A 57,671-nucleotide genomic window follows, 5' to 3' on the forward strand; every position below is an offset into this window, starting at 1 on the left:
ATAGTCACATTATAGGCAATTAAAGCTACTGCAATAGCGATGAAGATAATTGATATTGTCTTGCTCATAAACTAGTTTTTATAAAAGTACAACCTTCTTCTCTTCTAAAAAAGTTGGTTAATATTGGCTGCAAACAATTTCACTGCAATTGCCATTAGAATAACTCCAAATACTTTTCGAATAACATTCACGCCACCCGACCCCAACATTCTTTCGATTTTAACAGATGATTTAAGAACTATAAAAACAAAAATGATATTTACAATAATGGCGACTATAATATTTTCAACGAAGTACTCTGCTCTTAAAGAAAGTAAAGAGGTTAAGGTACCTGCGCCGGCAATTAAAGGGAAAGCTATTGGAACAATAGATGCACTCTCGGGTTCATCATCTTTATATAAGGTTATACCTAAAATCATTTCAATAGCTAAGAAAAATATAATGAAAGCACCAGCTACTGCAAATGAGTTTACGTCAATACCTATAAGGTTTAAAATCTCCTCTCCAAGAAATAAAAAGGCTACCATTATAATAGCTGCAACAATAGAAGCTTTTTCAGATTGAATATGACCGACCTTACTTCTAAGTCCTATAATAATCGGAATGCTCCCTAAAATATCTATAACAGCAAAGAGAACCATGCTTGCTGTAACAATCTCTCTTAAATTAAAATGAAACTCCATGATGAAATTTTTTGCAAATTTACGTTTATAAATATTGACTTGGATGTTTATTCTTGAAATATTCTAAGACCATTACTTTTTAAAAAATGTATCTTGCGGCCTTTAAATTAGGCCATGTTTCAATTAGGAAAAACTATTGTATCTGAAGAGATTATCGAGAAAGATTTTGTTTGTAATCTTAGCGCCTGTAAGGGTGGTTGCTGTGTAGATGGTGAAGCTGGTGCACCAGTTGAGGATTCTGAAACAGAAATTATGGTTGATATCTACGCTAAGGTAAAGCCATTTTTACGTCCAGAAGGTGTAAAGGTTATCGAGGAAAATGGTGCATTTGTAAAAGGAGATGATGGTGAGTGGGAGACTCCATTGGTTAACGGTAGTGAATGTGCTTATGTTATTTTTGATGATCGTAAAATTGCTAAGTGCGGTATTGAAGAGGCTTATAATCAAGGTAAGATCAAATGGAAAAAACCTGTTTCTTGTCACCTATATCCAATCAGGGTGCGAGAATATACCGAATTAACTGCTGTAAATTATCATAAATGGCAAATTTGTGACCCGGCTTGTGCGTTGGGTGAAGAATTAAAAGTTCCAATTTATAAGTTTGTAAAAGAGGCTTTAATTCGAAAATTCGGGGAACCTTGGTACAATGAGCTAGAAGAGGTGGCAAAAGACCATCTTAAATAGTCGGTATATAAATTACTATTTGTGTGCCAATAGAGGTGGTATCATCGTCGAATTTGTCAATAATTTCTACATGAAAATAGTTCTCGTAGTCACGTGAAAAATTTGCCAATCGCTCTTTAGTTATATCGATTCCTACCGATTTTCGTTTCAATACTTTACTGTCTTTAATCTTTTGAGCCGCATCTCGGCCTACCCCATTGTCGGTTATTATAATTTCTATAAATCCATTTTTACCTTTTTTAATCTCTAAATCAATATTCTTTTCTCCTTCTTTTGATGAAAGACCGTGCCATAAGGCATTTTCTAAAAAGGGTTGAAGAATAAGTGATGGTATTTTAATATTGTGAGTATCAATATCATCTTTTACATGAATATTAAAGTTTATTTCATCTGAGAATCTGATATTTTCAATATTCATGTATAAAGACACAGTTTCTAATTCCTCAGCTAACGAAATTTCTCTTTGCGAAGAAGCTTCAAGTATTTTGCGAACTAGTTTTGAAAATTTATTCAGATAGTGAACGGCATTCTTTTTCTCATTATTTATGATGTATAACTTAATTGAGTTTAATGAATTAAATAAAAAATGAGGATTCATTTGACTCCGAAGCATGCTCTGTTCTAAGGTCAACAGTTTTTTCTCGGCATTTAATTGGCTCTGTCTATAGAGTATATACAGAATACCAATAAGTAGTACCAAAAAAACACCAACAACAATTAAGATAGTCTTGTTTTTTCTAAGCCTTAAGCGTACAGATTCATTTTCTTCAGACAGTCTTTGAACCTGATTGGCTCTCATTTGAGACTCATACCGTAAAATCATATCATTTACGTATCTCAGATTTAAAGAATTGGTAATACGTTCTTCGTATTTTCTAGACTCTTTAAAGTAGACCATACCTTTTTCATAATCATTACGCTTAATCCAAAGTTCTGATAGAAACTTATTTGCTTCGGCGATTTCAGAATTGAGACTGTAGGTTGTGGCCAAGGCAAGACCAGATTCTAAGTTTATTTCTGCAGTATCATAATCACCCAGGCGTATTAAGGCCCAGCCAAGATTAATGTAAATAATAGTAACTATTTTTTGGTCTCCTAAGGCTATAGCCTTATTGAGGTTTGTCTGTAAAAGGTTTACCGCTTCATGTATTTTACCATTGTGAACATAAACATGTGCTATACTGTAATTACAAATAATCTTTCCTTTTTCAGAATTGATAATTTCATTATAAACAAGGGATTTTCTGAAGTTTTGAAGTGCAGGCTCTAACTTTCCTTGAGCTTCATAGCACTCTCCTAAATTTTGATGGTTAATTGCAAGACCTAGTTTATTGTCAAGTTTTTTTTCAAGAACCATTGATTTTTCGAATTTTTCAATTGCCAGATCATATTGTTCTAGCATTTGATAAATATTACCAATACTATTAAGTGAAACATTAATACTTCGCTTTAGACCAGTAGTAGGTTCAGATACTGTTTCGGCCAGTTCTAAAGCTTCTTGACTATAATCGAGTGCGGATTTAATAGCTTCGGTTCTTCTGTAGACAACACTAATCATGTTTAGACTGTAAACCCTGAACTCTATACTGCCGGCATTTATTGAAACGTCTAGTGCATCTTGAAACATATCTAATGCTGCAGGATATAAGGAAATATCTCTATAAATACGGCCTAGATGGTTAAGCGCATAAGCCTGTCCATATAAATAGTCTTTATCCTTAGACTCGAGGTCGACATATCGTATTAAAGTGCTGTCTTTTCTATAATTATGTAGAACTTTATCAATCTCTTCATACGTTTTTGGTGCTGCCGATATTAAGCTATCTACCTTATTTTTAAAAGTTGAAGGTATGTTTTGAGAATAATTATAGCTTGAATAAAGTAGCGTGATAAAAAGACAAAATAGATAGTAGAACTTGTTATTATTTACTGAAATATCAGTAAATAGCTTATGTAACCGTAGTAGTTTTGGCATAAATTGGTTTACAACATATCTAAAAAATCTGATTTCTTTTGTCTTGAAACCGGTATTTTGTGGTTCGATTTTAGCACCACATAACCATCTGTTTTCAAGAATTCTTTTATTTTGTTTAGATTGATAATATAGGAATTATGAATTCTAAAAAAAGAATCTGTAGGTAATAATTCGTTTACTTCTTTCAGTTTTTTGGTGAGTACAATCTTTTGACCATCGGTCAAAAATATAGTACTATAGTTTCCATCAGATTCGGCGTATAAAATTTCGTCACTCTCAAGAAAAAGTAACTTACCATCTGTATTGAGAGTAATTCTTTTATGTATTGATCTTGAGTTAAAATTAAGCATAGCCATTTCTAGCTTTTCAACTGAGAAATTTTTATTGTTAAATTTTTTTATTTTGACGATAGTATCTTCGAGATCATCTGTGTCAATAGGTTTCAATAAATAATCTAACGCTTCATTCTTAATGGCTTTTAGTGCATATTGATTATATGCTGTCGTAATTACTACCGGAAAATTTTTATTGGTAAGCTTTTGTATAAATTGAAATCCATCCATTGTTGGCATTTCAATATCTAGAAAAAGACAGTCAGGAGTGTTTTTTTCTAAATAGTCTAAAGCATCATGTGGGTTGGTGAACGAGGCGATAACATTGATTTCATCACTGAAATTGGTTAGTTCCCAAGTTAAACTTTGTAATGCCTTTATTTCATCATCAACAATTACGGCTTGTAGCATATACGATTAGATATCAAGTTAGAAAGTTAGGAAAAATTAAGGGCTTGATTCGCTCTAATGAACAAATTTGTATCAATGGATGTGTTTATGGTATAATCGGTTGAAAATGTATTAATACTGTTTGAATTTATAAAATTAATAAATTTGTAAGAAAAAAATTACAATTATATCAATATAGGACTATGTTCTAAAATCACAACATCCGATTACACAAAAAAGGGCACAGGTTATACAAAACTATCCTGCGTTTTTTCATCTTAAATTATCTTTATGGAACAAGTTAGAATTAGTTTAAACCTAATAGACATGAGAAAATGCAGCATAATGTTTGTGTTATTTATATTGTTCTTGGTTATTGCTTCTAAAGTTATGAATGCAGATAATGAATTAAATGAAAATTTGGTAGTTGAACTTGAAATTAAAGAGCAACCGATTACTATACCATGAATATTTTTTTACATCAACGTGTAATTTATGATTCAATTAATTGGTAAGTCTTTAAAATGTTTTTTTTCGGTTTTATATCATTGTTTCTGTGCTCTAGTAGTTCAAAATCAAGTGTCATATGCCCCATTCTTAAGAGTGGGTCTTATCAGTTTAGTATTACTGGTGAATATGATCTAAATGTTGAAGGACAAACTTCTTTTCAAAATAATGTAGAGGAAGATTTGTTGAGTAATAGAACTTGTAAGCTTGAATTGAATTTTGTACCGAATAATCATTTAGAAGGTAGCGTAATTAAATTCATTGTTGATGCTGATAATTTTAATGAAAATAATTTGTAAACCAAGATTCATAAGATAAAAGCTTTGAATGGTTTGATTAATGGATTTAAAGGTGTTTTTGGTTTTGCAGATTTAGGTTGGTCGAATGAGCTACCTTTTTAAAACTGGTGACATGGCTATTCTTAATGATGATACAAACAAATTGAAGGTAGTCTTGAAATACAAATTAAAAATGCAAAAGTAGAGTCTTTAAATATCAAAGGGTCTTTTAATGCTGATATAAAAATTTAATTGCAAAAATAGAAGTACGGTTCTTTATGAAATAGTGTATGTTATTTTATTTCTGATGTTTTGAGCGCCAATATAAGTAAGGTTACGGCTTATCCGTATAATTACAGTCTAAAATAAGGTTTCGGGGGAACTACCTTTATTAGTCTTGGTGGGCATTTTTCATAATATGAGCATCAGAGGGACCGTACAATTTTTGTCAATTTTTCCAAATTCCTAAGTTTCTTTCCGTTAAGATTAATAAACCACCTAGTATGATTTTTTATACTTTTTGGTTTATAATTGTTTTGTTCAATTTTTATAAAAGTTACTCCAAAACAACTTTCAGTCGTAGGGCAATGAACATCACTTGTGAACCTAGATTTCAACATTTTGTGTTAAAAACTTTGTTGCTTAAAAGCTAAAACAGCCTTTAAATATTGAATGCAATTTTGAATCTTTGTTAGTCCCTACAAGAAGGTAATAGTCATCTTCTTTGCAACTAATTTTTTAAAATATAATTATATGTCCACAGCACTTGAGCCTATTTTGGAAGCAAATGATGACCGCTTTGTTATTTTCCCTATTAAACACGATGATCTTTGGGAATGGTACAAAAAATGTGAGGCATGTTTTTGGACTGCAGAAGAAATTGACCTACATGAAGATTTAACAGATTGGAATAATAAGTTGAATGATGATGAGCGATATTTCATAAAACATATATTGGCATTTTTTGCGGCTTCTGATGGAATCGTAAATGAGAATTTAGCAGAGAATTTCGTAAGCGAAGTACAGTATGCTGAAGCAAAATTTTTCTATGGTTTTCAAATAATGATGGAAAATATTCATTCTGAAACCTATTCGTTGTTAATAGATACCTATGTTAAAGATGAGAAAGAAAAGAATTTACTTTTCAAAGCTTTAGAAAATTTCCCAGCTATTAAGAAAAAGGCTGACTGGGCCCTAAATTGGATTGATTCTCCAAGTTTTGCAGAACGTTTAATAGCTTTTGCAGCCGTTGAAGGTATTTTCTTTTCAGGAGCTTTCTGTTCAATATTTTGGTTGAAAAAGAGAGGTTTGATGCCAGGGTTAACATTTTCAAATGAATTGATTTCAAGAGATGAAGGTATGCATTGCGATTATGCAGTTCACTTGCATAATAAACATTTAATGAATAAGGTGCCAAAAGAGCGAATTAAAGAGATTTTAACCGATGCCTTAGAAATTGAACGCGAATTCATAACTGAATCACTACCGGTAAGTTTAATTGGAATGAATTCTAAGTTGATGACACAGTATCTAGAGTTTGTAACCGATAGATTGTTGGTTGAATTAGAGTGTGATAGGGTTTATAATGTTTCGAATCCGTTTGATTTTATGGATATGATTTCATTACAGGGTAAAACAAATTTCTTTGAGAAACGAGTGTCTGAGTATCAGAAGGCAGGGGTCTTGAACAAGGATAAGGATGAAGACTCGCAAAAAATCAGTTTCGACGCTGATTTTTAAATAAAATTAGAGCACGCCTCCTTGCTCAACAGTAAGGAGGTTTTTATGCTCAAATTATTATATGTTAAAATATTAACATATAAATTTTATAAAAATAATTAATCGTAAAACAAGTGTAGCCATATGTATGTAGTTAAAAGAGATGGGAGAAAAGAACTTATCATGTTCGACAAAATCACCGCAAGAGTACGAAAATTATGTTATGGTCTTAATGGACTTGTTGATCCATTGAAGGTTGCGATGCGGGTTATTGAAGGACTTTATGACGGGGTTACAACTTCAGAGTTAGATAATTTAGCGGCAGAAATAGCTGCAACTATGACTACGACGCATCCTGATTATGCAAAATTGGCTGCGCGTATTTCTGTTTCCAACTTACATAAGAATACTAAGAAATCGTTCTCAGAAACGATGGTTGATTTATATACCTATGTAAACCCTAGAACTGGTAAGAAGGCACCACTTTTATCAGATGAGGTTCATAAAGTTATTATGGATAATGCCGAGAGATTAGATTCTACAATTATTTATAACCGAGATTTTGGCTACGACTATTTCGGGTTTAAAACTTTAGAACGCTCTTATCTTTTAAAGCTTAATGGTAAAATTGCTGAGCGTCCACAACATATGTTAATGCGTGTTTCTGTTGGTATTCATTTGGATGACTTGGATTCTGCAATAGAAACGTATGAGTTGATGTCTAAAAAGTTTTTCACTCACGCAACACCAACTTTATTCAATTCTGGTACACCAAAACCTCAAATGTCATCATGCTTTCTTTTGGCCATGAAAGATGATAGTATTGATGGTATTTATGATACATTAAAACAAACGGCTAAGATTTCTCAATCTGCTGGTGGTATTGGTTTGTCAATACACAATGTAAGGGCTACTGGTTCATATATTGCTGGCACAAACGGTACATCTAACGGTATAGTGCCAATGCTTCAGGTATTTAACGATACAGCGAGATATGTGGATCAAGGTGGTGGTAAACGTAAAGGAAGTTTTGCTATCTATATGGAGCCATGGCATGCTGATATTTATGAGTTTCTTGACTTAAAAAAGAATCATGGTAAAGAAGAAATGCGAGCAAGAGATTTATTCTATGCTATGTGGATTTCTGATTTATTCATGAGAAGGGTTGAAGCAAACGAAGAGTGGACGTTAATGTGCCCTAATGAATGCCCGGACTTGTACAATAGACATAGTGAAGAGTTTGAAAAACTATATATAAAATACGAAGAAGAAGGTAAGGGTCGTAAAAAGGTTAAAGCGCGTGAATTGTGGGAGAAAATCTTAGAATCACAGATTGAGACTGGTACACCATATATGTTGTATAAAGATGCCGCAAATCGTAAGAGTAATCAGAAAAATTTAGGTACAATACGTTCTTCTAACTTATGTACTGAGATTATGGAATACACTTCTCCTGATGAGGTAGCGGTGTGTAACTTGGCTTCGATTGCCTTGCCAATGTTTATTAAAAATGGCGCATTTGATCATAAAGAATTGTTCAGGGTTACTAAACGTGTAACTAGAAATTTAAATAAGGTAATTGATAGAAACTATTACCCAGTTAAAGAAGCAGAAAACTCAAACATGCGTCATCGCCCAATAGGTCTTGGGGTACAAGGTTTGGCTGATGCTTTCATAATGTTGCGTTTACCGTTTACAAGTGATGAAGCTAAAAAGTTAAATCAAGAAATCTTTGAAACATTGTATTTCGCTGCAGTAACGGCTTCTATGGAAATGGCAAAAGAAGAAGGTCCTTATTCTACTTTTGAAGGTTCGCCAATGTCACAAGGAGAATTTCAACACAACATGTGGGGAATTGAAGATGCGGAGCTTTCTGGAAGATGGGACTGGGATAAGCTAAGAAAAGAAGTAGTAAAAAATGGTGTGCGTAATTCACTTTTAGTTGCACCAATGCCAACTGCTTCTACCTCTCAGATTTTAGGTAATAATGAATGTTTTGAGCCTTATACTTCTAATATTTATACTAGACGCGTGCTTTCTGGTGAGTTTATTGTGGTAAACAAACACCTTTTAGAGGATTTGGTAGGACTTGGAATGTGGAATGAGAATATGAAACAGGATTTGATGAGAGCTAATGGTTCTATTCAACATATTGAAACGATACCTCAAGATATTAGAGATTTATATAAGACAGTTTGGGAACTTAGCATGAAAGATATAATCGATATGTCTAGACATAGAGGTTATTTCATTGATCAGAGTCAATCTTTGAACTTGTTCATGGAGAATGCAAACTATTCTAAATTGACTTCTATGCATTTTTACGCTTGGAAGAGTGGTCTTAAAACAGGAATGTACTACTTGCGTACAAAAGCGGCGGTAGATGCAATTAAGTTTACTTTAGATAACTCGAAGAAGAAAGAAACTCCGGTAGCTGAAGCTGTTGAGGCAGAAGTAATAACGTCTGTCGTAAACGAAAAGGTTATTGGCGCTGAAGGAACTATTTCTAAGGTTGTTCCACAGGTAGAATTGGATATTAAACCAATGTCTCCGCAAGAGATGAAAGAAATGATAGCAAGAGCTAAGGAAGGTGAAGCTGATGATGATTGCTTAATGTGTGGTTCTTAAATAGAGTTACTTTTAATTAATAAAAAAAGACCCCTTTTAAAGGGGTCTTTTTTTATATACGGCTAAAGCCGAGGTTAAGTCAGGGGATTCTTATTTATCACTATTGATATAGGGCTTCAACACAGTTGTGAATAATAAAGCAGCTGCATAGATTATTAAAAGTGTGATGTATTTTTCCATAGCTCAAATATTAGCTTATTCTCTATATACGAATAAACTTGCTTTTTGGATTATGGAGGATTATGGAAATTTGATAGTGTCATTGAATAGACTGCCAAATACTAATCTTAGTTCGTTTTTAAAATTCATCCATTTAGAGGTTAGTTTCAATCGAAATAAATCGAAAGAACCAGATTCTATCTTCTTGTATATATAATAGGATAATTTTGAGGCCAAAAATAAACCGGCGTAGATGAGTAATGTGTATAAGTATTGAGACATATACAAAAGAACGAATAAGTAAGGCAATTCTTACTTTTAAATAATGTATTTCATCGAAAAACTATAATAATTCGATGAAATACAGTTTCTTATCTTCTCAAAATGCTTTGAGAGTTAGTTTTAAGGGTTGAGGTTTTAGATAGTTACAGAAAATTATCTTCATGCTTATAGGCTTCTATAACTGCACGTTCACCTTCTTTACCTTCTTTAGAATTACCATGTTCCATTCCAAGAACTCCATCAAAACCTTTTTCATGTATCCATTTAAAGACATTTCGGTAATTAATTTCACCAGTGGTAGGTTCATTTCTTCCTGGATTATCTCCTACTTGAATGTATGCAATTTCATTCCAGGTAAGGTCCATGTTGTGTATTAGATGACCTTCGTTTTTCTGCATATGGTAGATGTCATACAATATTTTACACGAAGGGCTATCAACACCTTTACAAATCAAATAAGTTTGTTCAGAGGTCTGCAAATGAAGATCAGGAGAATCTGATAACGGTTCTAACACCATAGTTAGTCCGTGTGGTTCTAAAATTTCTGCACCACGGCGTAACGCTTCAATAACATTGGCATTTTGAATACCGATTGGTAAACTTCTTTCATAGGCGCCAGGTACGACAGTCATCCATTTGGCATTCACTCTTTTTGCCACATCTACAGCTTTCCTGCATCCATCTAAAAAGATGTCTATATATTCTTGTTTTCCCGCTGCTAAAGTGTTTGCCATATTACCACCCTTATCGACAACAAATACTCCCATCGTCATACCTCGTTTTGCTAAAGTTTCACCCATCTTTTTTTGAAGTGCTACATCACGTTTCATCATGTTGTTATCTTCAAAAGCCGTAAAACCTTGGTCTGCCATAAAATTGATTTGATCAATGGGGTCATCGCCGGCAAGATGTTTGAACATACCTATATGAGGTGCGTATTTCAGGTTAAATTGATGTGCATTCTCATTATTATTAAAGGAATTAGCGTAAGATAATGTGCCCGCTAATGAAAGTGCTCCAGTACTTAAAGCGGTTTTTTGAATAAAATTTCTTCTTTTCATTACTAATGGATTTAAAAAAGCCAAGAGTCACATGATATAGGATTCTTGGCTTTTGGGATAAATAATTTACTGGTTTATAGGGACCATGCCTTACCGCCTGTTAGCTCTTGCATGTCACCACAGGGAACATATTCGCCTGGTACAGGCAAATAAGCTAAAACTTCCTCGCCTACATACTCAGAGACCTTGTACCCCCAAATAGTCATACCTCTAAGGTTATTTGCGAATGCAAATCTAGTGGTCTCATCATCTAAAGTAGCGGCCGTACCTTCTGCAATAGCTTCAGTATAACTTGATATTGATTCGAACAATTCAGTTTGCTGGTCTTTAGAATACTTTAGTGAGCTTGCTAATACCGGTTCTAAATCTTTTACGGTTAAATCTGCTGATTTTTCCTTTCCAGAATCAGCTAAGGTCTTATCTATAAATTTGCTCATAGACATTTTGAAAAAATCTTGTTGTTCTTTTTCCATAATGTCGTTTGCGAACTTATCAATGAAAATATTGACTTGAACTTCTGATGCGGCCGGTGTGTCTGTTTTAGGTAAAATGATATCTACCAGTTTCGTAAGAACATTTCCTTCATCTTGAGTTAAGAATTCCGGTGTCCAAGTAATAGCTGGTTCGCTTTTACAGCTTTGTACAATTCCTAATAAGGTTGGGGTGGCCACCATATATCCAAGTGACAGCCCCATATTTTTCAATACACGTCTTCTATCCATTATATATTTCCTTTTTTAAGTTCTTCAACTGCATGCGCTGCAGCTCTAGCCGTAAAGGCCATATATGTTAATGACGGATTTACGCAACTTGCAGAAGTCATGAAAGACCCATCTGTTACATAAACATTAGCTACATCATGTAATTGGTTGTTTCCATTTAAAACAGATGTTTTTCTGTCTCTACCCATACGAGCGGTTCCCATTTCATGAATTCCTAGGCCTAACGCACTCTCATTGTCGTACCCTTGTACATCTCTAAGTCCGGCTTTTTCAAGCATTTCAACAGCTGATTCTAGAATGTCTTTACGCATTTTTAGTTCATTTTCTTGAAGCTCAGCATCAAACGTAACTGTAGGTAGACCCCAATCATCTAATTTGTCATAGTCTAATGTGAATCTGTTATTTTCATAAGGAAGTACTTCTCCGAAGCCCATCATACCAAAAGTCCATCCCCCTGGTTTTAATACAGCTTCTTTTAAATCTTTTCCATGTGAAAGTTCAGCAATAGATTCTTCCCAATTCCCTCTAGAGGCACTACCTTGATATCCAAATCCTCTTTTGTAATCTTTTCTATCAGAGTCTCCGCCTAGGTTTCTAAATCTAGGGATGTAGATACCACTTGGCTTTCTTCCTTTATAGTATTTATCCTCAAATCCATCGAATTTACCAGAAGCACCCACTTGAAGTTGGTGGTCCATAATATTACGGCCTAACTGATCAGACTCATTACCCATACCATTAGGGAACGTATCAGATTTTGATTGCATCAAAATTGAAGTTGAAGCAATTGATGAAGCGCAAAGGAAAATTACTTTAGCCTTAAACTCATATGTTTCTTTAGTATTCGCATCTATTACTTTTACACCTATTGCTTTTTTTGTCTTTGGGTCATACATTACCTCATGTACAATCGAATCAGGTCTAAGCGTCATATTTCCTGTCGCTTCTGCAGCAGGTAATGTAGAAGAAAGACTACTAAAGTAAGCTCCGAAAGGACACCCTCTAATACATCTATTTCTAAATTGACATTTGCTTCTGCCATCAAACTGTTTTGTACCGGTTAGATGAGCTGTTCTTCCTGCCGTTACTACACGACCATCAAAATTATCTGCTACTTTTTCTCTAAATTCCTGTTCAACACAATTTAGATCCATCATAGGTAAAAATTGACCGTCAGGTAATTGTTCCAAGCCTAAGTTTTCACCACTTACACCGATGAACGTTTCTACCTTATCATACCAAGGAGCTATTTCCTTATAGCGAACTGGCCAATCGACAGCAATATTCTCTTTCTTATTAGCACCAAAATCAATATCACTTAAGCGATAACTTTGACGACCCCATTGTAAAGAGCGACCGCCTAAGTGGTAACCCCTCATCCAATCGAATCTTTTGGTTTCGTTGTAAGGGTGTTTCAAGTCATTCACGAACCACATATTACTTGCTTGATTCGTAGTATAACCGGTTCTATTTTGTTTTGGTTGTTGCTCTACTATTTCCTTAGTAGGCTCACCAGCATTTGGAAAATCCCAGGGATCTTTATTTGCGGTAACATAATCATCTATGTGCTTTACCATTCGACCACGTTCTAGAACTAGTGTTTTTAAGCCAGCTTCGCATAATTCTTTCGCAGCCCATCCGCCACTAATTCCTGTTCCTACGACTATGGCGTCATAGGACTCTTGCTCTTCATTGTAATAAAATTTGCTCATAAAAGTTGTTTATTCTCTAAATTTATTAAATAATAAATTAATTCTATACATTTAATGTCCATACTTCTTACGAAATTCGCTAAAACTAGCATCAAGTTAGATTAATGAACCTATTAGTAATTTTAACGCCAACCGTTAAGATTATTTTTCAAACAAAAACAAACTACCAAACATGAAAAGAAAAAATTTTATCAGAGTTGCCTCAATTGTAGGTATTGGAATCTCGTTATTAGGAACTTACGCTTGTAAGGAAACGAAAAAAGAAAAAGTAGAAAATTCTGAAATCGTTGCAAGTAATAGTGACGCAGAGCCATTTTTTAAATTATCCTTAGCACAATGGTCCATGCATAAAATGATTAAGGATGATGGCGTAGATCCATATACTTTTGCTGAAAAAGCAAAGAATTGGGGATTCACCGGTCTGGAATATGTGAGTCAATTATATAATCCTGAATTGGCCAATGCAGATTATTCTGAAGAGGCAATGGCAAATTTTGTTGCTAAATCTAATGCAGAGGCAGAAAAGCATGGAATGAAAAATGTTTTGATTATGATTGATGGTCAAGGCAACTTAGCAGTTAACGACGAAGCCGAAAGAAATGAAACTGTTGAGAAACACAAAAAATGGGTTGATGCTGCTGCAGCCATGGGGTGCCATGCAATTAGAGTTAATCTAAATGGTAGTAATGTACCAGAAGAGTGGATTAAGAATTCTGTAGACGGACTAACCAAATTAGCTACTTACGCAAAAACAAAAAATATAAATGTATTGGTAGAGAATCATGGTGGCTTATCATCTAATGGTGAACTACATGCAGAGGTGATGAAAAAGGTTAATATGGATAACTGTGGAAGCTTACCTGATTTTGGTAATTTTTGTATAGAACGTAAACCAGAAAGTTGGGATTGTTTAAAGGAGTATGATAAATACAAAGGTGTTAGAGAATTAATGCCATACGCTAAAGCTGTAAGTGCAAAATCTAACAATTTTAATGCTGAAGGTTATGATACTGGTATAGACTATGTAGAAATGCTAAAAATTGTAAAAGAAGCTGGTTATACGGGTTATATTGGTGTTGAGTTTGAAGGTTCTGAAATTAGCGAGGAAGCTGGAATAATCGCTACTAGAGATCTTTTATTAAAAGCCGCAAAAGAAATTCAGTAATCTAGAATATGATTTATGGAAGCATTCTTTAACGAAATATTCGATTACAATTTTCAATGTAACAAAAGACTTATCGATGAATGCTCAAAGATGTCTGAGTTGCCTCCAAGAACTATGAGTTTATTCAGCCATGTGTTAAATGCTCATCATTTGTGGAATGCAAGAATTATAAGTAGACCGAGTGAATATGTGATTTGGCAAGAGCATGATATAAATGATTGGGCCGACATTCATTACGAGAATCAACGTAGCTCTTTTGAAATTGTTTCCAATGCCGATAATTTTGATAAGCGTATAGATTTTGAAAATTCTGAAGGCCGTCTATTTACAAATACCATAAAGGATATTCTGTTTCATATCATAAACCATTCGACAAATCACCGAGGGCAAATTGCGGTTGATTTTAGAGATAATGGGGAAAACCCTATTGGTTTGGATTATGTTTATTACAAAAGATAAATGAAAAATAAAGTCAGAGCACAGCTTTGCTTCATGATGTTTTTAGAATTTTTTATTTGGGGTGCATGGTTTGTAACTCTAGGTACATTTTTAGGAAACAATCTAAAAGCAACGGACGGTGAAATAGCCTTGGCATTTTCAACACAATCATGGGGAGCTATTATTGCTCCCTTTGTTATTGGAATTATTGCTGATCGATATTTTAATGCAGAACGCATCTTAGGAGTCTTACATCTTTTTGGTGCTATTCTCATGTATTTCATGTATGAAAGCACAGAGTTTGATGTGTTTTATCTTTTAGTCTTAGGGTATATGATATTATATATGCCAACTTTAGCTTTAGTTAATTCAGTCTCCTTTAATCAAATGAAAAACCCTGCTAAAGAGTTTTCAATGGTACGTGTATTTGGAACCTTAGGATGGATTATAGCTGGGCTTTCAATTAGCTATGTTTTTAGCTGGGACCAAGGTGAAAATATTGGTGACGGCCTACTTAGAAATACATTTCTAATGACTGCCATTGCCTCGTTTATTTTAGGGATATTTAGTTTCACATTGCCAAAAACGCCACCTAGAGCTGTTACTTCTGACAAGCTAAGTTTAAGGGAAATCTTAGGGTTGGATTCATTGAGCTTATTTAAGGATAAAAACTTTTTAATTTTCTTTATTTCATCGGTGCTCATATGTATTCCATTAGCTTTTTACTATCAAAATGCGAATCCGTTTCTTGTAGAGGTTGGTATGAATAACCCTACAGGTAAGATGACGATAGGGCAAGGTTCTGAAATAGTATTTATGCTGTTACTACCATATTTTTTCACCAAATTCGGCTTTAAGAAAACGATTCTAGTAGCTATGGCAGCTTGGGTGGTACGTTACGTATTATTCGCATTTGGTGATGCTGATGGTTTGGGTGTTTCGTTGCTTTTGGGTATAGCGTTACATGGAATTTGTTATGATTTTTTCTTTGTCTCTGGGCAGATTTATACAGACAGTAAGGCAGGTGAGAAATTCAAGAGTTCCGCACAAGGCTTAATTACATTAGCTACGTACGGGGTTGGTATGTTAATCGGATTTTGGGTGGCTGGTAAGATTTCTACCGCATACCTTTTAGAGGACGGAAAACATGTTTGGGAAACCATTTGGATATATCCGGCTGGTTTTGCACTAGCTGTCTTTATTTTATTTGCGATTTTCTTTAAAACAGAGAAAATAGAATATCAATCTTAGATAATTTCTTTAATTTACATGCTTGAGAATTGTTTCATAAAAACAGTGTTTTACACGTTTTAATGGATGAATGCACTATGCAATTTTCAACTATTTAATAATGAGTTAAATCCTTGCGGATTTTAGAGAATAAAATTTTCAATTTAAACAACTATAATAATGCCAAAGAAAATTCGATTAGGAATATTAGGAGGGGGAGGCGATTCCCTAATAGGAGTACTACATAGAGTAGCTTCACATATTAATGATAATTATCAAATTACTGGAGCAGTATTTAATCCAGATTTTGATGCCAGCATGGCTTTTGCCAAGGAAATAGATGTGCCTTTAAATAGAATCTATAAAGATTTTGATACTTTAATAGAAGAAGAATTAAAATTACCTGTAGATGAGCGTATTCAGGTATGTTCTATACTTACGCCAAACTTCTTGCATTATCCAATGGCAAAAAAATTATTGGATAATGGGTTTCACGTTATTTGTGAAAAACCAATGACAACCTCTTTGGCTGAAGCTAAAGACTTACAAAAAGCACATGAAAAGGCAGGAACTGTTTTTGCCTTGACACATACCTATACTGGTTACCCAATGGTGCGTCAAATGCGTGAAATGATTAAAGCTGGCGCGTTAGGTAAAATTCATAAAGTAGATGCAGTTTATTATCAAGGGTGGATCAATACGATTATTCATGATAAAGAGAAACGATCTTCTGTTTGGAGGTTAGATCCAAAAAAAGCAGGTATAAGCTCGTGTATGGGTGATATAGGTGTTCACGCTTTTAACCTTGTAGAATATACTACTGGTCTTAAAGTGAATGAATTGCTTTGTGACTTCAATTACCTTTATGAGGATAATAAAATGGATGTTGATGGTACTGTTCTTATACGAATGAGTGACCACGTTAAAGGTGTTATTAGAGGAAGTCAAGTAGCTACTGGAGAAGAGAACGGTTTGGCTATTGCTATTTATGGTGAGAAAGGTGCTTTTCGATGGGAACAGGAGCGTCCAAACTTTTTATATAAATTGAGTGATACAGAACCTACTCAAGTGTATAAGCCAGGTCATGCCTACAACTCTGAATTGTCGTTAGATGGAACAAAACTACCTGCTGGTCACCCAGAAGGAATTTTTGACTCTATGGCAAATATCTATAAAGGAGTTGCAAGAGCTATTAGAGGTGAAAAATACAATGATGGTGAATTCCCTACAATGATAGATGGTGTTCGTGGTATGAATTTTATAGAAGCCACAGTAGATTCTCATAAAAATGGAAATACATGGGTTGCTTTAGAAAAATAATCAACTGAAATTATTACAAAAAGAGCCGCATTTTGCGGCTCTTTTAATTTAGTTAATAAGGTGTATCGATTAATATACCTTCTCAAATTCTTGACAAACGATAATCATACTTTCTCTAGGTTCTCTTCCGAATTTCTGCAATTCAGTAGTATACTGATCCCAATGTACCTTTTTCCAATGGTCTAGTGATTTGTCACCTTCACCAGCTAGTTGTGCATACAATACATCAATACTAAAATAAGGTTTTAGTTTCACCGCTGTGGTGCGAACAATACATTGCGCTTCACCACTCCAATTCGTAACTACGATAAAGTCTCCTATTTTGGGTAGTTTTTCATTGCGGTTTTGTATCCCTAATAAAGAGTGTGATATTGCTTTTTTTACTCCTTGTTTTGTTAAGTCTGCCAATCTATTGGCATCCATTTCATTATCGCCAAAGTAAGTTGTTGACGGTGCATGTTCAAATGCATGTTCTAAATGAGCATTTAAATAATTACCCCACATATTTCTGGCCGAAGCATTTTCCATAAGCTATTATTTACTTTGCACTAACGTATTTATTTACCGTTATAGTTTAAAATTTGATTTAATAATTAAGAAAATTTTCCGGCTTTTAATTGTTTCGCTGCATGTTCTGCCGCTCTTGCGGTAAATGCCATATAGGTTAGTGACGGGTTTACACAACTAGAAGAAGACATAAAAGCACCATCAGTTACATATACATTAAGAACTAAGTGAACTTGATTGTTTTTGTTTATTATAGAGGTTTTTGCGCTATGGCCCATTCTTGCACCTCCCATTTCATGAATACCTAATCCCGGTCCGCTAGATTCTTCATACGATGCTACATCTTTAAAACCTGCCGCTTCAAACATGCTTACAATCTCCTTTTTAATGTCTTCACGCATTTTGTATTCATTCTCTTTAAATTCTACATCAAAAGCTAATTGAGGAAGTCCCCATTTATCCTTTTCAGTAGGACTTAAGGTTACTCTATTATCATCATAAGGTAAGAATTCACCAAAACCGGTTACCCCAATAGTCCAACGGCCTGGTTTTAATATAGAATCCTTAAGGTCCTTGCCATAACCCATTTCACCAATCTCCTTAGACCAATCGCCTCTGCTTGCTGTTCCTTGGTACCCAAAACCTCGTAAATAACCTTCTCGCTTTGTCTTCTTATTTAGATTCACAAAACGTGGTATGTAAAAACCGTTAGCTCGTCTACCTTTATAATACTTATCTAAATAGCCGTCCACTTTTGCAGTTGCTCCCAATTTATAGTGATGATCCATAATTCCTCTACCTAAAGCATCAGAATCGTTGCCTAACCCATTAGGGAAGCGTTCAGATTTTGATTGAAGTAAAATGCCTACCGAGGCCATAGCTGATGCGCAAAGGAAAATTACTTTCGCTTTGAATTCAATTTTCTCATTGGTTTCGGCATCTATAACCCTAACACCAGTTGCTTTTTTAGAAACATCGTCATAAATAATTTCATGAACTATTGAATTTGGTCTCAAGGTCATATTACCTGTACGTTCGGCTGCCGGCAGTGTTGATGAATTACTACTGAAATAACCGCCAAAAGGGCATCCTCGCCAACAACGATCTCTATTTTGACAAGTCCCCCTACCTTCAAAAGAAGCATTAGGGTCAGTAATATGTGCGGTACGCCCAATGGTAATTAAACGACCATCGTCGAACTTCTCTGCTGTATTTTTTTTGAAATCTTCTTCAACGCAATTTAATTTCATGGCTGGTTGAAATTTACCATCAGGTAATACATCCAATCCTAATTTTTCGCCACTAACACCAATATATTCCTCAACTTTATCATACCATGGCGATATATCCTCATATCTAACTGGCCAATCAACCCCAACACCTTCTTTTTTGTTGGCGCCAAAATCAATATCACTCCACCTGTAACTCTGACGTCCCCAAGTAAGTGATCTTCCGCCGACTTGATACCCTCTTATCCAATCGAATCGTTTAGTTTCTACATAGGGGTGTTCTAGATCATTGACAAAAAAGTGTTTTACGTCTTCTTTAGGCGCCCAATTAACACGACTCTGTACATGGTATTTTTTCTTGTCCTCTTTAGAAAGTTCTCCCTTCAAAGGATAATCCCAAGGATCATCATTCATGGTAGGGTAGTCCTCAATATGTTTCACCATAGGGCCGCGTTCCAAAACAAGTGTTTTTAAACCCTTCTCAGTTAATTCTTTAGCTGCCCATCCACCACTTATTCCAGTTCCGACTACAATTGCATCAAATATTTCATTTTGATTCATGCTTGAATTTTTATATTTTTCTATTGGTAATCCCTATATTTATAGCAAATCTCCGTGGTATTGTGAGTAACGCAATACATTTTTTAAATATAATATAATTTGACATATTTAAAGTGTCTAATTGAATAACTAATTCAAACAACAGATAGTATAATTTTATGAAAACAATCAAAGGGCCAGCCGTATTTTTAGCACAGTTTGTAGATAATAAAGCACCTTTTAATACCTTGGACGGTATGTGTAAATGGGCTTCTGACCTTGGATACAAGGGAATTCAAATTCCTACATGGGAAAGCTTCTTAATAGATTTAGATAAAGCAGCAGAAAGTCAAACGTATTGTGATGAGTTAAAAGCCAAGGTGAATTCTTATGGTTTGGAAATAACAGAACTTTCTACGCACTTGCAGGGTCAATTGGTGGCAGTGAATCCGGCATATGATTTAATGTTCGATTCTTTTGCGCCAAAAAATGTTCATGGTAATCCGAAGGCAAGAACAGAATGGGCAATTGAAACAGTTAAAAAAGCGGCAACCGCTAGTAGAAGATTGGGTTTAAATGTGCACGCTACATTCTCTGGTTCATTATTATGGCATACAATGCACCCATGGCCACAAAGACCTGCAGGTTTGGTGGAAATGGGTTTTGAAGAATTGGCAAAAAGATGGACACCTATATTAAATCATTTTGATAAAGAAGGCGTTGATGTGTGTTATGAAATTCACCCTGGTGAAGATTTGCATGATGGCGATACCTTTGAGCGTTTCTTAGAGGCTACGGGTAATCATAAAAGAGTGAATATTCTTTATGATCCTAGCCATTTTGTTTTACAACAATTAGATTATATCACCTATATAGACCATTACCATGAGTTTATAAAATCTTTTCATGTGAAGGACTCAGAGTTTAATCCCACAGGGAAAAAAGGTGCTTTCGGTGGATATAATGATTGGGGCAACAGAGCTGGCAGATATCGTTCTTTGGGAGATGGTCAAATAGATTTTAAAACGATTTTTTCTAAACTTACCCAATATGGTTGTGATGTTTGGGCGGTAATGGAATGGGAATGTTGTATAAAGAGTCCTGAACAAGGTGCTCGTGAAGGTGCAAAGTTTATTCAAGACCATATAATTGAAGCAACTGAAAAAACGTTCGATGATTTTGCTGGTGCTGAAATCGATAAGGAAATGTTGAAAAAAATGTTAGGACTTTAATCTGAATAGAAATGAAAAAAGTAATTGTTAGTGTTGTGTTTTTAATAGTTTTCATCTCATGTAAGCAAGAGAAGAAAGAAATGTCTGAAGTAACTACGGTAGAAGAAACTAAGGTTTTAGAAAATGATTGGGAAATTTTATTCGATGGTACTTCGTTGGAGCAATGGAAAGAATTTAAAACCAATGGCGTAAGTGATGCTTGGAAGATTGAAGGCGAAGCCTTGGTTTATACTCCGCCCACTGAAGGGGAGGAGAAGAAAAATCATGACCTTGTTACCAAAAAAGAGTATGCAAATTTTGTTCTTTCCTTGGATTGGAAAATATCTGAAGCTGGTAATAGTGGAGTCTTTTGGGGTATAAGTGAGGATGAAAAGTTTGATAAGAGCTATCATACAGGACCAGAGATTCAAATACTTGATAATGATAAGCATCCAGATGCAAAAGCCGGTACTACGCATCAAGCAGGTGCATTATATGACATGGTTTCTCCAGCAAAAGATGCGACAAAACCTATAGGGGAATGGAATACTATGGTAATTACCGTAGACCATAAAGAAAATAAAGGAAACGTTGTTTTGAATGGTATTGAAATGGTCACTTTTCCTGTACAAGGCGATGAATGGGATGCTATGGTAGCGGACTCTAAATTTGCAGGCTGGGATGGTTTCGGGAAATTTACAACTGGTAAAATCGGTCTACAAGATCACGGAAATGTAGTAGCATTCAGAAATATAAAAATCAAACAACTTTAATAGCTCAAATATTTATGAAAAACAAATATTCATTACTACTGTTCGTTGCATCTTTCAGTATATTTTCATGTCAAGAAAAGGTAGGGTCAATTGAGAAAATGGAAACGGTAGCAAAAGATAGTGTTATCGTTTATGAGGAATATATGGGTGAAGAACCTACAACGCCTGAAGGAACAGAATTCTATGAACCAAAAGTGGCAGTAGTAAAACCTGGTTCAATTGGTGCCCCCCCAAGTGATGCAATTGTGCTTTTTAATGGAACTAATTTAGATAATTGGATTAGTTCTAATGATAGCACAGCGGCTAAGTGGCATGTAAACAAAGATGCTAGTATGACGGTTAATGATAAAACTGGGAATATACAGACCAAGCAAAATTTTGGTGATGTGCAATTGCATATAGAGTGGAAATCTCCTTTGCCTATTCAGTTAGAAGGACAACATAGGGCTAATAGTGGTGTTTTTTTAAATGGAATTTATGAAGTTCAAGTTCTAGATCAGAATGATAATCCTACTTATGTAAATGGGCAGGTTGGTTCTATCTACAAACAACATGTGCCTTTGGCTATGGCTTCAGTACCTACAGGTGAATGGAATACGTATGATATCATTTATCATGCGCCAGAATTTAATGTTGATGGTGGTAAGATAAAATCAGGAGATATCACTGTAATACATAACGGTGTTTTGGTTCAAGATCATATTGAACTTAAGGGTACTACACCATACGTTGGTTGGCCAAAAAATCCGGCACATGGCAAAGGCCCATTATTACTACAAGACCATGGTGATGATAGTCGTGTTAGCTTTCGAAATATTTGGGTTAGAGAGTTATAATTTAATAATTAGTAAAGTTTTAAGGAGTAAACAAGAACTTAATTTTGTTTACTCCTTTATTTATTAAGGATAGGGATATGATTAAAATTAAATTTCACAATTACCTTACCTTTGTCTAAATCTAAAATGTATTCATGATTCAATCGATGACCGGCTTCGGAAAGCATGTAGTTCAATTGCCAAATAAAAAAATAACGGTAGAGATAAAATCACTCAACAGTAAGAGTATCGATTTAAATGCTCGTATGCCTTCTAGTTATCGTGAAAAGGAATTGGAATTAAGAAAACTGGTTGCGAATTCTCTTCAGCGTGGTAAGGTAGATTTTAGCTTGTATGTTGAACTTACGGGTGATGAAACTACTTCTCAGGTAAATGAAGTTGCTGTTAAACAATATATGGAGCAGTTGAAAAAAATAGCTACAGGTGATGATCTTAGGTTGTTAGAAATGGCGCTGCGTTTTCCCGATGCTATGAAAACAGCAAAAGAAGATATTGATGAAGCAGAATACGAAGCAATAAAGCAAGCATTGAAAGGTGCATTGGTTGAGATAAATGAATTCAGGTCAGAAGAAGGTAGTGTATTAGAGAAGGATTTTTTAGATAGGATAGCTTCATTGAATCAATTACTCGAAGAGGTAATAAAAATTGACCCGGAGCGTCAAGGTACTATTCGTGAGCGTTTAGAAAAAGCTGTTCAAGATTTAAAGGCAGATGTAGATGCTAATAGATTTGAGCAGGAGCTTATTTATTATTTGGAAAAATATGATATCACAGAAGAGAAAGTAAGATTAGCCAATCATTTAGATTATTTCGCAAAAACGTTACATTCAGATGATAGCAATGGTAAAAAGCTTGGTTTTATTTCACAGGAAATCGGTCGTGAAATCAATACTATAGGTTCAAAAGCAAATTTTGCGCCAATGCAGCAAATAGTAGTTCAGATGAAAGATGAGCTTGAAAAGATTAAAGAACAAATGTTAAACGTGCTATAGATGAAAGGTGGAAAACTAATAATCTTTTCTGCACCCTCTGGAAGTGGGAAAACAACAATTGTACGACATCTCTTGGCGCAGCCAGAATTAAATTTAGCTTTTTCGGTTTCTGCTACGTCAAGACCAAGAAGGGGCAAAGAGAAAAATAAAGAGCATTACTATTTTATGTCTGTTTCTGAATTTAAAAATCATATTAAGAGCGATGATTTTTTGGAATGGGAAGAAGTCTATCGCGATAATTTTTATGGTACATTAAAAAGTGAAGTAGAACGTCTTTGGGCAGAAGGTAAGAATGTGATTTTTGATATTGATGTTGTGGGTGGACTTCGAATTAAAAAGAAGTTTCCTGAACAAACCTTGGCTGTTTTTGTTAAGCCGCCAAGTGTTGATGAATTAAAGATCAGACTTAAGAAACGAAGTACTGAAAGTGAAGACAAAATAAATATGCGGATTGCAAAGGCTTCCGTTGAGTTAGCTACTGCACCTCAATTTGACAAAATCATCAAAAATTATGATTTAGATGTTGCATTAAAGGAAGCTGTTGATTTGGTGGCTGCATTCATTGAAGATGATAAGGAATAAGAAAGATGAAAAAGGTTGGACTTTATTTTGGCACCTTTAACCCTATTCATATTGGTCATTTGGTCATTGCGAACCACATGGTGGAGTTTTCTAATTTAGATGAGGTTTGGTTCGTTGTAACCCCTCAAAGTCCTTTTAAAACTAAGAAAACACTTTTAGATAATCATCATCGATATGAAATGGTTTATGAAGCTACCAAAGAGTATTCAAAATTAAGACCAAGTAAAATTGAGTTTGATCTTCCCCAGCCAAATTACACGGTGAACACATTAGTCCATCTAGACGAGAAGTATCCTTCTGGTTATAGTTTTTCATTGATTATGGGCGAGGATAATTTAAAAAGCCTACATAAATGGAAAAACTATGAGACCATTTTAGAGAGTTATAATATTTATGTGTATCCAAGAATTTCAAACGGGACTGTTGAATCTCAATTTATGCAACACGACAGAATTCATCGTGTTAATGCTCCGATTATGGAAATATCTTCCACTTTTATAAGAAAAGAACATAAAAACGGTAAAAATATAAAACCCATGTTACCACCCGAAGTTTGGTCGTATATGGATGTAATGAATTTCTATCGTTAGTTTAATAAATTTGCCTTTTGTAGAATGTCAGTAGCCAAAAATTTATCAGCCTTGTTATAGTACCAAGCTCGAACCTTTGGAATTTTAATGCCGTTAACAGTAACCATCTCAGATAACAAGATATACTCCCCATCGTTTTTGCTTTCGTCATGGAAGAATTGGTATACTTCCATAGCGTAGGTTTTTGGGTCGAAATAAAAATACCAAGTATCGGTGCCCACTTCTTTTTCATAACCTGCTTTTAACACAAGATATTCCTTTCCTTTAAAAGTTTTTTTCTGAACTTTTGAATCAATTATAGTTCCTGGATCTTTCAGTTTCATTGGAAGACCATACAAGTAGGTGTAATAGTTCTTCATCATTTTTGCTCTCTCGCACGATATATTTAAACTGTCCTTTATCCTTGGAAATATAGATGTGCTACCGTTCAATTTTAAGGTGCACTCATCTTTGTTTAATTCTGATTCTATAGTGTAATTATCTTTCTTAACTGTAGACATAAAGTAATTGGTAGGTAAATTTAATTCAATTACGGTACTACGAGAACTGCTCTTAGGGCTTTCCATTGTTATGAGCATTTTACCATGGAAAGATTTCCAATTGTCATTTGGATCATGAAATTCTATGGCTTTTTCTAGCAACTCAGCGCCAGTAAGCTCTTGTCCAAACGCATTGATATTTACTAGAAGTGCTATAAATAAAAAAAAGTACCTTATCATTATTCTGTTTTATAATGACAAGGTACTTATATTTTCAGATTTTAAAAATTGCTACTACTTTTTTTGTTGCTCTATAGTAGCAGGTTCTATAGAACTATCGTGTTCATTATGGTATTGTTGTAATAAGTTCATTGTAGAAGTTATTAAATCTTTTGTTTCTAGAAGCAATGAGAAGTATAGTGTCGTATTTTTTGGGCTAGACTCTTCTGTACGTGTTCTGGCTATCTGAGTTTGAATTTTATCAGAAACCATATCGAATAACTCTTCTTTCTGATTTAAAACAAGTCCAATTTGCTCAAAGGATTGATTAGCAAAAGCTGCTTGGGTTTGATTCAAAATTTCTTCAAGCTTTAAATCGATTTGTTTCAACTCCTTTATTTGGTTGTATTTTAATTTTTTATGATTGTTATTGACGTGCTTGTGACTAACTTTTCCTATGTACTCCAAAGATTGAGCTATATCTGTCAAATAGCCAAGTGCATTGATATAGAAGTTACTTGCCCCAACACTATTTTCATCAAGATTTTTGATGAAGTAGAAGATATGGTCTCTTAGGTCATCAATTTCATTTGAGAGTTTCTCTCCCTGTTTTTTATTCTTTTTCAATAGACTAACATCTTGTTTTGCAAGTCCGTTGATGGAGTTCGTATAAATTTTATTTGTTCTTTTTAGAACATTTGAAATGTTCTCGGCACTTTCTATAATTACGCCTTGAATAGAACTACTCTCGGCCCTGTTAAGGGTATCTTCTGCACGAAGTTCTTTGGCTTTTTTGTTGTGAGAAATATAGTTTCTGGCTAATAATAACACAGCTGCAAACAATAGCACAGCTAGCGCAGCACCTTTGCCAAAACTTATTAGTGCTAAAATGATGCCAGATGCTACAAAAGCGATAATTGCTGTACCGAACCATCCACCGATAACGTTAAGCACACCTGCTACTCTATATACAGCACTTTCAGCGCCCCAAGCTCTATCGGCAAGAGATGTACCCATTGCAACCATAAAAGTCACATACGTTGTAGATAATGGTAATTTATAGGATGTAGCTATTGATATCAAAATACCTGCTACCATCAGATTTACAGCAGCACGAACCATATCAAATGCAGGTAGTTCATGAACTTTCTTTTTAGATAAGGAAATTACAGGTTTATCAAATTGTTTGTCAATTTTAGCTTGTAGGGATTTTGGCAATATCTGAGTCAGTATTTCTGAAATGGATATAGCAATACGTACCAAACCTCTTGAAAGAAAATTTGGTTGAAACCGTTCTTTAGTATCTTCTTGACTTGAAAGATCGATTGAGGTTTTAACGACACTTTTTGCTTTGCTGGAAAACCATAAAGTAAGTACCATAATCATACCTGCAATGAACAAAAGCAAGGTTGGAGTTGGAACTTTCTTTGCCAATATACCCATACTAAATTCTGACGCTGCAACACCTGAAGCTACCCATGCTTCATAAGATTGCCAAGCAGCAATTGGTACACCAATAAAGTTCACTAAATCATTACCTGCAAAAGCCAAAGCCAAAGCGAATGTACCGACTCCAATAATTAATTTATAAATATTTGTTTTAGCAAATTTCATTAATATAAAAGAGAGAAGCGACCAAACCAAAAAATTCAGAAGTACTAATACAACTAACTGAGTTTCCAAAAACTCTTTTATGGTAATACCACCAATGATATCATAGCTTTCACCTGCAAAAGCAGTTCCTCCGATACCTTTCATAAGAATGAAGTACGTAATTGATGATAAGGCAAAACCTCCGAACAAGGCACCTACCCAAGTTGGTTTTTTCTCAAAATTATAAGATAAAAGCAATCTTGATACCCATTGTACCAAGGCGCCAATAGAAAAGGCGACGACTACTGAAAGTAATATTCCAAATATAATTTGTATAGCCTTATCGTTGTTGATATAATTAACTACGTCGGTAAAACTTCCATTATCTGCTCCAATTTTAATTAATGACATGGCAACAGCTGCGCCTAATAGTTCAAATACAATCGAGACCGTAGTTGATGTCGGCATTCCTAGAGTGTTAAAGAAATCTAACAACAAAATGTCGGTAATCATTACCGCCATGAAAATGAACATTATTTCATCGAAATAAAACTCACCTGGATTAAAAATTCCTTTTCTTGCAACTTCCATCATGCCGCTTGAAAAAAGTGCTCCTGCAGCGATACCAAAACTGGCAACAATCATTATAGTTTTAAATGAAATGGCTTTAGAACCAATTGCCGAATTCAAAAAATTTACGGCATCGTTACTAACTCCAACAACAAGATCCGCCACAGCCAAAACGGCTAGTGCGATAAGCATTAAAAAATAAATATTGTCCATAATCTAGTACTCTATTAATTTGCAAATATCATTATCGCTATCCGCTGTAATGTTACGTAAAGGTTATTATTTACTAAAAATGTATATCTAACTGCAGTCTGTACATTAAGCCATCTTGACCATCTATTTCAGAAAGGTAGCTTAGGTCTGTCTGAACTTTCAATTTATGTCCTACAATGTATTTAGAAAGTCCTAAGGTATATTGTGCCTGTGGGTTTCTACCTGTAATTTCTTTATCTAGTTTTATGTTCGTAAATCGGCCAGATAATTCCAAATTGTTTTTGAATAAATATCCAGTTTGTAGGTTTATTCCATTGCCCACTTGTACTTCCTGTCCAGTAAGCGAGCCATCTGAATTTATAGCTATAGGATTATCAGCTGTTCTATGGGCATATTCTCCCATGAAAGAAAATCCGTTGTATTTAAACATTGCATCTATAAAAAGTGTGTTGATATCAGTTTCAAAAAAACCTGTATCATTGAACATATAGCTACCTTGATTACTTCTAGTTTTTACTGCGTTTTGATTGCTGTCGAAGGTTGCTGCCACCATTAATTTAGGCGTTTGTTCTCTCTTTTGATCACTACCTTTATACTCACCTTTACTTAAAAATTCTCCAAAAGGAAGTAATTCTAAACGGGTAGTATATTGATGACCCCCGAGATTACCTGTAGTTATATTTCTCCCTTCCCCTTGAGAAACTGCAAATATTTCGCGAACTAAGAATTTTTCAGATATGTTGAATTTATGTCTTAACTGAAAACCCATGTCACGGTCAATATTAAATCTGCTGTTTAATAAGGAGCGATCAACCTGCTGTAAATTACCAGATGAAATTACACGTTCTATATTACCGGGCAATTTTGTTTGGCCGAACCATAATACAAAGTTTTTGTAAAAATTCCACTTAATCACTGCATCAAAAATATATCTTGGTGCGTTACTTGTAAACTGTGAGGCTCCTGAAATATCTCGATTAGAAAGGCCGAGTTCTAGTTTGTATTCTAATTTAGTGGAGTATGCAAATCCACCAAACTTAAGTCGCGCTCTACGGACAAGGAAATTTTGCTCAGGATTTATAAGACCACCATCAACCGCATCCCAATTACTAATTGCCAAGATTTGCATTCTGGCACCCACGTTCATAGTCCAAGTACTATCCTTCCCAACTAAATTGAATAATCCTTTGCCAAAAGATGGAGCGTTTGATTCTTGACTTAAAGAAACGAATGAAATTAAAAAAAATAGGCATAGCCAATGGAAGTTGATTTTCATCAAGTATTAGTTTTTGTCGGCTACAAATTACTTAAACGAATGTTAAGTTAACGTATTCTTAACATTAACTCTTGGAGAAAATATAATTGTTATTGATTTGGCGATTCTTAAAGCTTACGTTTTGTAGGAGCCAATACTTATTAGACATAAAAAAGCTACCTTAGAAAAGGTAGCTTTAAGATTTCAAAAAACTAGTCGACAAAAACTAATAGTATTAGAAATCAGGTTGTCTAAAGACGATAACGAAGATCAAGATTATTAATCACCTTAATGTAATGCTAACATTAAGTAATCTTTAATTTTTTTTAGGGAGATTATTAATTAGAGGAATATGTATAGCTGATTTTAAATTATTTTGATGCTATTTTAGAAGCGGTCGATCCGATTATATTAAATGTTTTAGCCTTAAGACTTGCTTGTATATTTCTTGTTTCGCCAATGGAAACAACTATTGGTAATTCTATAGTTTCATAACCTAAAAACTGTACAATAAGGTTATATGTTCCAGGGGTAAGGTTCTCAAACTCAAAATTACCACGAAAATTCGTGTGTGTAGATAATGAAGTGTTTCTAATAGATACAGTGGCCATTAACAAGGGTTCGTTAAATAGTTCGCCATCTAATATATTTCCTTGTATAGAACTGGTTTCCTGTCCGAAAGAAAAAGAACAAATCATTAACGTAAAAAGAAAAAAAACTTGCTTCATGTGTGCTTTTAATTGCTTTTACAAAGAAACTGTAGCAAGGTTAAATAATTGTTAGGTGTAGATTATTAACGTATATCCTAATGGTTAAGATATTGTACCATTAATCTCTGAATTTGGTTTTCGCTTTCTGTTATGAAATGTCAAAAAATGTATCTTGCAGACTTTAATAGATATTACATGAATTGGGAGCAATTACTTTCTTTACGCAGGCAAGGGGATAAGAATAAACGTTTACGAAACGAACAAGATGAAACTCGATTAGGATTCGATGTTGATTATGATCGAATAATCTTTTCTTCTGCATTTAGAAGTCTACAAGATAAGACTCAAGTTATTCCCCTTTCAAAAACAGATTTTGTACATACTAGATTAACACATAGCTTGGAAGTATCTGTGGTAGGTAGAAGTTTAGGTAGGTTGGCTGGAAAGAAAATTATAGAAAAGCATCCATATTTAAAGGAAGTTCATGGGTATGCTTTCAATGATATTGGTGCAATCGTTGCTGCGGCAGCATTGGCACATGATATTGGTAATCCTCCTTTTGGACATAGTGGTGAAAAAGCAATTGGAGAATATTTTAAAACAGGTAATGGTTTAAAATATAAGAATCAACTTTCTGAAGTAGAATACCAAGATATAATTGATTTTGAAGGTAATGCTAATGGGTTTAGATTAATGACTCAAGATAGAGCAGGAGTGTCTGGTGGGTTACGTCTTAGTTATGCTACTCTGGGTGCTTTTATGAAATACCCAAAAGAATCGCTTCCGAAAAAACCGACCAAGCACATTTGTGATAAAAAATTCGGTTACTTTCAAAGTGAGAAATATAGTTTTGAGGAAATTGCTCAAGATTTAGGTTTACCAACAAGAAGTAATAACGGAACGGTTTCTTACGGTAGGCATCCGTTAACATTTTTAGTGGAAGCTGCCGATGATATTTGCTATACAATTATTGATTTTGAAGACGGTATCAATTTAGGTCTTATCTCTGAGGAATATGCCCTAGAATATCTGATAAAATTGGTAAAAGATACTATAAATACCAATAAGTATAATTCTTTGGAGTATATGGAGGATAGGTTGAGTTACCTACGTGCTCTTGCCATAAACACCTTAATACAAGATGCTGTCTCGATTTTTATTGAAAATGAAGAAAGTATCTTAAATGGTAATTTTGAAGTGTCTTTAATGGATAAAAGTGGTTACAAAGCACAGATTGAAGATATTATAAGCTTGAGCGTTCAAAAAATATATCAATCTCAAGAAGTAGTTGAAAAGGAGATTGCTGGGTATACCATCATTTCCGATATTTTAGATGTATATATTGATGCTTTAATTGGTAAAAAGCTAAACAAAGCCTCTAATTATCATAAACTGATGTTGCGAACGCTACCAGGGTTTTACCAGAAAACTGACAAATCACTTTACGATATACTGTTGAATACATGCTGTTATGTTGCTAGTCTTTCAGACAGTGCTGCCGTACACATTCATAATAAAATTAAAGGAAAACAGCTTTAGAAACCATATAGAATACCGACTGCCAATATTTGCTTGAATTGTATTTTGGGGGTTCCGGCATCCATTATAGTGCCGTTGTCGTTCTTAATGACATCAAAAAGTATATCGTCATCATAAATCATTTGAGTACCTAAGCTGGTACTAATGAATTTATTCACTTTCATATTAAGGTTGAGTTCCCAGTCTACATCAATATTACCAAAACTTTTAATATAGTCGGTATAGAGATTGAGCCTACTGGTTAACTCAATATTATCGGCAATGCTGTAATTGAAATTATTAGTGATAAGTATACCCAACTCTAATAAATGATTTTCTCCAGGAGTTATTACATTTCCGTCAGCATCCAACACTGCCTCATTTACACCGAAGGCACCATTATCAGCCAAATCTTGATCTAATACAAAGGTTGATTTTTGTGTTAGGGGAGATAAATACAAATTGAATTTTTCATCTTTTGTAATAAACGAGGTACCTGCACCGAACAATAGATAACCTGGTGCCATAAACCTCGAAATTGGAGTTTCTCTATCAGGATACTTATAACCGTTAGAAAATTGTGTATTAAAATTGAGCTGTACCGAATAAAACCACTTACTAATAGTGTCTTTTCGAAATCCTAAATTCGAACTTAAACGAATTACATCTTCTGTTTTTCTAAGTTTTCTTCCATCCTGTGCATTAAGACCATAGCGTAGCTCTAAATTATTATCCCACTGAAAATTGCTGAATTTATATTTTCGGGCAAATTTTAAAAACCCCAGACCACTAACAGCATTATCACCCCCAGCATTCCAATTAACAAAAGCCACTTCACTTATATTTATACCGAAACTATTCTCATTTTCCCAAAATGAGGGTACTCTAAATCGTTGAAAACCTTTTTGTAGGGTTTTGGTCTTATTAAAATCGATATTAGGAATTTTTAGATTTACATCTTTTCTAGGAGAATATATTTTATCTACCGTTCTACGAATAACAATGGTATCGACAACAACACTATCAACAACCACACTATCTACTAAGATGGGTGCAGGAATTGTGTCTTGACCAAATGACCAAAATGATACTAAAAGAAGTAATGGGACTATGAACTTAATGGGTTGCGAAAGTATTTTTCTCATAGAAACTGTTGTACATATTTTTTTACGGACATCTTATCTATTCCTGCTTTTTTATATAGTATTTCGGTATTACCGTGTGGAATAAAAAAATCAGGAATGCCAAATATCTTAATAATTTTATTGATTCCAATATTATTTGTGAATTCTAATACGGCTGTACCAAATCCGCCAATGGCAGAACTATCTTCTAAAGTAATGATATGGTCAAATTTCCCAACGATTTCTTTTAATAAACTTGCATCTAATGGTTTAATAAACGGAAAGTTATAATGTGCAATAATGGACTCTTGATCAATTTCATTAATAATTTCAGTTACTATATTACCAATGGGTCCTGTGGTGAGAATGGCAATTTTACTGCCTTCTTTTAGAAGTTCTGCTTTACCTATAGTCAGTTTTTTCATAGACTGTTGCCAGTTTATGATTGTACCTCTTCCTCTTGGATAACGTATTGCAATAGGGTGGTTAAGACCTAATTGAGCAGTATACATTATGTTTCTTAGTTCAATTTCGTTTAAGGGTGAGCAAACTATAAGGTTTGGAATACACCTTAAGTAAGCAATATCAAAAACGCCATGATGTGTTGGGCCATCTTCGCCTACCAACCCTGCTCGGTCCAAGCAGAAAATAACAGGTAGATTCTGTATGGCGACATCATGAATAACTTGGTCATAAGCTCGTTGTAAAAAGGTGGAATAAATATTACAAAATGGTATAAGACCATCAGCAGCCATACCTGCAGCAATTGTTACCGCGTGTTGTTCTGCTATACCGACATCAAAGGCTCTTTCTGGAATGGCATCCATCATAAATTTTAATGAGCTTCCCGTTGGCATAGCAGGGGTAATGCCTACAATTTTTTCATTTTTCAATGCCAATTCTACCAAGGTCTTTCCGAAGACATCTTGATATTTTGGAGCTTGTTGTTGTGGTTCTTTCTTTTGAAGCTCACCAGTCTGCTTGTCAAATTTACCTGGTGCATGGTAAACTACTTGATTTTCTTCAGCACTTTTAAGTCCTTTCCCTTTAGTGGTGATGATATGTAATAACTTGGGACCTTCAATCTTTTGTAAACCTTGTAATTCTTTAATCAATAATGGTAGGTCATGACCATCGATGGGCCCTGTATAATGAAAATTAAGGCATTCAAAGATATTTTCTTCTTTTGCTGTACCTGTTTTTACATTAGTCAAGTATTTTTTTAATGCGCCAACACTTGGGTCAATGCCCATGGCATTATCGTTTAACACCACCAAAATATTAGCATTGGTTACGCCTGCATGATTTAATCCTTCAAATGCCATACCACTGGCTATCGAAGCATCGCCAATGACGGCAATATGTTGTCTTTGTATATTTCCTTGTAATTGGGCTGATAGTGCCATGCCCAAGAGTGCTGAAATAGAGGTAGAACTGTGGCCGGTGCCAAAAGCGTCATAAATGCTTTCTTCCATTTTTGGAAAACCACTAATACCACCAAATTGCCTATTGGTGTCAAATATTGATTTTCTCCCAGTTAGTATTTTGTGTCCGTAAGCTTGATGGCCTACATCCCATATTAATTTATCAATAGGTGTGTTGAATACATAATGAAGTGCAATTGTTAATTCTACTACGCCCAAACTTGCGCCTAAATGACCTTCTTTTACTGAAACAATGTCTATGATAAATTCACGAAGTTCAATAGTTAATTGCTCTAAATCTTTAATGTTTAAAGTTTTGAGGTCTTGAGGAGTATTGATATGTTCTAGAATCGCTTTCAAATTACGTTGGTAATGGACAACAAAAATACTTTTTTAAAAATGAAACTATCGTATTTTTGAGGCTATGGTTTTACCTTATGATGATGCTTATTTTATGAAAAAGGCGCTTCAAGAAGCAGAATATGCTTTAGAAGCTGGCGAAGTGCCGGTAGGCGCTGTAATTGTAGTGCAAGACCGAATTATTGCAAGAGCACATAACCTTACCGAAAAATTGACCGATGTTACGGCACATGCAGAAATGCAAGCGATTACATCGGCTTCTAATTTTATAGGTGGAAAGTACTTGAAAGATTGCACACTATATGTTACTCTAGAGCCGTGCCAAATGTGTGCCGGTGCTTTGTATTGGAGCCAGATTGGTAAAATAGTCTTTGGTGCGACAGATTTACAACGTGGTTGTGGAGTAATGGGAACAACATTGCACCCAAAAACAAAGATTATGGGCGGTATTTTGGAAGATGAGGCTGCTTCTTTACTACAACAGTTTTTTCAAAAAAAAAGAAAGTAGCTTCTGTATGTTGAAACAAATAACTACGCTTTTGCGTGGTTAAATTGATTTTAGGCAAAAAAGAATATTTTTATAGTACTTGCACCTGTCCGGCAACTGTACCTTTTCTTCCTTCTTCTTCTTCATAATTCACTTTATCTCCTTCTCTAATTTCTGTTCCATGTAATGCTGTGGCATGAACAAAAATATCTTTTCCGGTTTCTTCATTGGTAATAAACCCAAATCCTTTAGATTCATTGTAAAATTTGACGGTGCCAATCATTGTATTAAAAATTTAATATTAACACTCTAATTTACAATATTTTAAGATTGATTGGTAGGAAATAGAACTATAAATTTGTTGGAGTATCTTGATTATCAGTCTTTCTAGGTTTTTTTCCTTGCATTTTTCGAACGTTTTCATCTGTCAACATATAATCATTGAACTTTTTGCCTTTACTCTCTTTAATTAAGAATAGTGGCATGGCAAGTAAAAACAACCCTAACGTGCCAGAACCAATATATTTGTTAGCGATATCAGCTTGTCCATCCTCCAAATTAAATCCGTAAATAATTAATCCGATAGAAATAAGTGTAATTATAGTAATTAGGTATTTCATGTCTTTAGTTTTTAAAATCCCATAGAGTCTTGTTCGTTCGATTACTTGGTGAATTTTATCAGTTCTCTTCGGTAGGCGGTCAATAATTTAGATTTCGATACGAAGCCCATATATTTTCCATTCTTAACCACTGGAAGGTTCCATGCACCACTATCTTGAAATTTCTGCATAACAATTTGCATGCTGTCAATACCATAATAAATATGGTCAGGGGCCTTGTGGGTGAATGCCTCAACCTTGGTTGTCGTGTATAATTTAGTGTCGAACATAAACTCTCTTATATCATCGAGTAATATAATACCTAGAAATTTAAGGTTGGTATCAACAACTGGGAAAATATTTCGAGTTGACTTTGCAACGGAGTCGTGTAACATTTCGCCCAAGGTCATCTCTGGATGTACAATTTTAAAATTAGTTTCTATAACAGTATCTAGGTCCATAAGGGTAAGGACCGCATGGTCTTTGTTGTGTGTTAATAAATCTCCAGTTTCTGCTAGTTCTCTTGTGTAAATAGTATAATCAATGGTGTTTTTTGTAATGATATATGAAATAGATGATGTTATCATTAAAGGAACGAAAAGTGCATAACCGCCTGTAATTTCAGCAATAAGGAATATCGCCGTAAGTGGCGCGTGCTGAACCCCAGCAATAAGACCTGCCATACCTATTAATGTGAAATTACTTTCAGATACTGAAAACCCTAATCCGGAATTGTTAATGAGTTTTGCGACTACATTTCCTAATGCACTACCCATTACCATAGTAGGGATGAATATACCACCGGCACCACCGGCCGCTAATGTAGTGGTCATTGCCACTGCCTTGAAAATAGTAATGCCAAACAGGAGCGCTATTACGACCCAAATATTACCGATATAGGCATCAAAAGGCGTTTTGCCTAAAGCTTGAATGTGGTCGCCAACAAGAAGATTATTAATGAACACAAATCCTTCACCATACAAAGGAGGAATCATATATAACATAATACCTATCGCTAGACCACCGACTAAGAGACGATATTTCGGACTCTTTAATGGTTTAAAAAGGTTGATAATACCAAAGTACATTTTAGTAAAGTAAATAGAAGCTATTGCGGTACCTACACCTAAGAGTATATAGAACAAAGTGTCTTTAACTTCGAAAGGTTCGGTTATCGAAAAATTGAATAAAACCTCGTTGCCCATAAAAAAATAAGAGGTGAGTACACCACTGATGGAAGCTAGTAATAAGGGTAGCATTGATATCATGGTCAAATCTAGACTGAATACTTCGACCGCAAATATTATGGCTGCAATGGGTGATTGAAAAATGGATGATATGGCACCTGCTGATGCGCAGGCAATTAATAAAGAACGCGTTTTCGAATTAATATGAAACAGCCTCCCAAGATTAGAACTTATGGCTGCTCCCGTTGCAACTGCCGGGCCCAATAACCCAACAGAACCACCAAAACCTACAGTTAAGGGAGCTATGATTAATTGTGTATAGACTTGCTTAACATCAATATTTCCCTTGTTCTTTGATAAAGAAAATAGTATGGAAGATACTGCATGCTTCAATTTCTCTTTATGAATAAATTTTACATAGAGATAAACAAAGGTGAGACCGATTATTGGGAGAATAAAATACAGTTGGTTACTAGAGAAGATGACACCTTTTTCTAGAGATGCCTCAATAAAATAGGTAATGTTTTTTAACGTTACTGAGGCTAAACCAGCTAAAAGACCAACTGCAACGCTTAAGATATAGATAAAAGTCTTCTGGGAGATATGTTTATACCTCCACTTATAAATACGCCTTAGAAATTTATTTTTTTGAATGGGCATGTTGTAGCCAAATCATTAATGGCATTCAAAGGTATTTAATTACTAGCTATGATTTTTGATTTAAGCTCTTCTAAATCTTCTAGATAAATTTGGCGTAAAGTTTCTACGTAGCCTCTATTAATAAAGTAGCCATTTTTGAAATCTACAATGGCATTATTTATCATTGCCAAAGCCTCTTTCTTGTTTCCTTTATTTAGTAAGATGAAAGATTTATAATATTTAGCATCTGCAGATTGCTTGAAATAATGGATAACCCTATCAAAATCTTCCACTGCTTTCTTTTGATTTCCAGATTCGTAATAGGCGATACCTCTATATAGAAACGCCTCTAATTCTACCCAGTCTTCACCAGAGTCTTCAGTTTCTTTGGTAATATGTTTATCCCAATACGAAATTGAATTTTCATAATCTTTTGCTCCTAAATAAGCAATGCCACGCCAAAAATCAACACTGTGCCCTTGTGGATAATCTAAATAAGGGGTTATCGTGTCCGATGCGTTGAAATCTGCGATTGCTTTTTTGTAATCTCTGTAGAACCATAGGTAGAGGTAACCTCGCCAAGGTATGCGCTGTTCTGGGTTTAGTTCTACAGCTTTATTATATTGTGGCAGCCATTTATGTGGTAATCCGCGTTTAAGGTCTGCCACAGAAAGCTCATAAACCCCAGGTTCATAAGTTGGGTCAATTATTACGGCCTCAGCAATTCCATTTTGAAAAGCTGTTGAACCTTGGGTATAGAATATTGCGTCCTTATACCTTTCTTCGGCCAAGGATCTAACGTCAGGTTTACCTTTATTCATATTACAAGAGATGAATAAAGTGAAAATCAAAATACTAAGGAACAATTTCGACCACTTTTCCATTTTCTATTCGGTATGAGACATACATATAATAATTACTAGACTTCTCGTGAAAATCAAGTTCTTTCCAGTTTTGGGGCATTGCAGTAAATGTAAAGAGAGAATCTACCATCTGTGGATTTAGTTTTGTTTCCTCTAAATCGAGATTCATTTGGATAATTTCAAACCAACCAGCATTTCCATCACAATTTACAAGAAATCGAAAGTTCAAATACCCAGAATCGTTGAATTTGTCGCCAGAATAATTTTCTGTTAAAGCTGTACGGAATTGTTTTTTGGTACCCGCATATGCCTTTAGACTTGCACTACTGTAGGTATGATAAATATTACCTCCGTCACATAAGGTGTATACATCATTTAATAATGCTTTTTCTTGGCCTATATAACCAATATAATTTTTATAAGGTTTATCGGTAGAATTGTAATCTCTTTTGAACTTAAAATAAAAGTAGCCGGCTGCAGAACCAATTATCAGCACTATTCCTAGTAAGCTATAAAGTAAAATTTTCACCCATTTTTTCACTTAGTGAATTTAACGAAAAATATTTTACACGGTTTAAGTGGTTATTTCAGAATAACGTAAGGGTGGCTTAGACAGAAAACAAAAAAATCCTGCACTAGGCAGGATTTTTAACTATTATTTTATCAGTATTAACTATTCTTGAATATCCAACTTCAAATTTAATTCTTTCAATTGTGCAGCATCAATAGCAGCGGGTGCGTCAATCATTACATCTCTACCACTGTTGTTTTTAGGGAAGGCGATGAAATCTCTGATGGTTTCTTGTCCGCCTAAAATTGCAACGAGTCTGTCTAAACCAAAAGCGAGTCCGCCATGTGGTGGCGCGCCGTATTGGAAAGCATCCATCAAAAAGCCGAATTGTGCTTTTGCTTCTTCAGGCGTGAAACCTAAATGCTTGAACATGGTTGCTTGTGTTTCTTTATCGTGAATACGAATAGATCCACCACCAATTTCATTACCGTTTAAAACAAGGTCATATGCATTTGCTCGTACTGCACCTGGGTCAGAATCTAATAATTCTAATTGACCGGGTTTAGGTGACGTAAATGGGTGGTGCATTGCATGGTAATGTCCTGTTTCTTCATCTAATTCTAATAATGGGAAATCTACGACCCATAACGGAGCAAATTCGTTCGGTTTTCTAAGTCCGAGTCTAGTGGCCATTTCCATTCTAAGTGCACTTAATTGTGTTCTTGTTTTATTGGCATCACCAGATAGTACACAAATAAGGTCTCCTGGTTTAGCTCCAGTCGTTTCTGCCCATTTTGCTAAATCTTCTTGGTCGTAGAATTTATCAACGGTAGATTTGAAACTTCCATCAGCATTACATTTAACGTAGACCATACCTTTGGCACCAACTTGCGGGCGCTTTACCCAGTCCACTAATTTATCCAATTCTTTTCTAGTGTATTCTGCTGCACCGGGTACGGCAATACCAACCACTAATTCTGCGGAATTAAAAACGCCAAATTCTTTATGTTGAGCGATGGTATTCAATTCCCCGAATTCCATACCAAAGCGAATATCGGGTTTGTCGTTCCCATATTTTGCCATAGCATCGTCATAGGTCATCCGTGGAAAAGAATCGATTTCAACACCATTAACTTCTTTTAAAAGATATTTGGTTAAATCTTCGAATACGTTAAGGATATCTTCTTGCTCAACAAAGGCCATTTCACAATCTATCTGTGTAAATTCTGGCTGTCTATCTGCACGTAAATCTTCATCTCTAAAGCATTTTACAATTTGAAAGTATTTGTCCATACCACCTACCATCAATAATTGCTTGAAGGTTTGTGGTGATTGTGGCAAGGCATAAAATTGACCTTCGTTCATTCTACTAGGTACTACGAAATCTCGTGCGCCTTCTGGTGTAGATTTTATTAAATATGGAGTTTCAACTTCTATAAAACCTTGGTTCGATAGAAATTTTCTCACTTCCATAGTTACCTTACTTCTAAAGATGAGGTTATTCTTTACCGGATTTCTACGGATATCAAGATATCGATATTTCATACGAAGATCTTCACCTCCGTCAGTTTCATTTTCAATGGTAAATGGGGGAGTCTTAGATTTATTTAAAACGGTAAGTTTAGAAACTAAAACTTCTATATTACCTGTCGGTATATTAGTATTTTTTGAAGCTCTTTCAATAACCTCCCCGGTAATTTGCACTACAAATTCACGGCCTAAATCTCTTGCTTGCGCCAATAATTCTTTTGAGGAACGGTCTTCATCTAAAACAAGTTGTGTAATGCCATAACGATCTCTTAAATCTACCCAAACTACAAAACCTTTATCTCTAGTCTTGGCTACCCAACCAGATAGTGTAACTGTTTTGCCAATGTGTGATTCTCTTAACTCCCCGCAGGAATGGCTTCTATACATAATACTTGCTTTAATGAAAGGGCAAATTTAAGAAGTCTATTTCATTATAGATCTATATACAATGCAGGTTTTGTATCATTAAGAGGAATCTTGGTGAAAATTTATTAAATTAGATAAAACATTAAAAAACAACAGTTTATGGGTTTAATGTAAATTTAACGTTAATTAAAAGTTATGTAAACATTGATTTATTTAGAAATAAACTTATATTTGTTACGTTATCGTTAAGCAAGAAATTAATCTTAAAAATATATATCATGAAAAAAATACTAATACTAGCCGTTATGGCATTGTCTTTCGGGGCATATGCTCAAGTTGACCCAACCTTTGAAAAAGAAGGAGATAAAGTAAAAGCGACTTACTTTCATGCAAATGGTGAAAAATCTCAAGAAGGATACTTTTTAAATGAAAAGTTAGAAGGTCAGTGGAAAATGTTCAATGAAAAGGGGGATAAAATTGCTGTGGGTAATTATGATAACGGTGTTAAAACTGGTAAATGGTTATTTTGGGAAGGTGATGTGAAAAGTGAAGTTAATTTTGATAATAACAGAATTGCTAGTGTTACTAAGGCAAGTTCTAAAGACCCAGTGGTTACTAATAAATAGCATTTAATAAAGATTTATATAAAAAGCCCCGTATCATTTAATACGGGGCTTTTTTATATAAAAGAACTTTAGTTAAGCAACACTACTCAGTTGCTCATTTTCTTCATTGTTTTGATTATTTGTGCCCCCAAATCGTATTTTAATACGATAAACAATGTTGAATAACACTGGTACAATAATTAGGGTTAGGAATGTGGCAACTATTAATCCGAAAATTACCGTCCACGCCAATGGCCCCCAGAAAACAACATTATCACCACCCATATAAATATGGGGATTGAATTCTGAGAATAGTGAAAAGAAATCAATGTTAAGTCCTATAGCTAAAGGTATTAAACCAAGTACGGTTGTTATTGCCGTCAAAATTACTGGTCTCAATCTAGCTTTACCGCCAACAATCATAGAATCAGTCGCATCTTCAATGCTTAATAAATCACTGTCGTCCATCCCCAATCTCACCTTTTTACGGTCTACCAGAATTTGGGTGTAGTCGAGGAGTACTACCCCGTTATTTACTACAATACCTGCTAATGAGATAATACCCATCATAGTCATCATAATAACGAAAGACCATCCTGTTATCATTATCCCTCCAAAAACTCCAATAAAGCTTAAGAAAATGGCTATCATGATAATTAACGGTTTCGAAATACCTCCAAATTGGAAGATTAGAATAAGCATAATCAAACCTAATCCTGAGAAAAATGCACCTACCAAGAAGGCTTGTTGTTTCGCCTGTTCCTCTAATTGACCTGTATAATCAATTTTGACTGTTGCTGGTGTACCTTCAAAGCTTTCCATTTCTCTTTGAATCTCTTTCACAATTGCACCTGCATCTGTAAAACCAGGTTTTAATCCTGAATAAATAGTAACAACTCGTTTGCCATCACGGTGTTTAATAGAGCTATACCCCGAAGTATTTTTTTCAGTTGCTACTGCTGAAATGGGAATTTCTTTAATTTGACCATTAGCTGGATCTCGGAAAATGATATTCTGATTAAACAGGGCACTTTTATTGTATCTGATATCTTCGTTAAATCGTATGTTAATGTCATAATCATCACCATCTTCTTTGTAAACACCTGCTTTTTCTCCAAAAATAGAACGTCTTAATTGGCTTCCTACCTGACCTACAGCAACACCAAGTTCACCAGCTTTCTTGCGGTCCACAATCACTTGCATAGATGGCTTGCCTTTATTTACATCAATTTTCAACTCCTCAATACCAGCAATGTTTTTGGTATTGATGAAATTCTTAATGTCTTCCGCAGTATTAATCAACTCATCATAGTCGTTACCTTCAAGTTCAATGTTGATTGGGAAACCTGCTGGTGGGCCATTTGCATCTTTCTCTACTGAAATTGCCACACCAGGGTAGATACCTTGAAGAGCAGCTTGAACACGACCACGAATGTCTTCGGTATTTAATCCTTCTCGATATTTATATTCACTGAAGTTTACGGTAACTTTTCCCTTATGCGGCATTTCTGCAGAAGAACCACCATCGGTTAGTGGGTTTCCTGCTCCTTCACCGACTACGGAAACAGCCGATGCCATCATAAAGTTTTTACCGTCTTTTTTGTATTTAGGGTCGTCCATTATGGCATAAACCTGACTTTCGACCTCCTTAGTGATTTCGTTGGTTTTCTCAATAGATGTCCCCTCAGGATATTCTACATAGACATAAATTTCATTCGGCTTATTATCAGGAAAGAACTCGATTTTCGTACGACCACTTCCTACAGACATACCAAATAACATGAAAACACCTATTAGCATTAAAAAGGTGATACCGAAATACCAATACACATTACTCCCTCTAAGTGCATGTTTTAAACGGCGTTCATACCAATTTTCAAAACGTGCCATTGTTTTCTTTTGAAACTTAATAGCTGTGCCTTTAATTACATATTTATATGCCCAGAACATGATTCCGGTTAAGATTAATACAGAACCCAAACCTCGCATTGCGCCACCGAATACCAATATTAACGTACCTAAACTGCCTAAAATGACACTCATTCTAATTAGCTGTTTTAAGGTAAGTTCCTTTTCATCGGTACTCATGAATTTAGAAACTAGCATCGAATTCATGAAAATTGCCACAAATAATGACGATCCTAATACAACTGAAAGTGTAATAGGGAAATAAATCATGAATTGACCGAATATTCCTGGCCATAAACCTAATGGTACAAACGCAGCTACCGTAGTAGCGGTAGAAATAATAATAGGGTAAGCAATTTCACCGATACCTTTTTTAGCGGCTTCGGTACGTGACATGCCTTCGTCCATAAGTCGGTAAACATTTTCAACCACAACAATACCGTTATCAACCAACATACCTAGCCCCATAATCATTCCGAAGAGAATCATAGTGTTAAGGGTATAACCAAGCCATGAGAGTATAACAAATGACATGAACATTGACATTGGTATCGCGAACCCAACAAAAAGAGCATTTCTAAATCCTAAGAAGAACATCAATACGGTAACAACTAGAATAATTCCAAAAATGATATTGTTCACCAAATCATCTACTTGGTTTAATGTACGTGTAGAGGAGTCATTCGCAATAGAAATATTAAGATCCGGCGGAAAGTAATTGGCTCTCTCGTTCTTAACAATTTCCTTTATTTTATCTGACGCAGATATTGAATTTCTACCGGCTCTTTTTTTAACATCGAGCATTACTACGTTATTTCCGAATTCACGTGCATACGTAGTTTTATCTTTTGCTTTAAAATTAATGCTGGCAATGTCTTTTAGGTAAACTGCTCCATTTTCAGATTTAACTACGAAGTTCTTGAGCTCATTCGGATCTTCTACTTCTCCTATAATTCGAATGGTTCGTCTTTGTCCGACAGTTTTTAGATTACCGGCAGACATGGTCATATTACCATTACTTATTGCACTTATGACATCTTGAAAGCTGATTTTAGCAGCCATCATTTTATAAATATCTACTGCAACTTCTACCTCTTTATCTTGAGCTCCCCGAATATCTGCCTGTTTAATTTCAGGAAGGTCTTCAACCTCATCTTGAAGGTACTCTGCAAACTCTTTTAATTTCTCTACCGGATAATCACCTGTAAAGTTGATGTTCATTATAGGAACTTCTTCAGAAAAATTTAGGTCAAAAACGTTCGGTTCAACTTTGGCACCATTAAAAGTAGGCCAGTCTTCACTTGCTTTTTCGCTATCTACCTCATCCTTTACTTTTTGTTTTGCCTGCTCTACTGTAATTTCCTCATCGAATTCTACCGTTAAAACAGCGTAATCTTCTTGTGAGGTTGAAATGATTTCGACAACATTACTTATGTTCTTTAACCGATCTTCTAATGGGTCGGTAATTAGCTTTTCAATATCCTCTGCTGTGTTACCAGGGTATGGCGTGCTAATGTAAATTTTGGTTTCTATAATTTCAGGAAAATCTTCTCTAGGCATTGCCATGTAGGCACTAAATCCTAACCATAGAAATATGCCGATCATTACATATATAACCGATGGGTTATCAATGGCCCAAGACGATAGACTGAATTCCTTATCAGCGTTTTTTTGTACTTTGCTCATCGATTTCTATTTTTTTATTTTTACTTTTTGACCGTCTTTTACACTTCTGGCACCTTCTCTAATGATGTGGTTTCCATTTTCTAAACCTGATAGTACTTCAATATTTGCGCCTTGCGTTTTACCAGTAGTAATAATGATTCTTTTTACTACTGCTTCATCTTCCGTATTTATATCTTCTGCAACGAAAACATATTGATCACCTTCAGCATTTTCTGATATAATACTAGAAGGAATAAGTATGGCATTTTCATTGGTATAATCATTTAAACTAACCTTGGCGGTAAGGTTAGGCTTAATTTTACCTTCCTTATTCGGAACTGGAATTTCTACTTCAAAAGATCTGTTCGATGGATTTATGAAATTTCCTGTTTCTCTAATTTTTGTGGTTATACTATCGCCCAATACAGGAAAGTATACCATAGCTTCTTTTCCTTTTACGACACTACCTAAATATGTTTCTGGTACTTCTACCTCAATAAACATATCAGATAGGTTTACAAGACGAAAAACCTCAGAGCCTTGCCCAGGTGCAACTACGGTACCTTGATCTTTTATGACATTATCAATGATACCTGAAAAAGGGGCTCTAATATTAGATTTCCCTAATTGGCTTTGCGCCTGGGAAACCATATTTTCTGATGATTCGTAGTTGGTTTTAGCCTGTAAGTATTGAATTTCTGAACCAATATTCTGATTCCATAATCGTTCTTGGCGTTCAAAAGTAGTTTTAGCTAATGCAGCTTGAGATTTCAATTGACTTAATTGACTAGACATACCACCGTCATCTATAGTAGCCAATATTTGACCTTTAGATACTCTATCGCCTTCTTTTACATATACTTTTTGAAGTGCACCCGCCATTTCTGGATAGATCAATACGTTTTGTTTGGTACTGACATCACCTTGTAATTCTAGATAATGGTTAAAAACTTCGGTCTTTGCAGTCAAGGTATTTACGAGTGGTAATTTTTCTTCGTTACCTAATATTGCAATGGCAGAGTCTAATGATTTTATTTGAGCCTCAATCAACTTTTGTTGCGTAGTAATTTCATTTTTCTTGGCTCTAATTGCTTCAAGGTCATTCTTGGCAATGATTCCATTTACAGATTGGTCTCCACCACCACAGGAAAGTAGGCTGATGGTTACCGTTAATAAAACTATTATTTTCTTCATGATTATATTTTTAATGATTGATTATTTAGGCCTTTGTATTTAAAATGATTTCCAATTCGGTTTTTTTATTAATCACTTCTACCATTGATTGTAGAAATTCTTGTTGTATTGTATATAGTTGTGTTTGGGCTTGTCTCAGTTCAAAACTTGTTGCAAGACCTTCTTTATATTTTATTTGATTTTTATTTTCGATACGTTCAGAAAGAGTGAGATTCTGTTTTGCAGTCTCGTAATTGGCAATAGCAAGTGTGTAATTATTTTTCGCATTCTCTAATTGCAATCTAATTTGCTGTTCTGCCTCTGTTAGTTGAGTCTTTGCTTTTTCTAAGGCAATTTTGGCACGTTGTGTACTAGCACTTCTTTTTAAAGAACTGAAAATGGGAATACTAAGGTCAAAACCTAATATCGAAGAATCGAACCATTGTTGGTCGCTACTGAAAAAATCGAACGTATTTGAATAAGCAGAACTACCATAGTTAACAAATGCGTTTAGTGTAGGTAATGCTCGACTTTTGGCTAATTTCCATTCGTAGTACCGTTGTTGATTTAAATTTTCGGCTAATTTAAAATCGACATTTTCATTAATATTAAAGTCATAATTAAGTAACCCTATGTCAATTTTCGATAAAGTTAAATCTTCAAGATTTTCTTGAAGTTGAGTAGGTGCGCTCAAATCTAACCCCATGCTTATATTCAACATTTGTAGGGTAATCTCTTTTAACCTTAAGGCGTTTTGTAATTGATTTTCGATAGATGAAAGTGTTATTTGTAGTTGATCTACACTCTCTTGTTCTCCAAGGCCGTTTTCGTAAAGCTTTGAAGTTTCATATACGTTTTTCTCTAGGGTACTTTTGTTCTTTTCTAAAATCTCGACACTTTCTTCTGCCAAAAGAACATTACCATAAGCTTCAACTACTTGTTTTCTAACTTCAAGAGCAGTTTTTTCTTTGTTATTGTTACTATAGCTTAGAAATGCTTTGGTTGCCTGAACACCAACAATGTATGAGCCATCGAATATTTGTTGACTTAAAGTAGCGGTTGCGGTGGCCGATTGTGGCTGTGAAAATACAACTGGAATAAAGGTTCCTGCTTCTCCACCTGCTAATTCTGCTGGTAATAAAGATACCGGCTGTTTTAATTGATTTTGATAACTTAACGCCCCACTTATTTGTGGCAGACCGTCAGCAATAGTCTCCCATTTTTGTTTTTGGGCATCAATTATGTCCCTATCTGCATTAATGGCTGCATAATTATTTTCTAATGCAAATTGTATGGCTTCTTCTAATGTGAAGCTATAGGTCTGTTCTTGTGAGTAACCAAAGCCTAAGCTAAGTACGGTTAATAATAGCACTAATTGATTTCGCATTTATAATTGATTTGAATTGATGATTAGGTTTAATATTTTTTTTCCTTTTGGAGTAACAATTCCCCGTAAGTGATATTCTAAAAACGAGTCCATTAATTTTGATACCGGAAATAGTGAAAATGGAAATATGTTTTGGTCCTTAATGCTGTTCATGCCCGTAAAGTATATTCTTGCAATAAACTCAGGATCTATATTATTTCTGAATAACTCTTGCTCTAAACCACGTTCTACATTAGATAATACACATTTATGCATTTTCTCGAAATGCAGTAGTTTTAGACTCTTATGTATTTTAGGATAATACTTCATCAATTGAAATTGCGGAGAGCTTTTCTCGTCGTTCAAGTGAGACATTACATATTTTTTAATCTCATAAAGCTCTTCAATAGCATTTTTATCCATTGCTATTATTAAATCAATACCATCGCTTAAATGGCAAAATTTATTCATAACACAATCTTCTACTAAGCTCGTTTTATTACTGTATTCACTATAGATGGTTTTTTTAGAAATGCCAATTTCATTGGCAATATCATCCATTGTAATGCTCTTAAAGCCACGCTCTAAAAATAAATCTGATGCGGCATCGCGAATTTTTTCTTTCATAACGGGTGCAAATATAGGTCAGGAAACTTTAAAAACTAAAAAAGTTTCCAAAGTTTTACGATTATTTAATATTTACCCATATTTATCACATTTTGTCGATAGAATGATTTCGGTCTACATAGCTCTTGTATGCTTGCTCACCTTCATTTTCCCAATATTCATCGTAATACTTCCATTGCGAAAAATCTTTTCTCATTGAGCTACATGGGTTGACATTGAATCGCTTTTTAGTTTTTTTATGTTTGTTATGGCTATTTCCCCCACCAAATCCAAATATGATTTTAGATAGTAGAAGTACACCGACCGCTTTCCAATAGTCAATTTCGGGTAACCCAAATAAGTCTGGCATTAACCAATTCCATAACCGCATTACAATGTATCCCACCAAAAAGGCGATACATAGACCAAGAATGATAAAAAAGAGTATTTTAAATGCTTTGTAAACATAAAATTGTACTGATTTCTCCAAGTTTCTTTCAATTTTAGATTTCATAACTATGTTTTTTAATGTTTTGTATTTCTATATCGTTTAATAAAATGGACAATGCTCTATGTCTTCTAGACATTAATGTGCCTTGTGGTATACCGGTTTCTTGTGAGATTTCTTTGTAGCTGTAATTTTCAAAGTCAACTGCTATAATGATATCCCTATAGACAGGTTTTAAATTAGTAATGGCAAGTTTGAGTTTTTCTCTAATCTGTTCTGGATATTCAGGTGAAGCGCCATTATGAAAATTGCTGGTAAAATCTGTCCAAAGTTGTTCTAGTTGATCTTGATTATCAATGCGTTTCTTTTTGGTACGCATTATGTCTGTAATCTTGTTTTTTACTGCACTGTAAACAAAGCCACCAATATTGTTTATTGGTAAAGCATCTAACGGCCTTGAAAAGATTCGTAAGGCAACTTCTTGAATGATATCTTTAGCATCACTTTCTGATGTTTGTTTGATTTTAGATTGAATATAGCGCCTAAGCGATTCATATTCCTCTTCAAAGAAACTGTTTAGGTTAGTATTATTTTCTTTTTTGGATGGCATCCAAGTGTTTTTCAATTGGTCTTCAGTTATAAAGACGCAAATTCTGAAGGCTATTGCATTTTTGGGGAAAGTTTTTGCTTTTTTATGAAATAAAGCACTTTTATTTTTTTACTAGCATTCTTTTGCGATATAAAAAATAAGCTATTATAAGTAATACAATGAAACTTAAATAGTACCAAAAATAAGATTGGTCTTTTGCTGGTGTATTTGATTCTACTATTTCTAATTGTTGATTTATGTCTACTTGGGTTACTATTTGTTGTTTACCACCTGTCCAATCTACAATTACAGAATCTACTACTAAACTGGCGCCTAAACCAAAATGTGCTATCACTGAATTTTGAGAAAGATGGCTGGATCCGCCACCATCTATTTCACGAATTATTTTTTTACCATTTGCAATAATAGTTACTCTAGAACCAATACCATTAGCTTCAGCGTCTATACCTTTAAGGGCTACTTTCAGCCAATTGCCTTTGGCTATGTCGTTTCGAAAGAGCTTCGTTGTAGACGGAATAGGATAATTTAATATGGGTTTTTGATTTACTACCAACAAATCCATATCCCCATCATTGTCCATATCAAAAATCACAGAGCCCCGACCGATACCGTAATCATTGATGGCTAATTCTCTTCCTTTCTCAGTAAATGTATTTGCGTTATTCTCAAAATAGAAGTTACCCATTGGTGTGCAGTTCGGGTTTAGATCTCCATTTGAAACAAATAAATCTAAATCTTCATCGTGGTCAAAATCCGCAAAATTCGCACCCCAACTAATAGCTAAATTGTACGTACCCAGTTCTTTTGCTTTGTCAACAAAGGGTAAACGGTAACCCTGGTTCTCCATTAGCATATTGAACTTTATGTTGGTAATATAATAATCCATCCACCCGTCGTTATTATAATCACCGACTGCTGCGCCCATGGCATTAATTTTAAGGTCCATACCTGTTTCTTTACTAACATCTTCGAAATGCTCACTAGGATATTCATTTCTGTAAAGAAAATTTGGCACTGCCTTATATCCAAAATCTTGATTCACCAATAAATCTTGGTCTTGGTCATTGTCGAAATCTGTAAATACGCCACCAAAACCAAACCCCTTATGGCCTAAACCATAATCTTCATAAACGTTTTCAAATTTTTCGCCATCGTTGTTTTGTAACAAATAGCTTTTAGCTGTTTGGTTAGCGCTAACTATAGTTGCATCCTTAATAATTCCAAGTTTGCCAGTAAATTCTTGAAAATAATTACCAACAAATAGGTCTGGATACCCATCAGCATTAAAATCTCCGAAGCTAGGGCCTGTGCTGAAAGAGTTTAAATCTTCTAAGCCATATGCATCGGTAACATCTTTAAAAGTGGAGTCACCTTGATTTAAAAATAATAAGTTTTTTGCCCTTGGAATTACTTTTTTGCCATCTGTGGTGGTAATTGTGGTAATAAATAAATCTCTGAAACCATCTTTATTTACGTCTGCACTAACTACACCTTGTGTTACGTATTCATTCGTTACCTCTAATCCAGAGCCTTCAAAAATATCTTTAAAAGTTCCATTACCATTATTTAGATATAGCCTATCCGATTTTATTCCGCTGGTTATGTAAAGGTCTTCGAAACCATCATTATTTACATCAAACACTGTAACGCCTCCGCCAAAAGTACCTTCATAAACTTGGTATTCATGATCAATACCTGAAGGTTCTGTAATGTCGGTAAATGCTTGTTGCGCTACGCCTTCTAATCCTAAAGAAAGAAAGAAGAGATTAAGGAGTATCGTTTGTATAATTAAGTTATTTTTCATCTGCTTTTTTCCACTCTAAGGCATATACATTTTTTGCTATTTCTATCCCTTTTTCAAGTCCTACTTCATTATCTAACTGTGTGTGAATGCCACCATAAAATCTAGAATCTGCAGTTTCTTTGGCAGCTTCCCAAAAAGTATCAAAGGATCTAATAACAAAATCAGTCTCTTTCAGTTCATCTCGCTCTCTACCCTCATGAGCTCTGTCGGTAAATGTGAATTCTTTTCCGAAATTATGTTCTAAAACAGTGGCCGTAGCGGCAGCTTGAATTGCATGCCCTGAAGGAAAGGATGGAAAAGGTGGGTCTGGCCAAAATGATTCCCATTCTTCATCAATATATTTAGGTATAAAGGTATTTGGCCGTTCTGTAAAGAACTGATATTTCCATTTCCAACAATTGATAAAGGCATCAGCTACGGCCATGCCCACTTGGGCGAACACCTGCGCACATTCTATTATAGATGAATCATGTCCATCAAGCGCTATAGTTGCAAAGTAATAGGAATGTCCGGGTGGTGTAAAACTCACATCTGGGTCATCGCCCCACCAAATGGCAGCTTCTTTTTCTAGCTGGGTCAATTCTAAATCCTTATGGTAAATATTTTCAAATTGTTTATAGTAAGGTGAACCCGGAGTAGTGTCGTACGGAATTATTAGTGGGTCTGGCAATGTCTCGTTCATTGCAGAAAAGGTTCTATTTTCGCCCCAATGTGGGTGTAATGGGTGATGACTAAAAGATTGTGCGAATAATGGAGGTTTCCAAGATCCCGGTCTATCTGGGTGTATTATGGTTTTATCAAAATTATGAAGGTAGCCTCTATGGCCACCATCTGTTTTTGACCACTCAAAGATTGTATTAGCCACTGATTTTCCGAATTCGACAGAACGCAAGACAGTTTCATTGTCAATTCCTTCTTGAAATTGATTAAAAACAAGTTGTTCAAGCGAATCAATTTTTAGAATATTTTCGTCGGATGTTTGAACGTATATTTTTTTTAAAATTTCTGATTGCCCTGAATTTAAGGAAAGTGCCCAATTATATTCTTTTGTAGGGTCAATTTTAGGAAGCGACTCAAGACCTTCTAGCTGCCCATTCATAGAGTTGTATTCTTCAAAACCAGGAACAATAGATTCATACATCGTAAGTCCTATATAGCCAAAAGCCCTTGAGGCAAAAGTGGGGGAGTTAGAAGGCGTGTATCGGGTAATAAACAAAGTCATTTTTGCCCATTCCATAGCTACATCTTTATCGCTCAGTTTAACTTGTTCTTTAGTAGAGCATCCTATAAATAGCATGAGTATAAGAAAAAGGGAGAATTTTGGAATTATTTTATTTTTTGAAATAGTCATTGTATTAATAAAGCTATTTTAAGAGTTTATAAGTTTCGGTAGACAACCCATAACTAGTAAATATTAATTCATCATTTATTAGTAATGCGTGGGTGTTACTTCCTTTTATAGAAAGACCTGAGTTGGTTTGAGTAACATAGTTGAAATTCCCTTTTCCATCACCGAAAAGGACAGTGCCGTAGTTAGCGTCAAATTTTCCTATTCTTAATTTATAAAAGTCATTGTTGCCTAGAAATAAAATATCAATATTGCCGTCTTTATTTAAGTCAGTAGTTAATATTTCAGAAATTGGTGAAAATTGAGCTTGCAGGGGTAATGTTGCCATTTCGTACTTTTCTCCAACTGTGCTCAGTAATACGGTAGTCTCTTGATGCGTACTCGATAGTTTTTTGGCCTTTTGTAATTCGGCTTCATTAAAGAAATCTGAGATACCCGCGTCTGAATATTTCTCATAGCTTGTAAAGCGCTGGCGTAAACCAGATAACTGACCTAAAAGCTCATCTCGAGTTAAGTAGGGGTAACTTATACCGTCAACATAAAAATTTAATATGGGGTCTATAGAGCCATTATTATCGAAATCTGCATAGTATAATTCTGCAGGGGTCTGAGTGCTTAATTTAAATTGGGTGTTAGAACCTATATTTCCTGCAATTATATCTGGCTTTCCATCTTTATTTAAATCTGTTAGTTTAAGGCTGGTCCATAGTCCAGATAAGGGTTCTTCGAAAAATCTATTGGTTTCATTTAACAATTTTCCATTCTTGTTTATATATATTGAGATGGGAGCCCACTCTCCTAATAGTACAAGGTCTTCTATCATGTCGCCATCCATATCCGCCCAAGCTGCGTCTGTAATCATACCAGGGTTTTCTAGAGCTGGTTGAATGTCTTTTGTTTGATCTGTATAGTTACCCTTGCCATCGTTAATTAAAATAAAGCTCCTAGGTATTTCTGGATATCTACCCGGAACAACATAGCCACCTATAAAAATATCGATGAATGAATCGTTATTGATGTCAGATACGGAAACTGTTCCTGTACTTACTTTCATAATCGGTAAAGCCGATTCAGTTTTTATAAAATCACCTTTTCCATTACCTAGATAAAGTCGGTCTTGTAATTTGGGGTCAGTTTCAGCGAAATCGTGGTAGCCCCCACTTGCAATATAGATATCTAAATTACCGTCTGCATTTGCATCGAACACAGCAATATCAGCGTCAAAACTATTCTTGTCCAATTCAAAATCGGGAACATCTTTTTTAATAAATTTCTTTGATTTAGTTTGGATAAACAAACTAGCGGCTTGCCCTGCACCACCACCTACTATAATATCTTCAAGACCATCATTGTTAAGATCTGCCTTTGCCATTGGCGGACCATCATGCGATAGCTGCTTTAATAAAAGTGATTGCCTTTTAAAATCATTAATGGTAGATGATTTATGTTTAAAGTTAATTAGAGATTCTGTTTTCTTAAATAGTAGGTCAGACTTAACCACTTCTGATTTTAAGGGGATAGCATTACTTTCTTCTAGAACCAATAATTTGTTTGCTGAAATATCCTTTAGCAATTCTTTTTTACCTGAATTCCATTCTACTAATAAGGAATCAATTTTGGCATTCTCTCCAAAACCAAAATGTAATATGGTGGATACGGTTGACAAATAACCTTGAGTTGGCATCTGCTCTACAACCTGTATGTGTCCGTTCGAGAATGCACTGATTTTTGTTCCAATACCATTGGTGTTTTTGTTTTCTCCTTTAAGTTCAATATTTAAAAATGTATTGTTCTTTTTAGAACTATCATTTCGGTAAATAAAAGCTGGTTTGTTGATATTGTTGACCACTAAGTCTAAATCGCCATCATTATCAAAATCGGCATATATAGCCCCATTGCTATTTGCTGGTTGGTCTATACCAGCATATTTAGTGTTGTCTGTGAAATTGATGCCATCGGTATTGGTGTAATAGAAATTTGTTAAGTCTGATGCAGGCATTTTTTTAATAAGTTCCAAAACATCTTGACGTTGTAACCTTCCTTTCGATTGCACAAAATCTTCCATGTAATTGATAAAGTCTAGATTGGTATAATCTCTATAATATCCATTGGTGATAAATAAATCTTTAAAACCGTCGTTGTCAAAATCTGCGAATAGGGGAGCCCAACTCCAATCTGTATTTGAAATGCCAGAAAGCTGACCAATTTCACTGAAAGTGTTGTCACCATTATTTAATTGTAGCATGTTTCGCATATACTGATGATGAAATCCACTTCTAATATTTAAATTGAATTTCTCATAGTTGTCGGGAGACAGTAATAATTTTTGACGTTTGTTATTTTTAGGTAGCATGTCTAAAGTGAAGATATCTTGCCAACCATCATTATTTATATCTGCGACATTATTACCCATTGAAAAATGACTCGTATGCCCCATTTGCGAACCCAACTGGTCTGTAAATGTGCCGTTTTTATTGTTTATGTATAAATAATCAGGAACTGTGTAATCGTTCGAAATATAGAAATCTTGCCAACCATCATTATTAATGTCACTTATAGCGATACCTAGACCATACGTTAGGGCAGAACCGCTTACACCAGATTTTTCGGTAACATCATAAAATTTGTTTTCTCTGTTCTCAAAAAGGCGTGTGCCTTGTAGGGGGTCATCCTTTTTTAAAAATTCTTTGCTGCTTATTTCATTAAGAACTGGTAGTGATTTAGGGTTATGGTTCAATAGAAGCATATCTAAGTCACCATCTTTGTCATAATCAAAGAAATAACCTTGATTGCTATAAGCCGCACTCGCTAACCCATATTCTTCAGCTTGTTCTTTAAAAATAGGAATATTGTTGGGGTTGTTACCTTGATTAATAAAAAGTTGATTTTTTCTCTTAACATCAGGTAAGGCTCCTGAATAACATAAATACAAATCTAACTTTCCGTCGCCATTTACATCGGCAGACGTAATACCGGTTTTCCATGGCCCAGGTCTTCCTTCTACTTTCGAAAGTGCAGTAACGTCTTTGAACTTAAAGCCACCTTCATTTATATAAAATTTGTTCTCCCCCATATTCGAAGAAAAATATAAATCTTGTAGACCATCATTATTAAAATCACCTGTTGCTACACCGCCGCCGTTGTACAGGTATTCATAAACTAATACATTGGCATTCAAACCTTCTTTTAATGTGTTTTGAAAAGAAATGTTTGTTTCGCCTTCAGGTAAAAGATTAAAAATCGATGCTTTTTCTTCGGTTTCTATTTTTGAAATCGTATCATCTTTTTTAGTCTTATTAGTACAACTTTGAAGTAGTAGAAAAGAAATAAAAAGTAAGGAAACTAGATTTTTCGCCATTTGCTTAAAAGTAAAAAATCTATCCCAATAAGGGATAGATTTTTTCAATAACTCAATTTAAAACTAACTCAATTTAAACTTATTTAATAACCAGGATTCTGAACTAATAGTTCATTACGGTTAATTTCATCTCTGCTTAATGGCATGAAGTACATTTTGTCATCCCAAGTTCTTGTCTCGTTATCATTATTGTCTACAACGGTATAGGTATAATTATAAACAGTTGGGTCATATTGATATGGAGCTCTTGGTGTAGCACCTGCTTTTAGGGTAGCTGTAACTTTCATTACTTTAATGCCACGGCCTAAAGTTTGGTCGGCTATCATCCATCTTCTTGCATCATGATATCTATGTTCTTCATATGCCAATTCAACTCTTCTTTCGTTTATATAAGCTTCTAGCAAGTCTGTACCAGATGAAGTAATTGCGGGCATACCTGCTCTATAACGAATTTTATTCAACCAATTTCTAGCTTCACCTTCATCGCCAGTAGCGATAGAAGCTTCAACGTAATTAAGAACTATTTCAGTATAGCGTATAAATGGCCACGGCACTACTTGTGCGCTAGATTGGTTATCTACTAATGCAGGATCAGAATCAATGAATTTACGTACATAATACCCTGTTCTACTTCCGTTCCAGTTTTCGATAGGTGAATCACGCATATCTACACCTGCAATGATACCTCCGCTACCATCATCGTAAGTACCTGTTTGTATTTCATTGTAAGGATCAATTCCTGAAACGTCATCTGGTCTTGGTTTCCATGCAGCACCATCATATAGAATAGTTGCAGCAAGTCTTGGGTCTCTATTTTCATAAGGAGCAGCAGCATAATCAGGATTGCTCCAGTCGAAATCAGAACCATCCATCATTTGATAATCATCTACCAATTGTTGAATAGGAGTATTCCCAGCCCAGTTATGGTAACCATTAGGGCCATTATTTATACCTTGGTGAATACCACCTAAAGGCCAATTGCTTTCTTGTGTAAACAAAGGTGAATGTGATCTTTCGAATAAAAGTTCAGTTCTTGCGGCTGCATCGCCAACAGCACTACCACCTCCCATAGCAATGGAGATATAGGTTTGTTTAGCATCTTCAGCAGAAGCAGGTTCTGTTAAATCTAATTTGTATCCACTTGCTTCACTATCTAAAACTGCCTTGGCAGCATTTTTAGCCAAAGTCCATCTAGACTCTCTGTCCCCAGAAGTATAGGCTATTAGGTCTTGATTTCCATAACTTCCTATTACTGAGGATTTTTGACCTGCGGTTGTCGCATCGCGTAAATCACTTGCAGCATATAAAAGAACTCTAGATTTTAAACCCATTGAACTCAACATTGAAGCTCTACCTGGGGTTACTGCTTTACCTTCTAGTAACGATGTTGCAGCATCTAAATCGCTAATAACAAAGTCTACATTTTCTGCATATGTGCTTCTAGCGATCGAGTAATCATCATCTAAACCATAAGGTTTGTCAATTAATGGAGCACTACCATAGTAGCGCATTAATTGATGGTAATAGTAAGCTCTTAAAAAATGCGCTTCACCTAGTAAGCGATCTTTAAGTACTTGATCATCAAAAGTAGCATTCGGTAATTCTTGTATGGCAATATTTGCCTTACGAACCGCCAAATATAATTCATTCCATTGAGGGATTATATTTACGTTACCAGTACCTGAAGGAGATAATGACCCTTCGTTGATTACATTAATTCCCCTTCCTGAGTGCGTAAACATTGCTTCATCTGTTAGTGAAGCCAAACTCTCTTCTTCAAAACCTCCATAGCCAAGGGAAGAATACACATTAAAAACAAACGCTTCTGAAAGTGAACCATCTGCCCATGTAGCTTCGGCTGAAATAGAATCTAATGGTTGTGTTTCTAAAAAGTCTTCGTTACACGAAATCGGTATTAAGGCTACCGTCAATAGGCCTAAAAGTACTAGTTTTCTTTTTTTCATGATTTTTTTTTAAAACGTTAAACTAAAACCTGTGTTAATAATGGATTGTTGTGGATAGAACTGCCCACTATTACTCGTTGATTCAGGATCATATATGTCTTGTGCAGCCCAAGTTGCCAAGTTAAGACCACTCATGTAAATCCTAAATTTAGAAAGACCGAATTGCTCAATCATTTGCGAAGGAAAGTTATATGCTAACTGAACGTTCTTAAGTCTTATATAATCCTTGCTAAATAGATTGTATGTATTGTCTCCAAAATCTCCACCTGTGTAATATGTATCTCCACGACTAGCTAATCTTGGGTGTACACTACTTGGGTTATCTGGACTCCATCTATTATTATAACTATATTTTAGGAAATTACCGATATCACCTGATTCTGTTTGTATAAATAATTTTGCTCCGGTTGCGCCTTGTAATAAAACAGACAAATCAAAGTTCTTGTAAGAGGCGTTGAAAGTAACACCAAAGTTGAAATTAGGATTAATACTGTTTTTCAACCTAACTTGATCTAAATCGTTTATAGCACCATCACCATTGACATCCTTAAATTTCATATCACCTGGCTCTAACTGTGGTTTAACCGCACTGTAATCTAAAGTATTAGCGTTTACTGCAGCTTC

At 34.9% G+C, this 57,671-nt stretch carries 50 protein-coding genes (2 of these 50 cut by a window edge); 18 read left to right on the top strand and 32 right to left on the bottom strand.

Going from position 1 to position 57,671, the window contains the following annotated elements; translation table 11 throughout:
• Window positions 1-68 carry the 5' end (the start) of a hypothetical protein gene (locus AAC084_RS12480; protein WP_339840539.1) on the bottom strand. The gene continues 136 nt to the left of window position 1, outside the view, so only the first 68 of its 204 coding nucleotides appear in the window; the start codon lies at window positions 66-68; its stop codon lies off the left edge, out of view.
• Window positions 69-104: 36 nt separating this feature from the next.
• Window positions 105-683 carry a MarC family protein gene (locus AAC084_RS12485; RefSeq protein ID WP_339840540.1) on the bottom strand — a complete coding sequence of 193 codons (579 nt, stop codon included), beginning with the start codon at window positions 681-683 and terminating at the stop codon, window positions 105-107.
• Between the two features lie 114 nt (window positions 684-797).
• On the opposite strand from AAC084_RS12485, the gene AAC084_RS12490 reads away from it, so the two are divergent.
• The gene (locus AAC084_RS12490) at window positions 798-1,367 is read left to right on the top strand and encodes a DUF3109 family protein (protein WP_339840541.1); all 570 of its coding nucleotides are present in this window, start codon (window positions 798-800) and stop codon (window positions 1,365-1,367) included.
• Here the strand turns inward: AAC084_RS12490 and AAC084_RS12495 are convergent.
• Entirely contained in the window at window positions 1,360-3,342 is a 1,983-nt protein-coding gene (locus AAC084_RS12495) for a tetratricopeptide repeat protein (RefSeq protein ID WP_339840542.1), read from the bottom strand. The genes AAC084_RS12490 and AAC084_RS12495 overlap by 8 nt on opposite strands.
• An 8-nt stretch (window positions 3,343-3,350) precedes the next feature.
• Window positions 3,351-4,085: a LytTR family DNA-binding domain-containing protein gene (locus AAC084_RS12500; protein WP_339840543.1), complete on the bottom strand. Its 735-nt coding sequence runs from the start codon at window positions 4,083-4,085 to the stop codon at window positions 3,351-3,353.
• Window positions 4,086-4,355: 270 nt separating this feature from the next.
• Between AAC084_RS12500 and AAC084_RS12505 the strand changes: the two genes are divergently transcribed.
• The 4 genes from AAC084_RS12505 (at window position 4,356) to AAC084_RS12520 (ending at window position 9,196) form a co-directional block, all read left to right on the top strand.
• Window positions 4,356-4,532, top strand: a complete 177-nt coding sequence (locus AAC084_RS12505; protein ID WP_339840544.1) for a hypothetical protein — start codon at window positions 4,356-4,358, stop codon at window positions 4,530-4,532.
• Between the two features lie 56 nt (window positions 4,533-4,588).
• On the top strand, window positions 4,589-4,870 hold the full coding sequence (locus AAC084_RS12510) for a hypothetical protein (RefSeq protein ID WP_339840545.1): 282 nt from the start codon (window positions 4,589-4,591) through the stop codon (window positions 4,868-4,870).
• Window positions 4,871-5,602: 732 nt separating this feature from the next.
• Window positions 5,603-6,589, top strand: coding sequence for a ribonucleotide-diphosphate reductase subunit beta (locus tag AAC084_RS12515; protein WP_339840547.1), 987 nt, complete (start codon window positions 5,603-5,605; stop codon window positions 6,587-6,589).
• Between the two features lie 123 nt (window positions 6,590-6,712).
• Window positions 6,713-9,196 (top strand): ribonucleoside-diphosphate reductase subunit alpha, encoded by a 2,484-nt coding sequence (locus tag AAC084_RS12520; RefSeq protein WP_339840548.1) that lies wholly within the window; start codon window positions 6,713-6,715, stop codon window positions 9,194-9,196.
• A 584-nt stretch (window positions 9,197-9,780) separates the two neighbouring features.
• Here the strand turns inward: AAC084_RS12520 and AAC084_RS12525 are convergent.
• The 3 genes from AAC084_RS12525 to AAC084_RS12535 all read right to left on the bottom strand — a co-directional run bounded on the left by AAC084_RS12525 (window position 9,781) and on the right by AAC084_RS12535 (window position 13,132).
• A complete protein-coding gene (locus tag AAC084_RS12525; RefSeq protein WP_339840549.1) occupies window positions 9,781-10,698 on the bottom strand; it encodes a TIM barrel protein in 918 nt (305 codons plus the stop codon).
• Between the two features lie 74 nt (window positions 10,699-10,772).
• Window positions 10,773-11,420 carry a gluconate 2-dehydrogenase subunit 3 family protein gene (locus AAC084_RS12530; RefSeq protein ID WP_339840550.1) on the bottom strand — a complete coding sequence of 216 codons (648 nt, stop codon included), beginning with the start codon at window positions 11,418-11,420 and terminating at the stop codon, window positions 10,773-10,775.
• Window positions 11,420-13,132, bottom strand: coding sequence for a GMC family oxidoreductase (locus AAC084_RS12535; protein ID WP_339840551.1), 1,713 nt, complete (start codon window positions 13,130-13,132; stop codon window positions 11,420-11,422). The genes AAC084_RS12530 and AAC084_RS12535 overlap by 1 nt, the downstream gene beginning before the upstream one ends.
• Window positions 13,133-13,304: 172 nt before the next feature.
• Here AAC084_RS12535 and AAC084_RS12540 point away from each other — a divergent pair, with 172 nt between their 5' ends.
• The 4 genes from AAC084_RS12540 (at window position 13,305) to AAC084_RS12555 (ending at window position 17,285) form a co-directional block, all read left to right on the top strand.
• The gene (locus tag AAC084_RS12540) at window positions 13,305-14,297 is read left to right on the top strand and encodes a sugar phosphate isomerase/epimerase family protein (protein ID WP_339840552.1); all 993 of its coding nucleotides are present in this window, start codon (window positions 13,305-13,307) and stop codon (window positions 14,295-14,297) included.
• A 15-nt stretch (window positions 14,298-14,312) separates the two neighbouring features.
• Window positions 14,313-14,756, top strand: a complete 444-nt coding sequence (locus AAC084_RS12545; protein ID WP_339840553.1) for a DinB family protein — start codon at window positions 14,313-14,315, stop codon at window positions 14,754-14,756.
• Window positions 14,757-15,986, top strand: coding sequence for a nucleoside permease (locus AAC084_RS12550; RefSeq protein WP_339840554.1), 1,230 nt, complete (start codon window positions 14,757-14,759; stop codon window positions 15,984-15,986). It begins immediately after the preceding gene.
• A 159-nt stretch (window positions 15,987-16,145) separates the two neighbouring features.
• Entirely contained in the window at window positions 16,146-17,285 is a 1,140-nt protein-coding gene (locus AAC084_RS12555; protein WP_339840555.1) for a Gfo/Idh/MocA family oxidoreductase, read from the top strand.
• Between the two features lie 69 nt (window positions 17,286-17,354).
• Here AAC084_RS12555 and AAC084_RS12560 read toward each other — a convergent pair whose 3' ends face one another.
• Window positions 17,355-17,813: an ASCH domain-containing protein gene (locus AAC084_RS12560; protein ID WP_339840556.1), complete on the bottom strand. Its 459-nt coding sequence runs from the start codon at window positions 17,811-17,813 to the stop codon at window positions 17,355-17,357.
• A gap of 65 nt (window positions 17,814-17,878) precedes the next feature.
• Window positions 17,879-19,582: a GMC family oxidoreductase gene (locus tag AAC084_RS12565; RefSeq protein WP_339840557.1), complete on the bottom strand. Its 1,704-nt coding sequence runs from the start codon at window positions 19,580-19,582 to the stop codon at window positions 17,879-17,881.
• 158 nt (window positions 19,583-19,740) lie between these two features.
• On the opposite strand from AAC084_RS12565, the gene AAC084_RS12570 reads away from it, so the two are divergent.
• From AAC084_RS12570 to nadD, 6 genes are all read left to right on the top strand, one after another.
• Window positions 19,741-20,793 (top strand): sugar phosphate isomerase/epimerase, encoded by a 1,053-nt coding sequence (locus AAC084_RS12570; protein WP_339840558.1) that lies wholly within the window; start codon window positions 19,741-19,743, stop codon window positions 20,791-20,793.
• Window positions 20,794-20,804: 11 nt separating this feature from the next.
• On the top strand, window positions 20,805-21,545 hold the full coding sequence (locus AAC084_RS12575; RefSeq protein ID WP_339840559.1) for a DUF1080 domain-containing protein: 741 nt from the start codon (window positions 20,805-20,807) through the stop codon (window positions 21,543-21,545).
• Window positions 21,546-21,559: 14 nt separating this feature from the next.
• Window positions 21,560-22,381, top strand: a complete 822-nt coding sequence (locus AAC084_RS12580; RefSeq protein ID WP_339840560.1) for a DUF1080 domain-containing protein — start codon at window positions 21,560-21,562, stop codon at window positions 22,379-22,381.
• Window positions 22,382-22,515: 134 nt separating this feature from the next.
• Window positions 22,516-23,373, top strand: coding sequence for a YicC/YloC family endoribonuclease (locus AAC084_RS12585; RefSeq protein ID WP_339840561.1), 858 nt, complete (start codon window positions 22,516-22,518; stop codon window positions 23,371-23,373).
• Window positions 23,374-23,955 carry a guanylate kinase gene (gene gmk / locus AAC084_RS12590; protein WP_339840562.1) on the top strand — a complete coding sequence of 194 codons (582 nt, stop codon included), beginning with the start codon at window positions 23,374-23,376 and terminating at the stop codon, window positions 23,953-23,955.
• Window positions 23,956-23,960: 5 nt separating this feature from the next.
• The gene (gene nadD / locus AAC084_RS12595; RefSeq protein ID WP_339840563.1) at window positions 23,961-24,545 is read left to right on the top strand and encodes a nicotinate (nicotinamide) nucleotide adenylyltransferase; all 585 of its coding nucleotides are present in this window, start codon (window positions 23,961-23,963) and stop codon (window positions 24,543-24,545) included.
• Here nadD and AAC084_RS12600 read toward each other — a convergent pair.
• From AAC084_RS12600 to AAC084_RS12615, 4 genes are all read right to left on the bottom strand, one after another.
• Window positions 24,542-25,264, bottom strand: a complete 723-nt coding sequence (locus AAC084_RS12600; protein ID WP_339840564.1) for a DUF6503 family protein — start codon at window positions 25,262-25,264, stop codon at window positions 24,542-24,544. The genes nadD and AAC084_RS12600 overlap by 4 nt on opposite strands.
• Before the next feature lie 54 nt (window positions 25,265-25,318).
• Window positions 25,319-27,619 carry an inorganic phosphate transporter gene (locus AAC084_RS12605; RefSeq protein ID WP_339840565.1) on the bottom strand — a complete coding sequence of 767 codons (2,301 nt, stop codon included), beginning with the start codon at window positions 27,617-27,619 and terminating at the stop codon, window positions 25,319-25,321.
• Between the two features lie 73 nt (window positions 27,620-27,692).
• Window positions 27,693-28,895, bottom strand: coding sequence for a porin (locus tag AAC084_RS12610; protein ID WP_339840566.1), 1,203 nt, complete (start codon window positions 28,893-28,895; stop codon window positions 27,693-27,695).
• A gap of 350 nt (window positions 28,896-29,245) precedes the next feature.
• Window positions 29,246-29,602, bottom strand: coding sequence for a carboxypeptidase-like regulatory domain-containing protein (locus tag AAC084_RS12615; RefSeq protein WP_339840567.1), 357 nt, complete (start codon window positions 29,600-29,602; stop codon window positions 29,246-29,248).
• A gap of 177 nt (window positions 29,603-29,779) precedes the next feature.
• Here AAC084_RS12615 and AAC084_RS12620 point away from each other — a divergent pair, with 177 nt between their 5' ends.
• Window positions 29,780-31,123 carry a deoxyguanosinetriphosphate triphosphohydrolase gene (locus tag AAC084_RS12620; RefSeq protein ID WP_339840630.1) on the top strand — a complete coding sequence of 448 codons (1,344 nt, stop codon included), beginning with the start codon at window positions 29,780-29,782 and terminating at the stop codon, window positions 31,121-31,123.
• Here AAC084_RS12620 and AAC084_RS12625 read toward each other — a convergent pair.
• The gene (locus AAC084_RS12625; RefSeq protein WP_339840568.1) at window positions 31,120-32,247 is read right to left on the bottom strand and encodes a DUF3078 domain-containing protein; all 1,128 of its coding nucleotides are present in this window, start codon (window positions 32,245-32,247) and stop codon (window positions 31,120-31,122) included. The two genes, AAC084_RS12620 and AAC084_RS12625, sit on opposite strands and share 4 nt — an antisense overlap.
• Entirely contained in the window at window positions 32,244-34,010 is a 1,767-nt protein-coding gene (locus tag AAC084_RS12630) for a 1-deoxy-D-xylulose-5-phosphate synthase (protein ID WP_339840569.1), read from the bottom strand. The genes AAC084_RS12625 and AAC084_RS12630 overlap by 4 nt, the downstream gene beginning before the upstream one ends.
• 64 nt (window positions 34,011-34,074) lie before the next feature.
• Between AAC084_RS12630 and AAC084_RS12635 the strand changes: the two genes are divergently transcribed.
• Complete coding sequence (locus AAC084_RS12635) at window positions 34,075-34,518, top strand: nucleoside deaminase (RefSeq protein WP_339840570.1); 444 nt, start codon at window positions 34,075-34,077, stop codon at window positions 34,516-34,518.
• Between the two features lie 70 nt (window positions 34,519-34,588).
• Here the strand turns inward: AAC084_RS12635 and AAC084_RS12640 are convergent, their stop codons facing one another.
• From AAC084_RS12640 to aspS, 6 genes are all read right to left on the bottom strand, one after another.
• Window positions 34,589-34,780 carry a cold-shock protein gene (locus AAC084_RS12640; protein ID WP_335635767.1) on the bottom strand — a complete coding sequence of 64 codons (192 nt, stop codon included), beginning with the start codon at window positions 34,778-34,780 and terminating at the stop codon, window positions 34,589-34,591.
• A 67-nt stretch (window positions 34,781-34,847) separates the two neighbouring features.
• A complete protein-coding gene (locus tag AAC084_RS12645; RefSeq protein ID WP_339840571.1) occupies window positions 34,848-35,117 on the bottom strand; it encodes a hypothetical protein in 270 nt (89 codons plus the stop codon).
• Window positions 35,118-35,158: 41 nt separating this feature from the next.
• The gene (locus AAC084_RS12650; RefSeq protein WP_339840572.1) at window positions 35,159-36,943 is read right to left on the bottom strand and encodes a chloride channel protein; all 1,785 of its coding nucleotides are present in this window, start codon (window positions 36,941-36,943) and stop codon (window positions 35,159-35,161) included.
• 35 nt (window positions 36,944-36,978) lie between these two features.
• Window positions 36,979-37,743: a tetratricopeptide repeat protein gene (locus AAC084_RS12655; protein ID WP_339840573.1), complete on the bottom strand. Its 765-nt coding sequence runs from the start codon at window positions 37,741-37,743 to the stop codon at window positions 36,979-36,981.
• Between the two features lie 34 nt (window positions 37,744-37,777).
• Window positions 37,778-38,326 carry a hypothetical protein gene (locus AAC084_RS12660; RefSeq protein WP_339840574.1) on the bottom strand — a complete coding sequence of 183 codons (549 nt, stop codon included), beginning with the start codon at window positions 38,324-38,326 and terminating at the stop codon, window positions 37,778-37,780.
• 132 nt (window positions 38,327-38,458) lie between these two features.
• Entirely contained in the window at window positions 38,459-40,213 is a 1,755-nt protein-coding gene (gene aspS / locus AAC084_RS12665) for an aspartate--tRNA ligase (RefSeq protein ID WP_339840575.1), read from the bottom strand.
• Between the two features lie 257 nt (window positions 40,214-40,470).
• On the opposite strand from aspS, the gene AAC084_RS12670 reads away from it, so the two are divergent.
• The gene (locus AAC084_RS12670; protein WP_339840576.1) at window positions 40,471-40,818 is read left to right on the top strand and encodes a nicotinic acid mononucleotide adenyltransferase; all 348 of its coding nucleotides are present in this window, start codon (window positions 40,471-40,473) and stop codon (window positions 40,816-40,818) included.
• A 72-nt stretch (window positions 40,819-40,890) separates the two neighbouring features.
• Here AAC084_RS12670 and AAC084_RS12675 read toward each other — a convergent pair whose 3' ends face one another.
• The 11 genes from AAC084_RS12675 to AAC084_RS12725 all read right to left on the bottom strand — a co-directional run.
• Window positions 40,891-44,391, bottom strand: coding sequence for an efflux RND transporter permease subunit (locus tag AAC084_RS12675; RefSeq protein ID WP_339840577.1), 3,501 nt, complete (start codon window positions 44,389-44,391; stop codon window positions 40,891-40,893).
• 6 nt (window positions 44,392-44,397) lie between these two features.
• The gene (locus AAC084_RS12680; protein ID WP_339840578.1) at window positions 44,398-45,564 is read right to left on the bottom strand and encodes an efflux RND transporter periplasmic adaptor subunit; all 1,167 of its coding nucleotides are present in this window, start codon (window positions 45,562-45,564) and stop codon (window positions 44,398-44,400) included.
• Window positions 45,565-45,589: 25 nt separating this feature from the next.
• A complete protein-coding gene (locus AAC084_RS12685; RefSeq protein ID WP_339840579.1) occupies window positions 45,590-46,930 on the bottom strand; it encodes a TolC family protein in 1,341 nt (446 codons plus the stop codon).
• Entirely contained in the window at window positions 46,931-47,536 is a 606-nt protein-coding gene (locus AAC084_RS12690) for a TetR/AcrR family transcriptional regulator (RefSeq protein ID WP_339840580.1), read from the bottom strand.
• An 85-nt stretch (window positions 47,537-47,621) separates the two neighbouring features.
• Complete coding sequence (locus AAC084_RS12695; protein WP_339840581.1) at window positions 47,622-48,029, bottom strand: hypothetical protein; 408 nt, start codon at window positions 48,027-48,029, stop codon at window positions 47,622-47,624.
• Complete coding sequence (locus tag AAC084_RS12700; RefSeq protein ID WP_339840582.1) at window positions 48,019-48,573, bottom strand: RNA polymerase sigma factor; 555 nt, start codon at window positions 48,571-48,573, stop codon at window positions 48,019-48,021. Before AAC084_RS12700 ends, AAC084_RS12695 begins: the two co-directional genes overlap by 11 nt.
• A 100-nt stretch (window positions 48,574-48,673) precedes the next feature.
• Window positions 48,674-50,377: a CRTAC1 family protein gene (locus AAC084_RS12705; protein ID WP_339840583.1), complete on the bottom strand. Its 1,704-nt coding sequence runs from the start codon at window positions 50,375-50,377 to the stop codon at window positions 48,674-48,676.
• Entirely contained in the window at window positions 50,367-51,674 is a 1,308-nt protein-coding gene (locus AAC084_RS12710) for a vanadium-dependent haloperoxidase (protein WP_339840584.1), read from the bottom strand. The genes AAC084_RS12705 and AAC084_RS12710 overlap by 11 nt, the downstream gene beginning before the upstream one ends.
• A gap of 67 nt (window positions 51,675-51,741) precedes the next feature.
• Entirely contained in the window at window positions 51,742-55,083 is a 3,342-nt protein-coding gene (locus tag AAC084_RS12715) for a VCBS repeat-containing protein (RefSeq protein ID WP_339840585.1), read from the bottom strand.
• An 83-nt stretch (window positions 55,084-55,166) separates the two neighbouring features.
• Window positions 55,167-57,047 carry a RagB/SusD family nutrient uptake outer membrane protein gene (locus tag AAC084_RS12720; RefSeq protein WP_339840586.1) on the bottom strand — a complete coding sequence of 627 codons (1,881 nt, stop codon included), beginning with the start codon at window positions 57,045-57,047 and terminating at the stop codon, window positions 55,167-55,169.
• Window positions 57,048-57,056: 9 nt separating this feature from the next.
• A protein-coding gene (locus AAC084_RS12725; RefSeq protein ID WP_339840587.1) for a TonB-dependent receptor crosses the window boundary here: on the bottom strand, window positions 57,057-57,671 show its 3' portion. The gene runs 2,640 nt beyond the window's last position; the window shows 615 of its 3,255 coding nt (coding positions 2,641-3,255); the start codon falls outside the window, past its right edge — the gene reads right to left on this strand; it ends in the stop codon at window positions 57,057-57,059.

Origin of the sequence: uncultured Maribacter sp. (assembly GCF_963977385.1) — a bacterium.
GTDB lineage: Bacteria > Bacteroidota > Bacteroidia > Flavobacteriales > Flavobacteriaceae > Maribacter.

Excerpts from the sequence above, each read along its gene's own strand:
- AAC084_RS12485 (WP_339840540.1), bottom strand. The coding sequence starts at position 683 with ATGGAGTTTCATTTTAATTTAAGAGAGATTGTTACAGCAAGCATGGTT.
- AAC084_RS12490 (WP_339840541.1), top strand. The coding sequence starts at position 798 with ATGTTTCAATTAGGAAAAACTATTGTATCTGAAGAGATTATCGAGAAA.
- AAC084_RS12495 (WP_339840542.1), bottom strand. The coding sequence starts at position 3,342 with ATGCCAAAACTACTACGGTTACATAAGCTATTTACTGATATTTCAGTA.
- AAC084_RS12500 (WP_339840543.1), bottom strand. The coding sequence starts at position 4,085 with ATGCTACAAGCCGTAATTGTTGATGATGAAATAAAGGCATTACAAAGT.
- AAC084_RS12505 (WP_339840544.1), top strand. The coding sequence starts at position 4,356 with ATGGAACAAGTTAGAATTAGTTTAAACCTAATAGACATGAGAAAATGC.
- AAC084_RS12510 (WP_339840545.1), top strand. The coding sequence starts at position 4,589 with ATGTTTTTTTTCGGTTTTATATCATTGTTTCTGTGCTCTAGTAGTTCA.
- AAC084_RS12515 (WP_339840547.1), top strand. The coding sequence starts at position 5,603 with ATGTCCACAGCACTTGAGCCTATTTTGGAAGCAAATGATGACCGCTTT.
- AAC084_RS12520 (WP_339840548.1), top strand. The coding sequence starts at position 6,713 with ATGTATGTAGTTAAAAGAGATGGGAGAAAAGAACTTATCATGTTCGAC.
- AAC084_RS12525 (WP_339840549.1), bottom strand. The coding sequence starts at position 10,698 with ATGAAAAGAAGAAATTTTATTCAAAAAACCGCTTTAAGTACTGGAGCA.
- AAC084_RS12530 (WP_339840550.1), bottom strand. The coding sequence starts at position 11,420 with ATGGATAGAAGACGTGTATTGAAAAATATGGGGCTGTCACTTGGATAT.
- AAC084_RS12535 (WP_339840551.1), bottom strand. The coding sequence starts at position 13,132 with ATGAGCAAATTTTATTACAATGAAGAGCAAGAGTCCTATGACGCCATA.
- AAC084_RS12540 (WP_339840552.1), top strand. The coding sequence starts at position 13,305 with ATGAAAAGAAAAAATTTTATCAGAGTTGCCTCAATTGTAGGTATTGGA.
- AAC084_RS12545 (WP_339840553.1), top strand. The coding sequence starts at position 14,313 with ATGGAAGCATTCTTTAACGAAATATTCGATTACAATTTTCAATGTAAC.
- AAC084_RS12550 (WP_339840554.1), top strand. The coding sequence starts at position 14,757 with ATGAAAAATAAAGTCAGAGCACAGCTTTGCTTCATGATGTTTTTAGAA.
- AAC084_RS12555 (WP_339840555.1), top strand. The coding sequence starts at position 16,146 with ATGCCAAAGAAAATTCGATTAGGAATATTAGGAGGGGGAGGCGATTCC.
- AAC084_RS12560 (WP_339840556.1), bottom strand. The coding sequence starts at position 17,813 with ATGGAAAATGCTTCGGCCAGAAATATGTGGGGTAATTATTTAAATGCT.
- AAC084_RS12565 (WP_339840557.1), bottom strand. The coding sequence starts at position 19,582 with ATGAATCAAAATGAAATATTTGATGCAATTGTAGTCGGAACTGGAATA.
- AAC084_RS12570 (WP_339840558.1), top strand. The coding sequence starts at position 19,741 with ATGAAAACAATCAAAGGGCCAGCCGTATTTTTAGCACAGTTTGTAGAT.
- AAC084_RS12575 (WP_339840559.1), top strand. The coding sequence starts at position 20,805 with ATGAAAAAAGTAATTGTTAGTGTTGTGTTTTTAATAGTTTTCATCTCA.
- AAC084_RS12580 (WP_339840560.1), top strand. The coding sequence starts at position 21,560 with ATGAAAAACAAATATTCATTACTACTGTTCGTTGCATCTTTCAGTATA.
- AAC084_RS12585 (WP_339840561.1), top strand. The coding sequence starts at position 22,516 with ATGATTCAATCGATGACCGGCTTCGGAAAGCATGTAGTTCAATTGCCA.
- gmk (WP_339840562.1), top strand. The coding sequence starts at position 23,374 with ATGAAAGGTGGAAAACTAATAATCTTTTCTGCACCCTCTGGAAGTGGG.
- nadD (WP_339840563.1), top strand. The coding sequence starts at position 23,961 with ATGAAAAAGGTTGGACTTTATTTTGGCACCTTTAACCCTATTCATATT.
- AAC084_RS12600 (WP_339840564.1), bottom strand. The coding sequence starts at position 25,264 with ATGATAAGGTACTTTTTTTTATTTATAGCACTTCTAGTAAATATCAAT.
- AAC084_RS12605 (WP_339840565.1), bottom strand. The coding sequence starts at position 27,619 with ATGGACAATATTTATTTTTTAATGCTTATCGCACTAGCCGTTTTGGCT.
- AAC084_RS12610 (WP_339840566.1), bottom strand. The coding sequence starts at position 28,895 with ATGAAAATCAACTTCCATTGGCTATGCCTATTTTTTTTAATTTCATTC.
- AAC084_RS12615 (WP_339840567.1), bottom strand. The coding sequence starts at position 29,602 with ATGAAGCAAGTTTTTTTTCTTTTTACGTTAATGATTTGTTCTTTTTCT.
- AAC084_RS12620 (WP_339840630.1), top strand. The coding sequence starts at position 29,780 with ATGAATTGGGAGCAATTACTTTCTTTACGCAGGCAAGGGGATAAGAAT.
- AAC084_RS12625 (WP_339840568.1), bottom strand. The coding sequence starts at position 32,247 with ATGAGAAAAATACTTTCGCAACCCATTAAGTTCATAGTCCCATTACTT.
- AAC084_RS12635 (WP_339840570.1), top strand. The coding sequence starts at position 34,075 with ATGGTTTTACCTTATGATGATGCTTATTTTATGAAAAAGGCGCTTCAA.
- AAC084_RS12640 (WP_335635767.1), bottom strand. The coding sequence starts at position 34,780 with ATGATTGGCACCGTCAAATTTTACAATGAATCTAAAGGATTTGGGTTT.
- AAC084_RS12645 (WP_339840571.1), bottom strand. The coding sequence starts at position 35,117 with ATGAAATACCTAATTACTATAATTACACTTATTTCTATCGGATTAATT.
- AAC084_RS12650 (WP_339840572.1), bottom strand. The coding sequence starts at position 36,943 with ATGCCCATTCAAAAAAATAAATTTCTAAGGCGTATTTATAAGTGGAGG.
- AAC084_RS12655 (WP_339840573.1), bottom strand. The coding sequence starts at position 37,743 with ATGAATAAAGGTAAACCTGACGTTAGATCCTTGGCCGAAGAAAGGTAT.
- aspS (WP_339840575.1), bottom strand. The coding sequence starts at position 40,213 with ATGTATAGAAGCCATTCCTGCGGGGAGTTAAGAGAATCACACATTGGC.
- AAC084_RS12670 (WP_339840576.1), top strand. The coding sequence starts at position 40,471 with ATGAAAAAAATACTAATACTAGCCGTTATGGCATTGTCTTTCGGGGCA.
- AAC084_RS12675 (WP_339840577.1), bottom strand. The coding sequence starts at position 44,391 with ATGAGCAAAGTACAAAAAAACGCTGATAAGGAATTCAGTCTATCGTCT.
- AAC084_RS12680 (WP_339840578.1), bottom strand. The coding sequence starts at position 45,564 with ATGAAGAAAATAATAGTTTTATTAACGGTAACCATCAGCCTACTTTCC.
- AAC084_RS12685 (WP_339840579.1), bottom strand. The coding sequence starts at position 46,930 with ATGCGAAATCAATTAGTGCTATTATTAACCGTACTTAGCTTAGGCTTT.
- AAC084_RS12690 (WP_339840580.1), bottom strand. The coding sequence starts at position 47,536 with ATGAAAGAAAAAATTCGCGATGCCGCATCAGATTTATTTTTAGAGCGT.
- AAC084_RS12695 (WP_339840581.1), bottom strand. The coding sequence starts at position 48,029 with ATGAAATCTAAAATTGAAAGAAACTTGGAGAAATCAGTACAATTTTAT.
- AAC084_RS12700 (WP_339840582.1), bottom strand. The coding sequence starts at position 48,573 with ATGCCATCCAAAAAAGAAAATAATACTAACCTAAACAGTTTCTTTGAA.
- AAC084_RS12705 (WP_339840583.1), bottom strand. The coding sequence starts at position 50,377 with ATGAAAAATAACTTAATTATACAAACGATACTCCTTAATCTCTTCTTT.
- AAC084_RS12710 (WP_339840584.1), bottom strand. The coding sequence starts at position 51,674 with ATGCTATTTATAGGATGCTCTACTAAAGAACAAGTTAAACTGAGCGAT.
- AAC084_RS12715 (WP_339840585.1), bottom strand. The coding sequence starts at position 55,083 with ATGGCGAAAAATCTAGTTTCCTTACTTTTTATTTCTTTTCTACTACTT.
- AAC084_RS12720 (WP_339840586.1), bottom strand. The coding sequence starts at position 57,047 with ATGAAAAAAAGAAAACTAGTACTTTTAGGCCTATTGACGGTAGCCTTA.